The organism is Pseudarthrobacter sp. B907, from assembly GCF_040137805.1.
Taxonomy (GTDB): domain Bacteria; phylum Actinomycetota; class Actinomycetes; order Actinomycetales; family Micrococcaceae; genus Arthrobacter.
Genome location: NZ_JBEEQE010000011.1, coordinates 56,945 through 113,265, shown reverse-complemented (window position 1 = coordinate 113,265; position 56,321 = coordinate 56,945). Strand labels below are relative to the sequence as shown.

The 56,321-nt window shown below is 69.7% G+C and carries 52 protein-coding genes and 1 pseudogene (2 of these 53 running past the window's edge); 36 read left to right on the top strand and 17 right to left on the bottom strand.

Going from position 1 to position 56,321, the window contains the following annotated elements; translation table 11 throughout:
• The 4 genes from ABLI39_RS11400 to ABLI39_RS11385 form a co-directional block, all read right to left on the bottom strand.
• Positions 1 to 702, bottom strand: partial view of a phosphotransferase gene (locus ABLI39_RS11400; RefSeq protein WP_349413533.1) — the 5' portion only. The gene continues 162 nt to the left of window position 1, outside the view; only the first 702 of its 864 coding nucleotides appear in the window; its start codon is at positions 700 to 702; its stop codon lies off the left edge, out of view.
• 5 nt (positions 703 to 707) lie between these two features.
• The gene (locus ABLI39_RS11395; RefSeq protein WP_349413532.1) at positions 708 to 2,177 is read right to left on the bottom strand and encodes a peptide MFS transporter; all 1,470 of its coding nucleotides are present in this window, start codon (positions 2,175 to 2,177) and stop codon (positions 708 to 710) included.
• Between the two features lie 102 nt (positions 2,178 to 2,279).
• Positions 2,280 to 3,392, bottom strand: a complete 1,113-nt coding sequence (locus tag ABLI39_RS11390) for an alcohol dehydrogenase catalytic domain-containing protein (RefSeq protein ID WP_349413531.1) — start codon at positions 3,390 to 3,392, stop codon at positions 2,280 to 2,282.
• A gap of 83 nt (positions 3,393 to 3,475) precedes the next feature.
• Positions 3,476 to 4,933, bottom strand: coding sequence for an amidase (locus tag ABLI39_RS11385; protein ID WP_349413530.1), 1,458 nt, complete (start codon positions 4,931 to 4,933; stop codon positions 3,476 to 3,478).
• 109 nt (positions 4,934 to 5,042) lie between these two features.
• Here ABLI39_RS11385 and ABLI39_RS11380 point away from each other — a divergent pair, with 109 nt between their 5' ends.
• The 3 genes from ABLI39_RS11380 (at position 5,043) to ABLI39_RS11370 (ending at position 6,686) form a co-directional block, all read left to right on the top strand.
• Positions 5,043 to 5,369 (top strand): rhodanese-like domain-containing protein, encoded by a 327-nt coding sequence (locus tag ABLI39_RS11380; protein WP_349413528.1) that lies wholly within the window; start codon positions 5,043 to 5,045, stop codon positions 5,367 to 5,369.
• A 14-nt stretch (positions 5,370 to 5,383) separates the two neighbouring features.
• Positions 5,384 to 6,364: a prephenate dehydratase gene (gene pheA, locus ABLI39_RS11375; RefSeq protein ID WP_349413527.1), complete on the top strand. Its 981-nt coding sequence runs from the start codon at positions 5,384 to 5,386 to the stop codon at positions 6,362 to 6,364.
• 91 nt (positions 6,365 to 6,455) lie between these two features.
• Positions 6,456 to 6,686 carry a hypothetical protein gene (locus ABLI39_RS11370; RefSeq protein ID WP_349413526.1) on the top strand — a complete coding sequence of 77 codons (231 nt, stop codon included), beginning with the start codon at positions 6,456 to 6,458 and terminating at the stop codon, positions 6,684 to 6,686.
• Here ABLI39_RS11370 and ABLI39_RS11365 read toward each other — a convergent pair.
• On the bottom strand, positions 6,683 to 7,750 hold the full coding sequence (locus tag ABLI39_RS11365; RefSeq protein ID WP_349413525.1) for a diacylglycerol/lipid kinase family protein: 1,068 nt from the start codon (positions 7,748 to 7,750) through the stop codon (positions 6,683 to 6,685). The two genes, ABLI39_RS11370 and ABLI39_RS11365, sit on opposite strands and share 4 nt — an antisense overlap.
• Positions 7,751 to 7,828: 78 nt before the next feature.
• Between ABLI39_RS11365 and serS the strand changes: the two genes are divergently transcribed.
• Both serS and ABLI39_RS11355 read left to right on the top strand, forming a co-directional pair.
• The gene (serS, locus tag ABLI39_RS11360) at positions 7,829 to 9,109 is read left to right on the top strand and encodes a serine--tRNA ligase (protein WP_349413524.1); all 1,281 of its coding nucleotides are present in this window, start codon (positions 7,829 to 7,831) and stop codon (positions 9,107 to 9,109) included.
• A gap of 122 nt (positions 9,110 to 9,231) precedes the next feature.
• Positions 9,232 to 10,080 (top strand): HAD family hydrolase, encoded by an 849-nt coding sequence (locus ABLI39_RS11355; protein ID WP_349413523.1) that lies wholly within the window; start codon positions 9,232 to 9,234, stop codon positions 10,078 to 10,080.
• Between the two features lie 20 nt (positions 10,081 to 10,100).
• Here ABLI39_RS11355 and ABLI39_RS11350 read toward each other — a convergent pair whose 3' ends face one another.
• Complete coding sequence (locus tag ABLI39_RS11350) at positions 10,101 to 10,700, bottom strand: hypothetical protein (RefSeq protein ID WP_349413522.1); 600 nt, start codon at positions 10,698 to 10,700, stop codon at positions 10,101 to 10,103.
• Between the two features lie 190 nt (positions 10,701 to 10,890).
• Between ABLI39_RS11350 and ABLI39_RS11345 the strand changes: the two are divergent.
• Positions 10,891 to 13,414: pseudogene (locus tag ABLI39_RS11345) on the top strand (phosphoketolase family protein).
• Positions 13,415 to 13,450: 36 nt separating this feature from the next.
• Here the strand turns inward: ABLI39_RS11345 and ABLI39_RS11340 are convergent.
• The 3 genes from ABLI39_RS11340 to ABLI39_RS11330 all read right to left on the bottom strand — a co-directional run bounded on the left by ABLI39_RS11340 (position 13,451) and on the right by ABLI39_RS11330 (position 16,209).
• Positions 13,451 to 14,212: a DUF429 domain-containing protein gene (locus ABLI39_RS11340; RefSeq protein ID WP_349413520.1), complete on the bottom strand. Its 762-nt coding sequence runs from the start codon at positions 14,210 to 14,212 to the stop codon at positions 13,451 to 13,453.
• A 44-nt stretch (positions 14,213 to 14,256) separates the two neighbouring features.
• Positions 14,257 to 15,582: a carboxylesterase family protein gene (locus ABLI39_RS11335; RefSeq protein ID WP_349413519.1), complete on the bottom strand. Its 1,326-nt coding sequence runs from the start codon at positions 15,580 to 15,582 to the stop codon at positions 14,257 to 14,259.
• A 138-nt stretch (positions 15,583 to 15,720) separates the two neighbouring features.
• Entirely contained in the window at positions 15,721 to 16,209 is a 489-nt protein-coding gene (locus ABLI39_RS11330; protein WP_146336118.1) for an inorganic diphosphatase, read from the bottom strand.
• Between the two features lie 153 nt (positions 16,210 to 16,362).
• On the opposite strand from ABLI39_RS11330, the gene ABLI39_RS11325 reads away from it, so the two are divergent.
• From ABLI39_RS11325 to ABLI39_RS11255, 15 genes are all read left to right on the top strand, one after another.
• Entirely contained in the window at positions 16,363 to 17,898 is a 1,536-nt protein-coding gene (locus ABLI39_RS11325; protein WP_349413518.1) for a D-alanyl-D-alanine carboxypeptidase/D-alanyl-D-alanine-endopeptidase, read from the top strand.
• 148 nt (positions 17,899 to 18,046) lie between these two features.
• Positions 18,047 to 19,189: an Rv3626c family coenzyme F420 biosynthesis-associated protein gene (locus ABLI39_RS11320; protein ID WP_349413517.1), complete on the top strand. Its 1,143-nt coding sequence runs from the start codon at positions 18,047 to 18,049 to the stop codon at positions 19,187 to 19,189.
• 98 nt (positions 19,190 to 19,287) lie between these two features.
• Positions 19,288 to 20,337, top strand: a complete 1,050-nt coding sequence (gene tilS / locus ABLI39_RS11315) for a tRNA lysidine(34) synthetase TilS (protein WP_349413544.1) — start codon at positions 19,288 to 19,290, stop codon at positions 20,335 to 20,337.
• A gap of 29 nt (positions 20,338 to 20,366) precedes the next feature.
• On the top strand, positions 20,367 to 20,918 hold the full coding sequence (hpt, locus tag ABLI39_RS11310; protein ID WP_146336115.1) for a hypoxanthine phosphoribosyltransferase: 552 nt from the start codon (positions 20,367 to 20,369) through the stop codon (positions 20,916 to 20,918).
• Between the two features lie 199 nt (positions 20,919 to 21,117).
• Positions 21,118 to 23,184, top strand: coding sequence for an ATP-dependent zinc metalloprotease FtsH (gene ftsH / locus ABLI39_RS11305; RefSeq protein WP_349413516.1), 2,067 nt, complete (start codon positions 21,118 to 21,120; stop codon positions 23,182 to 23,184).
• A gap of 63 nt (positions 23,185 to 23,247) precedes the next feature.
• Positions 23,248 to 23,847, top strand: coding sequence for a GTP cyclohydrolase I FolE (gene folE / locus ABLI39_RS11300; RefSeq protein ID WP_502935224.1), 600 nt, complete (start codon positions 23,248 to 23,250; stop codon positions 23,845 to 23,847).
• A 12-nt stretch (positions 23,848 to 23,859) separates the two neighbouring features.
• The gene (folP, locus tag ABLI39_RS11295; RefSeq protein ID WP_349413514.1) at positions 23,860 to 24,807 is read left to right on the top strand and encodes a dihydropteroate synthase; all 948 of its coding nucleotides are present in this window, start codon (positions 23,860 to 23,862) and stop codon (positions 24,805 to 24,807) included.
• A gap of 11 nt (positions 24,808 to 24,818) precedes the next feature.
• Entirely contained in the window at positions 24,819 to 25,178 is a 360-nt protein-coding gene (gene folB, locus ABLI39_RS11290) for a dihydroneopterin aldolase (protein ID WP_349413513.1), read from the top strand.
• Positions 25,175 to 25,729 carry a 2-amino-4-hydroxy-6-hydroxymethyldihydropteridine diphosphokinase gene (gene folK, locus ABLI39_RS11285; RefSeq protein ID WP_349413512.1) on the top strand — a complete coding sequence of 185 codons (555 nt, stop codon included), beginning with the start codon at positions 25,175 to 25,177 and terminating at the stop codon, positions 25,727 to 25,729. Before folB ends, folK begins: the two co-directional genes overlap by 4 nt.
• Complete coding sequence (locus ABLI39_RS11280; RefSeq protein ID WP_349413511.1) at positions 25,726 to 26,250, top strand: DUF3180 domain-containing protein; 525 nt, start codon at positions 25,726 to 25,728, stop codon at positions 26,248 to 26,250. The genes folK and ABLI39_RS11280 overlap by 4 nt, the downstream gene beginning before the upstream one ends.
• On the top strand, positions 26,231 to 26,743 hold the full coding sequence (locus ABLI39_RS11275) for a PH domain-containing protein (protein WP_349413510.1): 513 nt from the start codon (positions 26,231 to 26,233) through the stop codon (positions 26,741 to 26,743). Before ABLI39_RS11280 ends, ABLI39_RS11275 begins: the two co-directional genes overlap by 20 nt.
• The gene (locus ABLI39_RS11270) at positions 26,740 to 28,284 is read left to right on the top strand and encodes a PH domain-containing protein (protein WP_349413509.1); all 1,545 of its coding nucleotides are present in this window, start codon (positions 26,740 to 26,742) and stop codon (positions 28,282 to 28,284) included. The genes ABLI39_RS11275 and ABLI39_RS11270 overlap by 4 nt, the downstream gene beginning before the upstream one ends.
• Positions 28,277 to 29,194, top strand: coding sequence for a Rossmann-like and DUF2520 domain-containing protein (locus tag ABLI39_RS11265; RefSeq protein ID WP_349413508.1), 918 nt, complete (start codon positions 28,277 to 28,279; stop codon positions 29,192 to 29,194). The genes ABLI39_RS11270 and ABLI39_RS11265 overlap by 8 nt, the downstream gene beginning before the upstream one ends.
• Before the next feature lies 1 nt (position 29,195).
• Entirely contained in the window at positions 29,196 to 30,083 is an 888-nt protein-coding gene (gene panC, locus ABLI39_RS11260) for a pantoate--beta-alanine ligase (RefSeq protein WP_349413507.1), read from the top strand.
• 544 nt (positions 30,084 to 30,627) lie between these two features.
• Positions 30,628 to 32,133, top strand: coding sequence for an MDR family MFS transporter (locus tag ABLI39_RS11255; RefSeq protein WP_349413505.1), 1,506 nt, complete (start codon positions 30,628 to 30,630; stop codon positions 32,131 to 32,133).
• A gap of 26 nt (positions 32,134 to 32,159) precedes the next feature.
• On the opposite strand, the gene ABLI39_RS11250 is transcribed toward ABLI39_RS11255, so the two are convergent.
• Genes ABLI39_RS11250 through ABLI39_RS11240 form a run of 3 tightly spaced genes read right to left on the bottom strand, consistent with a single transcriptional unit; the run spans position 32,160 to position 34,643 of the window.
• Positions 32,160 to 32,993: an alpha/beta fold hydrolase gene (locus ABLI39_RS11250; protein ID WP_349413504.1), complete on the bottom strand. Its 834-nt coding sequence runs from the start codon at positions 32,991 to 32,993 to the stop codon at positions 32,160 to 32,162.
• Between the two features lie 51 nt (positions 32,994 to 33,044).
• Entirely contained in the window at positions 33,045 to 33,668 is a 624-nt protein-coding gene (locus ABLI39_RS11245) for a thymidine kinase (RefSeq protein ID WP_349413503.1), read from the bottom strand.
• Positions 33,669 to 33,713: 45 nt separating this feature from the next.
• On the bottom strand, positions 33,714 to 34,643 hold the full coding sequence (locus tag ABLI39_RS11240; RefSeq protein WP_349413502.1) for an alpha/beta fold hydrolase: 930 nt from the start codon (positions 34,641 to 34,643) through the stop codon (positions 33,714 to 33,716).
• 77 nt (positions 34,644 to 34,720) lie between these two features.
• Here ABLI39_RS11240 and lysS point away from each other — a divergent pair, with 77 nt between their 5' ends.
• The 4 genes from lysS (at position 34,721) to ABLI39_RS11220 (ending at position 39,759) form a co-directional block, all read left to right on the top strand.
• Complete coding sequence (gene lysS / locus ABLI39_RS11235; RefSeq protein WP_349413501.1) at positions 34,721 to 36,244, top strand: lysine--tRNA ligase; 1,524 nt, start codon at positions 34,721 to 34,723, stop codon at positions 36,242 to 36,244.
• A gap of 2 nt (positions 36,245 to 36,246) precedes the next feature.
• Complete coding sequence (locus ABLI39_RS11230) at positions 36,247 to 36,435, top strand: hypothetical protein (RefSeq protein ID WP_349413500.1); 189 nt, start codon at positions 36,247 to 36,249, stop codon at positions 36,433 to 36,435.
• A gap of 138 nt (positions 36,436 to 36,573) precedes the next feature.
• On the top strand, positions 36,574 to 36,900 hold the full coding sequence (locus ABLI39_RS11225) for a histone-like nucleoid-structuring protein Lsr2 (protein ID WP_349413499.1): 327 nt from the start codon (positions 36,574 to 36,576) through the stop codon (positions 36,898 to 36,900).
• Positions 36,901 to 37,266: 366 nt separating this feature from the next.
• Complete coding sequence (locus tag ABLI39_RS11220; RefSeq protein WP_349413498.1) at positions 37,267 to 39,759, top strand: ATP-dependent Clp protease ATP-binding subunit; 2,493 nt, start codon at positions 37,267 to 37,269, stop codon at positions 39,757 to 39,759.
• 94 nt (positions 39,760 to 39,853) lie between these two features.
• Here the strand turns inward: ABLI39_RS11220 and ABLI39_RS11215 are convergent, their stop codons facing one another.
• The gene (locus ABLI39_RS11215) at positions 39,854 to 40,300 is read right to left on the bottom strand and encodes a QcrA and Rieske domain-containing protein (RefSeq protein ID WP_349413496.1); all 447 of its coding nucleotides are present in this window, start codon (positions 40,298 to 40,300) and stop codon (positions 39,854 to 39,856) included.
• Between the two features lie 125 nt (positions 40,301 to 40,425).
• Between ABLI39_RS11215 and ABLI39_RS11210 the strand changes: the two genes are divergently transcribed.
• The 6 genes from ABLI39_RS11210 to dhaM all read left to right on the top strand — a co-directional run bounded on the left by ABLI39_RS11210 (position 40,426) and on the right by dhaM (position 45,838).
• Entirely contained in the window at positions 40,426 to 42,594 is a 2,169-nt protein-coding gene (locus ABLI39_RS11210) for a S9 family peptidase (protein ID WP_349413495.1), read from the top strand.
• A gap of 55 nt (positions 42,595 to 42,649) precedes the next feature.
• Positions 42,650 to 43,159, top strand: coding sequence for an amino-acid N-acetyltransferase (locus tag ABLI39_RS11205; protein WP_349413494.1), 510 nt, complete (start codon positions 42,650 to 42,652; stop codon positions 43,157 to 43,159).
• Between the two features lie 142 nt (positions 43,160 to 43,301).
• Positions 43,302 to 43,442, top strand: a complete 141-nt coding sequence (locus ABLI39_RS11200) for a hypothetical protein (protein WP_349413493.1) — start codon at positions 43,302 to 43,304, stop codon at positions 43,440 to 43,442.
• A gap of 94 nt (positions 43,443 to 43,536) precedes the next feature.
• A complete protein-coding gene (dhaK, locus tag ABLI39_RS11195) occupies positions 43,537 to 44,538 on the top strand; it encodes a dihydroxyacetone kinase subunit DhaK (protein ID WP_349413492.1) in 1,002 nt (333 codons plus the stop codon).
• Between the two features lie 2 nt (positions 44,539 to 44,540).
• Positions 44,541 to 45,167, top strand: coding sequence for a dihydroxyacetone kinase subunit DhaL (dhaL, locus tag ABLI39_RS11190; RefSeq protein WP_349413491.1), 627 nt, complete (start codon positions 44,541 to 44,543; stop codon positions 45,165 to 45,167).
• Complete coding sequence (gene dhaM / locus ABLI39_RS11185) at positions 45,164 to 45,838, top strand: dihydroxyacetone kinase phosphoryl donor subunit DhaM (protein ID WP_349413490.1); 675 nt, start codon at positions 45,164 to 45,166, stop codon at positions 45,836 to 45,838. Before dhaL ends, dhaM begins: the two co-directional genes overlap by 4 nt.
• A gap of 29 nt (positions 45,839 to 45,867) precedes the next feature.
• On the opposite strand, the gene ABLI39_RS11180 is transcribed toward dhaM, so the two are convergent.
• Complete coding sequence (locus tag ABLI39_RS11180; RefSeq protein WP_349413489.1) at positions 45,868 to 46,686, bottom strand: iron-sulfur binding domain-containing protein; 819 nt, start codon at positions 46,684 to 46,686, stop codon at positions 45,868 to 45,870.
• Positions 46,687 to 46,941: 255 nt separating this feature from the next.
• On the opposite strand from ABLI39_RS11180, the gene ABLI39_RS11175 reads away from it, so the two are divergent.
• Positions 46,942 to 47,631, top strand: a complete 690-nt coding sequence (locus ABLI39_RS11175) for a superantigen-like protein SSL4 (protein WP_349413488.1) — start codon at positions 46,942 to 46,944, stop codon at positions 47,629 to 47,631.
• A gap of 77 nt (positions 47,632 to 47,708) precedes the next feature.
• On the opposite strand, the gene disA is transcribed toward ABLI39_RS11175, so the two are convergent.
• Positions 47,709 to 48,785 carry a DNA integrity scanning diadenylate cyclase DisA gene (gene disA, locus ABLI39_RS11170; protein WP_138767775.1) on the bottom strand — a complete coding sequence of 359 codons (1,077 nt, stop codon included), beginning with the start codon at positions 48,783 to 48,785 and terminating at the stop codon, positions 47,709 to 47,711.
• Between the two features lie 331 nt (positions 48,786 to 49,116).
• Between disA and ABLI39_RS11165 the strand changes: the two genes are divergently transcribed.
• On the top strand, positions 49,117 to 50,730 hold the full coding sequence (locus tag ABLI39_RS11165; protein ID WP_349413487.1) for a peptide chain release factor 3: 1,614 nt from the start codon (positions 49,117 to 49,119) through the stop codon (positions 50,728 to 50,730).
• 199 nt (positions 50,731 to 50,929) lie between these two features.
• Positions 50,930 to 52,300: a protein kinase domain-containing protein gene (locus tag ABLI39_RS11160; protein WP_349413486.1), complete on the top strand. Its 1,371-nt coding sequence runs from the start codon at positions 50,930 to 50,932 to the stop codon at positions 52,298 to 52,300.
• A gap of 12 nt (positions 52,301 to 52,312) precedes the next feature.
• Here the strand turns inward: ABLI39_RS11160 and ABLI39_RS11155 are convergent, their stop codons facing one another.
• Positions 52,313 to 53,515, bottom strand: coding sequence for a PucR family transcriptional regulator (locus tag ABLI39_RS11155; RefSeq protein WP_349413485.1), 1,203 nt, complete (start codon positions 53,513 to 53,515; stop codon positions 52,313 to 52,315).
• 99 nt (positions 53,516 to 53,614) lie between these two features.
• Between ABLI39_RS11155 and ABLI39_RS11150 the strand changes: the two genes are divergently transcribed.
• Both ABLI39_RS11150 and ABLI39_RS11145 read left to right on the top strand, forming a co-directional pair.
• Positions 53,615 to 54,685, top strand: a complete 1,071-nt coding sequence (locus tag ABLI39_RS11150) for a ferredoxin reductase (RefSeq protein WP_349413484.1) — start codon at positions 53,615 to 53,617, stop codon at positions 54,683 to 54,685.
• Between the two features lie 13 nt (positions 54,686 to 54,698).
• Entirely contained in the window at positions 54,699 to 55,904 is a 1,206-nt protein-coding gene (locus tag ABLI39_RS11145; RefSeq protein WP_349413483.1) for a fatty acid desaturase family protein, read from the top strand.
• A gap of 274 nt (positions 55,905 to 56,178) precedes the next feature.
• On the opposite strand, the gene ABLI39_RS11140 is transcribed toward ABLI39_RS11145, so the two are convergent.
• On the bottom strand, positions 56,179 to 56,321 hold the 3' end of the coding sequence (locus tag ABLI39_RS11140; protein WP_349413482.1) for a heavy metal translocating P-type ATPase. Its footprint extends 1,957 nt past the window's final position; the window shows 143 of its 2,100 coding nt (coding positions 1,958-2,100); its start codon lies off the right edge, out of view — the gene reads right to left on this strand; its stop codon occupies positions 56,179 to 56,181.

Here is a 56,321-nt window from a genome sequence, read left to right as displayed (position 1 = left end):
CTCGATCCCAAACGCCGGCAGCGCATGCCGTTCCGCATCGGTCCAGCCGTAGGCGTCGGCGAAAATCCGGAGCCTCCGGAACGGGTCGTTGGCTTCCCAGCCCGGCCACCCGTCGGCCGGGTCCCGGAGCGGTGCCCAGTGTGACGCGGTGTTGAAGGAATCCTTGAACGCCGTGGCGGGGCCGGCGAGGTCGAAGTCCACCAGCCCGACGGCGAGCCCCTCACGGACCACAACGTTTTGCGGGGTGACGTCAAGGTGGCAAACGAGTTCTGCCGGCTCCGGGCTGACCGCGCCCGGCGGGGTATAGCGGGGCGGAAACGGATGCGCGGCCGGCACGAAACCGGCCGAGGCCGTGTGCAGCCGGCGGAGCAGCCGGGCGACGGACGCGAGCAGCTCCTCGGACTGGACCCAGGCCTCCGGGACCGGCCCGGCGCATTCGCCGGCCAGGAAGGTCAGCACGTCCCTGCCCTCCGCGTCGCGGCCCAGGAACCTCGGGGCGCCCTCGAAACCGGCATCTTCGAGCCAGTCCAGGTAGGCGGCGACGGCCAGGGACTGCGGCTGGTGCGGGCGGCGGATGGTGCCGCCCACCCGCACCACGCCCTCAGTGACATCGCCCGCCGGCACAGGTTCGACGTCGGACGCCTCGCCGGGGGCGGGGACGTAGACGCGGGCCTCAACCGGCGGGCGATGTCGGGTGCTCATTCAGCTCAGCGTACGCCGCCCATGAGCTTCTTGATGGCAGGGGAGGCCGCGGCCAGGCCGACGGCCAGGAGCATCGCCGTGCCGCCGACGCCGATGAAGTACGGCAGTTCGTCGTCGGGGTTGTAGAGGCCCGTGAGCATCCCGGCCAGGGTGGTGCCCAGCGAGACCGAGAGGAAGAACAGGGCCACCATCTGGGTGTGGAAGGCCTTGGGCGCCAGCTTCGTGGTCACCGACAGGCCGATGGGCGAGAGGAACAGTTCCGCGAGCGTGAACAGCAGCAGGATCCCCACCAGGGCCAGCAGCGGCGTCTTGCCCTCGCCGGCCAGCGGGATGAAGGCCAAGAAGGCGAGGCCCATCACGAAGAGTCCGATCGAGAACTTCAGCGCCGAGCCGGGCTGTTTGCGTCCCAGCCGGGTCCACAGCGCCGCCATAACACCGGCGAAGATGATGATGAACACCGGGTTGATCGACTGGACCCAGGCGGCCGGCATTTCCCAGCCGAACAGGTTCCGGTCCAGCTTCTCCTCCGAGTACACGGCAATGAAGGTGAACTGCTGCTGGAAGAGCGCCCAGAACGCGGCGGAGGCGATGTACAGCGGGATAAACGCTGCCACCCGGCCGCGCTCGGTGGCGTTGACCTTCTTGCTGCTGAAGATCAGCACGAAGTAGAGCACGGAGGCGCCGATCGCGGCATAGGCCATCGACATGGCGAGGTTGTCCGCGTTCACGGTGCCGGTGGCGAGCAGCGCGGCGATGACCGCGGCGATGCCGGCGAAGATCAGGCCGTACTTGGTGCGCTCCGCGGCGGGCAGCGGGTTCGGAACCCGGTGGGCCTCCTCGGGGAGCTTGTTGCGGCCGAGGGCGTAGATGCCCAGGCCCAGCGCCATGCCGACGGCGGCGGCGCCGAAGCCCCAATGGAAGCCCTGGCTCTCCTGCAGCCAGCCGGTGACCAGCGGGCCGATCAGGGCGCCGGCGTTGATGCCCATGTAGAAGATGGAGAACCCGGCGTCGCGGCGTTCGTCCTTCTCGCGGTACAGGCTTCCGACCAGTGCGGTGGCGTTGGCCTTCAGGCCGCCGGAGCCGACGCCCACCAGCACAAGGCCGGCAATCAGGCCCGGCACGCCGGGGATCAGGGCGAGGGCGATGTGGCCGGCCATGATCATGATGGCGGAGCCGAACAGCACCCGCTCGGAGCCGAAGAGCCGGTCCGCGAGCCAGGCGCCCAGGATGGTCGAAAGGTAGACGCCGCCGCCGTAGGCGCCGACAAGGCTGGCGGCGAGGGCCTTGTTGATCTCCAGGCCGCCCTCAGCGGCGGTGAAGTACATGTAGTAGAGAAGAATCCCCTGCATTCCGTAGAAGGAGAAGCGCTCCCACATTTCTACGGAGAAGAGGCTGGCCAGCATTTTCGGGTGGCCAAAAAACGAGGTATCGCCCGGCGTTGTAGCGGGGGGATTGGCTAAATGAGTTGTGCTCATTTACTTAATGCTGACACCGCGGCGCGCGATTGTCACATCCGCGGCGGCCCGGGGCAAGTCAATTCGAGGGTGTTTCGCCCTTTGGATCCGCCCCGGTTGCCCTCACCCGGCGTCGAACATGATGACCTGGCGGACCGCTTTGCCGTCGGCCAGCTGGTCCATGGCCTGGTTGATGTCCGCCAGGGCGATGCGGGACGAAATGAGCTCCTCGACCGGCAGCTTCCCGTCCCGCCAGAGCTGGGCGTACTTGGGGATGTCGCGTGCCGGGACCGCCGAGCCGAGGTAGCTGCCAACGATCGTGCGGGCCTCCGCCGTGATGGTCAGCGGGGACAGCTGGGCGCGGGAATCGGGGGAGGGCAGACCCGCCGTGATCGTGGTGCCGCCGACGTCGGTGGCGGCGAACGCGGTCTCGAATGCCCGGGCACTGCCGGCGCATTCGACGACGAACTTGGCCTTGACGCCTTGTTCTGCCAGTTGCTGCGGGGTGTAGGTTTCGTGCGCGCCGAGCCGGCGGGCGTGGTCCAGCTTCTCGGCCAGGGTGTCCACGGCGACGATCCGGGAGATTCCCTGGGAGACGGCGGTGATCAGCGCGGCCATGCCGACGCCGCCGAGCCCCACGATCATGATGCTGTCCTCGGGCCGGGGTTTCGCCGCGTTCAGCACGGCGCCGCCGCCGGTGAGCACCGCGCAGCCGAGGACCGCGGCGATGTCCGCGGGGATGTCGTCGTCGACCGGCACCGCGGAGGCCCGGTCCACGACGGCGTGGCTGGCGAATCCGGAGACACCGAGGTGGTGGTAGACGGTCTCGCCGCCGCGGCTCAGGTGCATGGAACCGTGCAGCAGGCTGCCCTCGCCGTTGCTCCTCGAACCCGCGGTGCAGGGCAGCCGGCCGTCGGCGGCGCAGTTGGCGCACTGCTCGCAGCGCGGCAAAAAGGACATAACTACGCGCTGGCCGGGCTGAAGGTCGGTGACGTCGGCGCCGACCTCGACGACGCGGCCGGCGGCTTCATGGCCCAGCAGCATGGGCACCGGGCGGACGCGGTTCCCGTCGACGACGCTGAGGTCCGAGTGGCAGATGCCGGCGGCCTCGAGGCGGACAAGGATTTCCGTGGGCCCGGGGGCAGAGAGTTCCAGCTCAGCGATGCTGATGGGTTTGGACTCCGCAAAGGGCCGGGGGCGGCCGATTTCCTCAAGCACTGCTCCGGTGATCTTCATCGATCGCTCTCCTGTCGTTGACCCGCGTCGGCACCAGTAAACCCCACGCGGGAGCGGCCCGGGAAATCCCCGCCGCGGGCCGGCTAGAAACCCAGCTGCGCGGCGACCTGCAGGAGCAGCCCCTCGGAGCCCACGGGGCCCACCAGCTGGATGCCCATCGGCACGCCGGACCCCGGGGCGCCGCCGGTCCAGTGCACCGGGATGCTGATCGCGGGCAGCCCGCACACGTTGACCAGGGAGGACCACGGCGCGAACTCGCACTGCTTGCGGTAGTCCTCGTCCGCATCCGTGGCCCGCTCGGCGGCGGGCCAGTAACCGTCCCCGTGCCCGGCGCCGGTGAACCAGCCCACCGGTCGCGGCGTTTGCGCCAGCGCCGGGCTCAGGACCAGGTCCCAGGCGGCGAACTGCGCCACCGTGTCCCGCTCGAACTGCCGCAGGAACCCGAGGGCCTCGTCCAGCTTCGCCGCGCTGCGCTGCTGGGCGCGGCGCCGGAAGGTCCGGGTCAGCGGGGTCAGCAGTGCCTCGCGCTGCGGCGCGATCCGGGCACCGCCGACGCCGGCGGTCCAGGCTGTCGTGAACGTACCGGGGTAGCGGTTGTCGTAACGGATGGGGGCTTCGCCGGTCTCATGCCCGGCAGCCTCCAGCAGGCTGATGCCCGCGGCCAGGGCGTCGAGGGCCTCGCGGTCCGGCGTGAAAGGGAACACCGCCTGCCACGGGCTGTCCAGGCTGACGCCGATCCGCAGCCGGGGCGGATCCTGGCCGGCCAGCGCCAGGTAGCTGCCCCTGGGCCCGGGAGACCGCCCCGACGCACGTGGTGCGTTCTCCGCCGGGACGAGCGCGTCGAGCAGCAGGGCGGCATCCGCAGCGCAGCGGGCCAGCGGGCCGGCGACCACCAGCCTGGCCGGGTCACCGGTGCTTTCCCCTGCCGGGACCAGCCCGCGGCCCGGCTTCAGGCCCACCAGCCCGCAGGCCGCGGCCGGGATGCGGATGGAGCCGCCACCGTCGGATCCCGGCGCAAAGGGGAGCAGCCCCGCGGCCACGGCGGCAGCACTGCCGCCTGAGGAGCCGCCGGAGCTGCGGCTCAGTGCGTACGGGTTGCGCGAGGGCGGGGCGATCCGGTTCTCGCTGTAGGCCGTCAGCCCGAATTCCGGGACCTGCGTCTTGCCCAGCGAGATGACGCCGACGCCCTTTAGCGCCGCGGCGAGGGCGCCGTCGGCCGGGGCCGGTTTGTGCTCCAGGGCGGCGCTGCCGTGGGTGGTGACGACGCCGGCGACGTCGGTCAGGTCCTTGAACGCCGTCGGCATCCCGTGCAACAGCGGGAGGGCCGGGCCGCCATCGTTGGCCGCGCGGGCGTGGCGGGTGTCCGCGGCGGCGGCGTCCGCGAGGGCCTGTTCCGCGGTGACCGTGATGAACGCGCCAAGGTGCGGGTTGTTGTCCGCGATGCGGTCCAGGAAGTGCGCCGTGGCCTGACGGGCGGAGAGCTCTCCGGAGCGCAGGGCGTCTCGGAGCCCGACGGCTGATAGTTCGTGGATCTCGGCCAAGGGGCTCCTTTGCGCTCCCCAGAAGCGTAACGTGCCGCCGGGTTGGGCACGCGTTCCAGGCGCTGGCGATACGCTGGAAGCAGACTTGGTTCCAGCGGAGAGGACGACCATGAGCGAGATCGAGACCGTGACCGTTTCCGATATCCCCGAGGCGGCGCGGCTTCTGGACGTGCGCGAGGACTACGAGTGGGCGGCAGGCCACGCCGAGCACGCCCTGCACATCCCCCTTGACCAGCTCCCGGCCCGGCTCGATGAACTGGATCCGGACGAGGACCTCTATGTCATCTGCCGCACCGGCGGACGTTCCTTCCGTGCTGCGCAGTGGCTGGTTGGCCACGGCTACTCCGCACTGAACGTTGCCGGCGGCATGGACCAGTGGCTTGAGAACGGCCTGCCGCTCGTCTCCGACAGCGGGCTCAAGCCCGTCATCCTGTAAACAAAGGAAAACCGATGCCCGCCGCCCCAGTCACCTACACCTTCCTCGGCCCTGCAGGCACGTTCACCGAGGCGGCTCTGATGCAGGTGCCCGGCGCGGCGGATGCCGTCCGCATCCCCTCCTCGAACGTCAATACCGCGCTGGACAAGGTCCGCAACGGATCGGCCGACGCGGCGATGGTGCCGATCGAGAACTCCGTGGAGGGCGGGGTCACCGCCACCCTGGACGCGATTGCCACGGGGCAGGAGCTGCGGATCCTCCGCGAGGCGCTCGTGCCCATCAGCTTTGTGCTCGTGGCCCGGCCCGGCGTCACGATCGGTGACATCCGCCGGATCTCCACCCATGGACACGCCTGGGCGCAGTGCCGGCTCTGGGTCGACCAGAATATTCCGGACGCAGAATATATCCCGGGGTCCTCGACGGCCGCCGCTGCCATGGGCCTGCTGGAGGACGGTCCGCACTACGACGCCGCGATCTGTGCCCCGATCGTCGCCGCCGAGCAGCCGGGTCTGGCGGTGCTTGCCGAAAACATCGGCGACAACCCGGGCGCCGTGACCCGCTTTGTGCTGGTGGGGCGCCCGGGTGTCCTGCCGGAGCGGACCGGGGCGGACAAGACCACCGTGGTGGTCCCGCTGCCGGAGGACCGGCCCGGCGCCCTAATGGAAATCCTCGACCAGTTCGCCACCCGCGGCGTGAACCTGAGCAGGATTGAGTCCCGGCCCACCGGCCAGTACCTGGGCCACTACTTCTTCAGCATCGACGCGGACGGCCATGTCGGTGACGCCCGGGTGGCGGACGCCCTCGCGGGGCTGCACCGGATCAGCCCGGCCACCCGCTTCCTGGGTTCCTACGGGCGGGCGGACGGCCAGCGCGCCGACGTCGCCCCGCACACGTCTGACCAGGCCTTCCGCGCCGCCCACGCCTGGGTCGAAGACATACTCAGCGGGGCATCTGTGGTGCAGGAATATAACCCGGAGGCTTCGCCCACAGCGTAGACAAATGCCTCATCCGGCACTTCCACCCCTTGAAAACTGTGCGTATGCTTGCCTGATCCATATTGGGGTAGTCCACCGGAGGGAGCGGGCCATGTCAGGCACCAGCACAGAAAATGACGGCCAGGGAATGATTGTCAATCCCAAGCCGACGGCTGACAACCAGGACTGGGACGGCGACGACGCCGACCGGGCGGACCGGCTGCGCTTCGAAGAGGAGCAGGCGATGATCCGCGAGCAGTCCGAGGCCCGCGCCGCCAAGGCCGCAGCGGAGGCGAAAAAGTCCGAAGCGGAGAAGGAAGCCGCCAAGAAGGAAGCCAGCTAGTCTTCCCGGCCGACGCCTTCCTTCACCCGGACCAGCAGTGAACCGGGCGCGATCTGCACGGTGACCGTCGTGGCCTCCCCGGACGGATCGCCGTCGACCTGGGTGGGCATCGGCTCGGCGCACTTGATCACGATCTTGGCCGAGCGGTAGTACGTCATCACCGGCAGGTTCCGCTTGTGCTTGAGCACAATCTTCCAGTACATGGCCAGCCAGCCGATCGCGCTGCGCGGGCTCATCACCACCACGTCCAGCATCCCGTCGTCGATCATGGCCTGCGGGATGAAGTCGATGCCGCCGGGGATCAGCCCGCAGTTGGCGAACAGGACGCTGCGGATCTTCCGTGACTGTTCAGGCTGGTCATCGAGCGAGATGGCGACCCTTTTGCGGCGGCCCGGAAGGTGCCGCACCCCGGCTTCCGTGTAGGCGAGCCAGCCCACCGCCTTCTTGAGCCCGTCATTGGTGTCGCCCACCACCTCGGCGTCCATGCCGATGCCGGCAATCACCAGGAAGGCGTGGTCCGCGGACTGCCCCGTCAGCGCGTTCTCCACCGTCATCCGGGCGGTGTCGATGAAGCGCTGGTGCCCGAAAAGGGCGGTCTCCACGCAGCCGTGCAGGTCCCCGATGTCCAGGTGGATGTTGCGGGCCAACAGGTTCCCGGTGCCCAGCGGAAGCAGCCCCATGGCGATGTCGGTGTGCGCGAGGACGTCGGCCACGACGCGGACGGTGCCGTCGCCGCCGCCGACGAGGACGACGTCGGCCCCGTACTCGACGGCGGCCCGGGCCTGTGAGAAGCCGGGATCCTCGGCGGTTGTCTCGAAGAACCGCGGGGCCTCCCAGCCGGCCGCCAGGCAGGCGCTCTCGACCAGCACCCGGGCCTCCGCGGACCGCGCCTTGATCGGGTTCAGCACCACCGCGACCTTTTGCCTGCCCAGGCCGGGGTTGTGCGTTTCTTCCCAGACGGCGCTGCGCGTGTGCTTGGCCTTCAGCCGGCGCACACCCCACCAACTGGAGACGGCAAATACCAGGGCCCCAGCGATGACGAGGTAGAGCAGCCAGTCGCGCATGTTGCTCCAACACTATCCCGGCCGTGCGGCGCGGCAGGACGGCCGAAAGGCACCCCCCGGATTCGATACTCTTATCTGGTGATCGACGTAAAAGACCTCAGCGACAATCCGGACAAGTTCCGGGCCAGCCAGCGCGCCCGCGGCGCCGATGAATCCGTGGTGGACGAGATCATCGCCGCGGATTCGGCCCGGCGCGCGGCGCTGATCCGTTTCGAGAACCTGCGCGCCGAGCAGAACGCCTTCGGCAAGAAGGTGGCGCAGGCCAAGGGCGAGGAAAAGCAGGCCCTGCTCGCCGAGGTCAAAGTCCTCGCCGCCTCGGTCAAGGAGGCCTCGGCGGAGGCCGACGTCGCCCAGGCCGCCCAGGAGGAACTGCTGCGCGGTATCCCCAACCTCGTCGAGGACGGCGTCCCCGCCGGCGGCGAAGACGACTACGTGGTGGTCAAGACGGTCGGGACGCCGCGCGAGTTCCCCGACTTTGAGCCCCGGGACCACCTGGAAATCGGCGAACTGATCGGCGCCATCGACATGGAGCGCGGTGCCAAGGTCTCCGGCTCGCGCTTCTACTTCCTGCGTGGTGTGGGCGCCCGGCTGGAGATGGCGCTGCTGCAGATGGCCATGGAGCAGGCCATCGACGCCGGCTTCGTCCCCATGATCACCCCCACGCTGGTCCGTCCCGAAACCATGCAGGGCACCGGCTTCGACGTCAAGCACGACGCCGAGATCTACCGCCTCGCGGAGGACGACCTCTACCTGGTGGGGACCTCGGAGGTGGCCCTGGCCGGCTACCACGCGGACGAGATCCTGGACCTCACCGGCGGCCCGATCCGGTACGCCGGGCAGAGCTCCTGCTACCGCCGCGAGGCCGGATCGCACGGCAAGGACACCCGCGGCATCATCCGCGTCCACCAGTTCAACAAGGTGGAGATGTTCATCTACACCACGGTCGAGGAGGCCGCCGCCGAGCACGCCCGCCTGCTGGCCTGGGAAGAGGAGATGCTGGCCAAGTGCGAGCTGCCCTACCGGGTGATCGACACGGCCGCCGGGGACCTCGGCAACTCGGCCGCCCGCAAGTTCGACTGCGAAGCCTGGGTGCCCACGCAGGGCGCGTACCGCGAGCTGACCTCGACGTCGAACTGCACCACGTTCCAGGCCCGCCGGCTCAACATCCGCGAACGCGTGCTGACCGAGGACGGGGCGCCCAAGGGCACCCGCGCGGTGGCCACCCTGAACGGCACGCTCGCCACGACCCGCTGGATCGTCGCGATCCTGGAGCACCACCAGAACCCGGACGGCTCGGTCAACGTCCCCGCGGCGCTGCAGAAGTACCTCGGCGGCATGACCGTGCTCCCCGTCCTTTAGGCGATCCGTCTAAGCGATCCGTCCTCCAGGCCACCCGCCGTCGGCCGCTGTTCACCCAGGCTTCACCCCGCGCTGTGGCGCGCGTCCTAGCCGGTGTCGGCGGTGTCTGCTCTACTTGTGGAATGACAACATTGACTGAAACCTCAGTCGCTGGCAACGATGACCAGCGAGACGCAAACGAAAAAATGATGATCGCCCTCGACGTCGACGGAACCCTCGTCGACCACGACGGGCACATGTCCGTCCCCGTCCGGGAAGCCGCCCAGGCCGTGGTGGCCGCCGGGCACGAGGTGATGATCGCGACCGGCCGCTCGCTCAACGCCACGCTGCCCATCATCGAGCACATCGGCATCCAGAACGGCTACGCGGTCTGCTCCAACGGCGGCGTCACCCTGCGTCTGGACTCCGGGCTGGCCGACGGCTACGAGGTGCTGCACAAGGCCACGTTCGACCCCGGCCCCGCGCTCCGGGCACTGCGCAAGCGGCTGCCCTCCGCCAAGTACGCGCTTGAGGACGAGAACGGCAACTTCCTTTCCACCGAACGCTTCCAGGACGCCAGCTTCGGCGTCGAGGCGATCGGCGTCGACTTCCAGACCATGCTCGAGGCCACCGCCGTGCGCGTTGTGGTGTTCAGTTCCGAGAACACGCCCGAGGAATTCAACGCGGCGATCCGCCACGTCGGCCTCGCCGGCGTCACCTACTCGGTGGGCTGGACGGCCTGGCTGGATATTGCCGCCGCCGGCGTGACCAAGGCCAGCGCCCTCGAACAACTGCGCGGGCGGTTGAGCATCGAGGCGCACCGCACGGTGGCGGTCGGCGACGGCCGCAACGACATTGAAATGCTCACCTGGGCGCGCCGCGGCGTGGCGATGGGCCAGGCACCGGCTGAGGTGATCGCCGCCGCCGACGAGGTCACCCACTCGGTCTACGACGACGGCGCAGCCCACGTCCTGCGCAGCATCCTGCGCTAGGTTCTCCGCGGGGCTAGCCGCTACCGGACGTCGAGGATCAGGGCCAGCAGCCGGGCTGCGGCCGGCCGCGCCGCGTGCTCTTCGTTCCACTGGGCCCGGGCCACGGCCTTGCTGACAGCCTGGGTAGTGATGCCCAGCTCCTCGGCGACGGCCTTCTGCTGCCCGCGCACGCCGGGGGTCAGCAGATCCAGCACCCGCCACTCGGCGGCGCTGCGGTCGTGCACGATGTGGCCCAGCAGCCGCAGCACGGCCTCGGCCTCGGCGGCCAGGTCCGCGAACGGGCCCTCGACCGCCACCGGCACGCGCTCCTTGCTGTTCCTGAGCCGGTCCACCGCCCGGCGGGCGTAGACCAGGCCGTGGCCGGAGGCGTCCTTGATCTGGTTCGGCAGCGGCTCGTTGACCGGGCCGACGCCGATCCCGACATACCAGGCACCGGTGCGCAGGGCGACCAGGGCCGCCTCGACCGCCTGCCGCGGGCAGTCCACGATGCCCTGCACCTCGTCCTCCACCGAGCGGTCGAAATCCAGGCGCGCCGGAATGTGCCGCAGGTCCTTGAGGAGCTGCGGCACCCGATCGCCGTCTCGCCGGCTGTCGGTTTGGTTGATGGTCAGCGTGAACATACTGGATGACACACTACCGTTTGCCCAAGGGGAGGCAAGCAGCCGGTAACCGCCCCGTAACAACCCGCCGCAGACCCTGCCGCCCTGCTGCGGCCGGGGCCCCGGCGGGCTTGTTTCCCGCCCGCGGAGATGTTGCGATGGGGGAGGACGTCGCCGCCGGCGGCACGGACGGAAGCGGAGCACGCACGTGGTGGATGGGTTGAATGAGCGGACCGGGCAGGGGGCCGCGGACACGGCCGACGCTGCAGAGCTCAGGCTCGTGGACCGGTGGTGGCGGGCCGCGAACTATCTTTCGGTGGGCCAGATCTATCTGCGCGCCAACCCGCTGCTGCGCGAGCCGCTCAGCGCCGAGGACACCAAGTCCCGGCTGCTCGGCCACTGGGGAACCACCCCTGGCCTGAACTTCATCTACGCCCACCTGAACCGCGTCATCCGCCGGGACGAGCAGGAAATGCTGTTTGTCGCCGGTCCGGGCCACGGCGGACCGGCCGTGGTCGCGAACGCGTGGCTGGAGGGGACCTACTCGGAGATCTACAGCAATGTCGGCCCCGACGCGGACGGGCTGGCCGAGCTGTTCCGGCAGTTCTCCTACCCTGGCGGCATACCGAGCCACGCTGCCCCGGAAACCCCGGGTTCCATCAGCGAAGGCGGCGAACTCGGGTACTCGCTGGCGCACGCCTACGGCACGGTGTTCGACAACCCCCGGCTGGTTACCGCCGTCGTGATCGGCGACGGCGAGGCGGAGACAGGACCGCTGGCCGCCAGCTGGCACTCCCACAACTTCCTGGACCCGGCTTCGGACGGGGCGGTGCTGCCGATCCTGCACCTGAACGGGTACAAGATCGCCAACCCCACGATTCTGGCGCGTATGCCCCAGGCCCAGCTGGAGCAGCTGCTGCGCGGCTACGGCCATGAGCCGTACTTCGTGACGGTCGCGGATCCGGAGGACACCGCGGCGGCGCACCGGGATTTCGCCGCCGTACTGGACCGCTGCCTGGCCGACATCCGGGACATCCAGTCGGCCCGCAGGACCGCGACAACAGGGGCCGGCGCGGACGGCAACGACGCGCCCGCCGCCACGTGGCCGATGATCGTGCTGCGTTCGCCCAAGGGCTGGACGGGGCCGAAAACGGTCGACGGGCTGCACGTTGAGGGCACCTGGCGCAGCCACCAGGTGCCCCTCGCCGAGGTGCGCACCAACTCCGAACACCTCGCGCAGCTCGGCCGCTGGCTGAAGTCCTACCGCCCGGAGGAACTGTTCGACGGGGACGGCCGGCTCCGGCCCGACGTGGCCGCGAACGCCCCCGCCGGGCAGCTGCGGATGAGCGCCACCCCGCACGCCAACGGCGGCATCCTGCTGCGCGACCTCAAGCTCCCCGGCTACACGGACCACGCAGTCGACGTCGCCCAGCCGGGCCGGGAACGGGTCGGCGCCATGGTCACCCTCGGCGCGTGGCTGCGGGACGTGATCGCGCTCAACCCGGAAACCTTCCGGCTCTTCGGCCCGGATGAGACGGCGTCGAACCGCTTGCAGGACGTTTATGAGGTCACGGACAAGGTCTGGCAGTACCGGATCGAGGAACTCGACCAGCACCTGGCGCGCGCAGGCCGGGTGATGGAGGTCCTCAGCGAACACCTGTGCCAGGGCTGGCTGGAAGGCTACCTGCTGACCGGCCGGCACGGCGTGTTCAGCTGTTATGAGGCGTTCATCCACATCGTCGACTCGATGTTCAACCAGCACGCGAAGTGGCTCAAGGTCCACCGCGAGCTGCCATGGCGCCAGCCCGTCGCCTCGCTGAACTACGTGCTCTCCTCGCATGTCTGGCAGCAGGACCACAACGGCTTCTCGCACCAGGACCCGGGGTTCATTGACCACGCGGTGAACAAGAAAGCCGAGGTCATCCGCGTCTACCTGCCGCCGGACGCCAACACNCAACGGCTTCTCGCACCAGGACCCGGGGTTCATTGACCACGCGGTGAACAAGAAAGCCGAGGTCATCCGCGTCTACCTGCCGCCGGACGCCAACACCCTGCTCTCGGTGATGGAGCACTGCCTTGGGTCGCGGGACTACGTGAACATCGTCGTCAGCGGCAAGCAGCCCTCGCCCACCTGGCTGGGACCGGCCGACGCGGCGCACCACTGCCAGCGCGGACTGGGCATCTGGGAATTCGCCGGCTCCGAGGTCCCCGGCGAGGAGCCCGACGTCGTGCTGGCCTGCGCGGGCGACGTCCCCACGGTGGAAACCGTCGCCGCAGCCGAACTGCTCAAGGAGGGGGCGCCGGGGCTGAAGATCAGGGTGGTGAACGTGGTGGACCTGATGCGGCTCCAGGACGCCGCGGAACACCCGCACGGACTGACCCCGCGGGACTTCGATGGCATCTTCACGGCGGACAAGCCGATCATTTTCGCCTACCACGGCTACCCCTCGCTGATCCACCGGCTGGCGTACCGCCGCACCAACCAGGACGGCCTGCACGTGCGCGGCTACAGGGAGGAAGGCACCACAACGACGCCGTTCGATATGGCCATGCTCAACGGGATCGACCGCTTCCAGCTGGCCATCGACGCGATCGACCGGGTACCCGGCCTGGCCGAGCGGCATTCGTTGCTGCGCCAGTCGCTGCAGGACCGGCGCATCCGCGCGCACAACCACACCCGGGAGCACGGTGAGGACGCGAAGGAGATCAGCGGCTGGACCCTCGGCGCGGAGTAGCCGGCGCGGAATAGTCGGGCCGGAGCAGCCGCCTCGCTACGGCCGGGGGCCGGGGAGGGCGTCAAGGCCGCCGGTGGGCAGGTGGATCCAGCCCTCGGTCCGGGCCGCGCGGGCGTGGGCTGCGTCGGGCCCGAGCGTGTTGCCCAGCGCCACGGCCCGGGCGGTGAGGGAGGCGATGAGCGCGTCGAACAAGTCATCGGAGCCGGCCAGCCGCCCGTCGTGTCCGGCCAGGTCCAGCCAGGGCGCCGCCCGCCTCAGCCCGTCCAGGAGCCCGGCCAGCCGCTGGGTTTCCTCGCCGCCGCGGCCCTTGTAGCCGCGCGCCGACAGCCCCCACGATTTCAGCGACGCGGCCGGGTAGACCTCGGCCAGCTTGCTGCTGCCGTCCCTGGCCTGCGGCCCGTGCTCCGCCGCGATCTTGGCCTGGATAACGGCGCAGCGCATCGCCGGGTGGGCCAGCCGGTCGGCGGAGACACTCAGCGGGATCAGTCCGGTGCGGGCGGTGACAAAGCGGTCGGTGTCCCGGTAGGCCAGCAGCCTCCGGCCCTCGATTCCGTCGTGCTCCAGCACGGGGTGCGCGTCGCCGGCGAGGTGCGCTGCGATGAACGGCAGGAAGGCGTCCGGCCAGCCCACGGGGCAGTCGATCCCGGTCAGGTCGCTGGCGCCGAAAAGCCGGACGATCTCGCCGTCGTCGACGCCCAGCGCCAGGTGCAGCAGCCGGGCGCCGCCGCCGCCCCATTCGAGGACGGCCGCCGCGGTCTTTTTGGTGGCTGCCGCGAGGTCGACGCCGAGGGTTTTCACCGGGGACCGCCCGGGACCGGGTGCGGCAGGAGCCCTGACACGGATCAGGCCGCGCGGTACCGGAGGGCGCCGGGGATCCCGCCCCGGCGCTCCAGGCCCCCGCCGGCGGCAAAGCGGGCCCACAGGGCACGGATTTCCCGGCCCTGGGCGTTGATGTCCTCCCACGTGGCGCCGGCGAGCAGTCCGGCTCCGGCCCATGTTTTTTCGTTGCCGAACAGCAGCGGCAGGTCCACGGTGTGTGCGGCGCCATAGCGGTTTCCCGGCGCGGCCCAGGAGAGCACATAGCGGTAGGCCGTGCCCCCGGCCCGGGCATGCCGGCGGGCAAACCGCCGGGCCGCCCTGCCGTAGACCGCCTCGGTCACGGCCCAGCTGATGGCCTTGACGACGGCGGGGCCGAGCACCGGGATCCGGCCCACGCGGCTGACTGCACGGTTGCGCGGCAGGAACATCCGGGCTTCCTCGGAGGTGTGCCCGATTAGGACCTCGATCCCGGGGGCCGTGGAGTTCCAGGCGTCTTCAATGGCGGTCTCCGGCGGCAGCGGGGCATGCCCGTACTGCGTGCCGAACGGCATGGCCGCGATCAACCCGTATTTCCGGGCCACCTGGGAGACGTGCCCCTCGATCTCCACGACGTCCATTGCCGGGGTGTCCTCGGTGACGGCCTCGGCCGCCACACCCATCGCGGCGCTCATCTTTGCCCGGCCCCGGGTGATGCCCAGCGGCGCGCTCTGGATGATCGCGCGCCGGAACAAGGCGGGCGCCTCCGGCGTCGACATCAGGTGCGCGACGGCGTCGCCGCCGGCGGACTGGCCAAATGCCGTGACGTTCTCCGGATCGCCGCCGAACGCGCCGATGTTGCGCCGCACCCAGCGGAACGCCTCGAGCTGGTCCAGCAGGCCAAGGTTCGCGGGCCGGCCGGTGCCGGTGGCCAGGTAGCCGAACAGGCCCAGGCGGTACGTCACGGAGACCACGATCACGCGGTTCTCGGCGACGAGGGCCTTGGGATCGAAGATCGCCAGGTCCCCGGAGCCGGAGGTGTAGGAGCCGCCGTGCAGCCAGACCATCACCGGCACGCGTTCGCCGTCGTGCAGGTCCGCGGGGAGGGTGATCGAGAGCCGCTGGCAGTCCTCGCTGCCGGGCAGTTCCCCGTACCGGGTGCCGAGGATGTCATCCAGGAACGGGACCGGGGCCTGCGGGCAGGCCGGGGAGGGCGAGGTGGCCGGGAGCGGCTCGGTCCAGTCGGGGGCGCTGGCCGGGGGCTGGAACCGCGCCGCGGTGGCATACGGAATACCCGTGGCCCGGAGCACGGCGCCGTCGCGCCATCCGGTGACCGGGCCGCAGGGCGGGCTAAAGGCTGGCTCGGCGTTCATGGACCAACAATTTCACACAATCCTGACCCGCGGCTGGCAACCCCCGCGGCGGCTTAAACCGCAACGCGGGGTCACTTGCGGCCCATGGCTCTCGGCCGGATAGGCGGAAAGTGACCCCGCGTTGGTGTTACGGACGCGTTAGTGCGTGTGCGGGACGAAGCGCTTGATCGAGGCTTCGAGTTCGGCTTCGGCCGCGGCGCGGTCGCCCCAGCCCTCGGCCTTGACCCACTTGCCGGGCTCCAGGTCCTTGTACCGGGTGAAGAAGTGCTCGATTTCCTTGATCAGGAATTCGCTGACGTCGCTGATCTCGTTGATGTGGTCGAAGCGGGCATCGGCCGGCACGCAGAGGACCTTGGCGTCGCCGCCGCCGTCGTCGGTCATGTTGAAGACGCCGATCGGGCGTGCCTCGACGATCACCCCGGGGTGCAGATCGAAGTCCTGCAGGAGCACCAGCGCGTCCAGCGGGTCGCCGTCCTCACCCAGGGTGTTCTCGAAGAAACCGTAGTGCGTCGGGTACTGCATGGAGGTGAACAGGACGCGGTCCAGGCGGACGCGGCCGGTCTCGTGGTCGACTTCGTACTTGACGCGCGATCCCTTGGGGATCTCGATGGTCACGTCATGCTTCATGGAATGCTCCTCGACGGATTCAGGGGGGTGCGCGGCACACGTGAGGCATGGAAAAAGCAGTGCCGGTGCCGCCGACTACTATTGAGGATATAGCGACAGGCCCAGGTTTCAGGAACTAGTGGGGACATTTCGGGACTAAGGACCAGCAGCAGCATGACACGCAGTAAGCGCCGCGCCAGCACGGCTCCGGCGTCCGCACGGCTCGGCCGCATCGTCCCGATGGTGCTCCTGACCTTCCTGGTGGTGGCGCTCCTTCTCCCCGCAGGCATGGCGGTCGGCCCCGGATTCCTCGGTCCCGCCCGGTCGCCGGAGCCGGTGGCGGCCGGACCCTGGCAGCAGCTGCCCGCCACCCTGAGCGCACCGGACGCCGGCGGCCCGGGCGGGGGTGCGCGGCCGCTCAGTGATGCGGCGCCGGTACCCGATGCCGCGGCGCTCGCCGGCCAGCTCGATGCCACCCTGAAGGCCGACGGCGCCGGGTCCTTCACCGGGGTGGTGCAGGACGCCGTCACCGGCGAGGTCCTCTTTGACCGGGGCGGCGACGAGGTCCGCGCCCCGGCCTCGAACATCAAGCTCCTGACCGCCGCGGCCGCGCTGCGCACCCTCGGCCCGGACCGGCGTTTCAGCACCAAAGCCGTTGCCGGCACCGCGCCCGGAACCGTTGTCCTGACCGGCGGCGGGGACGTGCTGCTGGGCGCGGGGGAGTCGGCGCCGGATGCGGTGCTGGGCCGTGCCGGGCTCGCCACCCTGGCCCAGTCCACCGTCCAGGGGCTCCAGCAGGACGGGGTCTCCGGCCCGGTGACCGTGCTGCTGGACGACACTCTGTTCACCGGCCCGCCGCTCAGCCCGGCCTGGAGCCCGGAAGACGTTGCCGCCGGCGAGGTGGCCCCGCTATTCCCGCTGGCCCTGAATTCGGCGCGCTTCGAACCCGGCACCACCACCGGTCCCCGCCCGCGGGACGCCGCCATGGCCGCCGCCGAGGCCTTCGCGGCGCGGCTCACGGCCGCCGGCGCCGCCGCGGGGATCACCGTGACGCCCGGCGTCGCCCGGGTGCCGGCCACGGAGAAGGCCCCGGAGAAGACGCCGGGCGACGCCGGCAGCCAGGCCGGGGGGCGCGCCGGGAAGGTCCTGGCCCAGATCGAGTCGGCTACCGTAGGCCAGCAGGTGGACCTGCTGCTGCGCACCTCGGACAACTACCTCACCGAGGTCATGGGCAGGATGGTGGCGTCGGCCAGCGGCAAACCGGCCAGCAACGACGGCGCCGTCGCCGCCGTGCTGCAACAGCTCGAGGAGCTGAAGATCCCGTCGGCCACGCTCCGGGCGGCCGACCTGGCCGGACTGACCCTGGCGAACCAGGTCTCGGCCCGGCAGCTCTCCGCCGTCGTCCGGGCGATGACCACCGGGGCGGACAGCCGGCTGCGCTCCGCCCTGGCCGGTTTCCCGGTGGCCGGGCTGACCGGAACACTCGGCAGCCGGTACACGGACACCAGCACCGCCCGGGGCGCCGGACTGGTCCGGGCCAAGACCGGAACGTTGAACACGGTGATCGCGCTCAGCGGCTACGTGGTGGACGCCGACGGCCGGCTGCTGGTCTTCTCGTTCATAGGCAACAACCTGACGCCCGGCGCGGCCGGCAACAAGGCAGCCCTGGATCGGACCGCCTCCGCCCTGGCCGCCTGCGGCTGCCGCTGAGGCTGCGCCGTTTCGACGGTTCCCCGCGCACTCGATGCGCAGAGACGTCTAACCTGCAGGGAACCGTCTAACCGGCGATCACCGGCTGCGCGTTCGCCGGCCGACGAATTAAGGCGGATTGCCGGCCCGCTGTGATCTGATGGGGGCTATGGAGTCCTCTTCGCGCGAGACATCAGCCCAGGCCCCCGCCGGGACCGCAGCCCAGGCCCAGGCCCTGATCAACTGGGACCTGGCCGCCTCCACCGCGGCGCGGCTGACCCCGGCCGGCCCGACGCTGGGGTCCGCGGAGATCGGCGCCGCCGTCGAAAACCTGCGGCTCATGGCGGACATCTCCGTACCGCACGTCCACGACATCACCGGGCTTGAGGCGGCCCGCGACCTCCGCGACTCGTCCGTCCTGGTGGTGGACCGCGCCTCCTGGGCCAAGGCCAACACGCAAAGCTTCGCCGTGATGCTGCAGCCGGCGATCGAGAAAATGCTCGAAAGCCGCCGCGGGACCGTGGGCCCGGGCGCGGCCAGCGTCAGCGGCGCCATCACGGGCAGCCAGCTGGGAGCGATCCTGGCATTCCTCTCCTCCAAGGTCCTGGGCCAGTACGACCCCTTCTCCGCCCTGGCCCCGAACTCCACGGCCCCCGCCGCCGGCCGGCTGCTCCTCGTGGCGCCCAACATCGTCTCAGTGGAACGCGAGCTCAACGTCGCGCCCGAGGATTTCCGGCTCTGGGTGTGCCTGCACGAGCAGACCCACCGCGTGCAGTTCGCCGCCGCCCCGTGGCTGCGCCACCACATGCTGGACCAGATCGAGAACCTCAGCGTCCACCTGCTGGGCAACGTCGACTCGATCATGGAACGGGCCGCCGCGGCCGCGAAATCGCTCCGGGACCGCTCCGGCCCCGGCGCGGCGCCGGGACGCGGCGCCATCCTGGACCTGCTCCAGGACCCCGAGGAGCGGGCGGCGGTCTCCCACCTCACCGCCGTGATGAGCCTGCTGGAAGGCCACGCCAACGTGGTGATGGATGCCGTCGACGCCAGCATCGTGCCCTCGGTCAAGACCATCCGGCAGCGCTTCAACGCCCGCGGCAAGGACCGCGGCACCATCGAGAAGTTCATCCGGAGCCTGCTCGGCCTGGACGCGAAGATGCGCCAGTACAGCGACGGCTCGAAGTTCGTCCGCGAAGTGGTCGACGCCGCCGGGATGCAAGGCTTCAACCGGGTCTGGGAGTCCGCCGACCACCTCCCCACCGAACCCGAAATCCACGACTCGAAGCTCTGGCTCGAACGGATGGGGCTCTAGTCCCCGTGCCCGCCAATACCCACCCGGACCTGCCGGCGGCTTCCCGCGGACGGCGCCGGCCCGGCCGGCTGGCGCCCGTCGTCGGCAAGGCGCGGAAAATGCTGCAGGACGCCCTCGCCGACGCCGGCTACCCCGCACGGGTCCTCGTGGCCTGCAGCGGTGGCCCCGACTCGCTCGCGCTCGCCGCCGTCGCCGCCTACTTCGCCCGCCGCGGCCATGTGGACGGGCACCCGGTCTCCGTCGGCGCCGTTGTGGTGGACCACCAGCTGCAGCCCGGTTCCGCCGCCGTCGCCGTCGCTGCAGCCGCGGCGCTGACCGAGCTGGGCCTTGCCCCGGTCCAGGTCCGGACCGTCGACGTCGCCCCCACCGGGATGGGCCCGGAAGCCGCCGCCCGGGACGCCCGGCACGCCGCCCTCGAGGCCGCCGCCGACGACACCGGCGCCGCGGCCGTCCTGCTCGGCCACACCCTGGACGACCAGGCCGAACAGGTCCTGCTGGGACTGGCCCGCGGCTCCGGAACCCGCTCGCTGGCGGGGATGCGGCCGGTCCGCGGCCGCCTGCTGCGGCCGTTCCTGGGCCTGCGCCGGGCCGAAACGCTGGAAATCTGCGCCGTCGAGGGACTGGACCCCTGGCACGACCCCAGCAACGAGGACCCCTCCTTTGCGCGGTCCCGGACCCGGGTGGAGGTCCTGCCGATGCTGGAGGACAAACTCGGGCCCGGGGTCGCCGAGTCGCTGGCCCGGACCGCGGCTATCCTGCAGCTCGACGCCGACTACCTCGAGGATGTGGCAAACGACACCTTCGCCCGGCTGCAGGAGCGCACCGGCACGGAGCTCGGCGCGGAGCTGGCCCTGCCCGAGGCCGCGCTGCGCGACCTGGCGCCGGCGCTGAGGTTCCGGGTGATCGCCAAGGCCGCCGCCGCCGTTGGAGGCCAACAGCCCAGCTACCAGCGGCTGCTGGCCGCCGAAGCGCTGCTGCGCCGGCACGGATCGGCCGGGCCGGTGGAGCTGCCCGGCGGCGTGAGCGTCTACCGGCTCTCGCTCGCCCAGCTGTCCGCGGCGGAGCCGTCCGCACCCGCCGGCGTTCCCCGCGGGGGCGCACGCTGTGGGAAGCTTGTATTCCGGCCTCAAAAACCGCCCCAAGAATAGTCGCACCCGCATCTACACAGGAGCCATTGGTGGATTCAAACGACGTCCAGGCAGACCTCAAGCACGTTCTCTACTCCAAGGAGCAGATCCAGACCCGGATCACTGAACTCGCTGCCCAGATCGACAAGGACTACGAAGGCCGCGATCTGCTGATCGTCGGTGTGCTCAAGGGCGCCGTTATGGTCATGGCCGACCTGGCCCGGGCGCTGCACAGCCACGTCTCGATGGACTGGATGGCTGTGTCCTCCTACGGCTCCGGCACCCAGTCCTCCGGCGTTGTCCGGATCCTCAAGGACCTCGACACCGACCTGATGGGCAAGGACGTCCTGATCGTCGAAGACATCATCGATTCCGGCCTCACGCTCTCCTGGCTCAAGACCAACCTGGAATCCCGCGGCCCCGCCTCGGTGGAGATCTGCACCGCCTTCCGCAAGCCCACCGCCGCGAAGGTCCAGATCGACGTCAAGTACGTCGGCTACGACATCCCCAACGAATTCGTCGTCGGCTACGGCCTGGACTACGCCGAGAAGTACCGCAACCTCGACTTCGTCGGCACCCTCGCGCCGCACGTTTACGAGTAACCACGGGTCCTTCCTCCGGCCCGGCGGCGGGTCAATTCCGCACCCGCACAGCCCTCCGCTACGCCGACAGGGAACTTTTGGCTTTGACCGTGCGTGAGTCACTGCGACGGTGTATAGCTAGAACCTGACGCAGCACCCACGCGCGCAAATCGGTCGCCGTGCAGCACTACCAGGAGGGACGGGGCCAGCCCCCGATCAGATGAAAGCTAAGAGTTTCTTCAAGGGCCCGGGCATCTGGATTGTCGTTGTAATCGGCATGCTCCTGCTGGCCTTTGCCACGCTGGCCCCGGGCGGCTCGGCCCGCATCGACACGGACAAGGGCCTAGCGCTCCTGACCGCCGGCGGCAAGGTCGAGCAGGCCAAGATCTTCGACGCCGAGAACCGCGTGGACCTGGTCCTGAAGGACAACCTGCAGGTCGACGGGCAGGACAAGGGCAAGAACGTCCAGTTCTACTTCGTCAACGCCCGCGCGCTCGACGTCGTCAAGGCCGTGACCGACTCGAAGCCGCCGAGCGGCTTCACGGACCAGCCGGTTGAGACCAACTGGTTCTCCGGCCTGTTCTCCCTGCTGGTCCCGGTGCTGCTGCTGGGTGTGCTGTTCTGGTTCCTGCTCTCCCGGATGCAGGGCGGCGGCTCCAAGGTCATGCAGTTCGGCAAGTCCAAGGCCAAGATGGTCAACAAGGACATGCCGCAGGTGACCTTCAGCGACGTCGCCGGTGCCGACGAAGCCGTCGAGGAACTCCAGGAAATCAAGGAGTTCCTCCAGGAACCGGCCAAGTTCCAGGCCGTGGGCGCCAAGATCCCCAAGGGCGTGCTGCTGTACGGCCCTCCCGGCACCGGCAAGACCTTGCTGGCCCGCGCCGTCGCCGGTGAGGCCGGCGTGCCGTTCTTCTCCATCTCCGGTTCCGACTTTGTGGAAATGTTCGTCGGCGTCGGCGCCTCCCGTGTCCGCGACCTGTTCGAACAGGCCAAGCAGAATTCACCGGCCATCATCTTCGTGGACGAGATCGACGCCGTCGGCCGGCACCGCGGCGCCGGGATCGGCGGCGGCAACGACGAACGCGAGCAGACCCTCAACCAGCTCCTGGTTGAAATGGACGGCTTCGACGTCAAGACCAACGTCATCCTGATCGCTGCGACCAACCGCCCCGACGTACTCGACCCCGCCCTGCTCCGACCGGGCCGTTTCGACCGGCAGATTTCGGTCGAGGCCCCGGACCTGATTGGCCGCGACCAGATCCTGAAGGTTCACGCCAAGGGCAAGCCGATGGCTCCCGGCGTCGACCTCAAGGCCGTCGCCAAGAAGACCCCCGGCTACACCGGCGCGGACCTCGCCAACGTCCTCAACGAGGCCGCCCTGTTGACGGCCCGGTCTAACGCCAACCTGATCGATGACCGCGCCCTCGACGAGGCGATTGACCGTGTTATGGCCGGCCCGCAGAAGCGCAGCCGGGTCATGAAGGAACACGAGCGCAAGGTCACCGCCTACCACGAAGGCGGACACGCCCTGGTGGCGGCGGCGCTGCGGAATTCGGCGCCGGTCACCAAGATCACCATCCTGCCCCGCGGCCGCGCCCTCGGCTACACCATGGTGGTCCCGGAGAACGACAAATACTCCGTGACCCGCCACGAACTGCTCGACCAGATGGCCTACGCCATGGGCGGCCGGGTGGCCGAGGAACTCGTCTTCCACGACCCCTCCACCGGTGCATCCAACGACATCGAGAAGGCCACCGGGATCGCCCGCAAGATGGTCACCGAATTCGGCATGAGTGAGCGCGTCGGCGCCGTGCGCCTCGGCCAGGGCGGCGGCGAGCCCTTCCTGGGCCGCGACGCCGGGCACGAACGCAACTACTCGGACCAGATCGCCTACGTGGTGGACGAGGAAGTGCGCCGCCTGATCGAGGGCGCGCACGACGAGGCCTACGCCATCCTGACCGAAAACCGCGACGTCCTGGACCAGCTGGCGCTGGAGCTGCTGGAACGCGAAACCCTGAACCAGCACGAGATCGCCCAGGTCTTCACGAACATCCGCAAGCGCGATTTCCGCGAGATCTGGCTCTCCAAGGAGAGCCGGCCGATACAGGCCGTCGGCCCGGTGGAGTCCCGCCGCGAAAAAGCCGAACGCGAGGCGCAGGAGGAAGCCAAGGAAGCCCGGCTCGAGGAGCCGCTGGACACCCGGCCCCCGCACGCCCAGGGTGTCCCCGGACAGGAGCCCTTCCAAGGCGGCGTGACCGATCTGGGGCCCGACGGCCATCCCGGCTAGGCTTCTTCTGTGACTTCCTACTTCGACGACGACGACGTTCCCGCCACCGCCGAGCCCCTCCCTGTGGATGGGGCGGCGGGGGATGGGCGCTCAGGCAGCAAGGTGGACCGCCCCCGGATCCAGGCGGCGGTGCGCGAGATCCTGCTCGCCATCGGCGAAGACCCGGACCGCAGCGGCCTGCTCGACACCCCGAAGCGGGTGGCCAAGGCCTACGCCGAGATGTTCGCCGGTCTGCACCACGACCCGGCGGAGATCCTCGCCACCACCTTCGACCTGGACCATGAGGAACTGGTCCTGGTCAAGGACATCCCGTTTTACTCGACCTGCGAGCACCACCTGGTGCCGTTCCACGGGGTGGCCCACGTCGGCTACATCCCCTCGCATGACGGAAAGGTCACCGGGCTGAGCAAGCTGGCCCGGCTGGTGGACATGTTCGCCCGCCGCCCGCAGGTGCAGGAGCGGCTGACCACCCAGATCGTCGAAGCCCTCACCACCCACCTGAAGCCGCGCGGCGCGATCGTCGTGGTCGAATGCGAACACCTGTGCATGTCCATGCGCGGCATCCGCAAGCCCGGCGCGAGGACCGTCACCAGCGCGGTCCGCGGGCAACTGCATGACCCGGCCACCCGCGCCGAAGCCATGAGCCTCATCCTCGGAAGGTAAGAAAACCACACTATGGACTCCCTCGCCGCAGCCCCCGGAACGGGACCTGCCACCTCGCCCCTGCCCGTGCTGCGCAAGCCGCGCCCGGCCGCGAGCTTCAAGGACCTGCCCACGGACCGGACGCTGGTGATGGGGATCCTGAACGTCACCCCGGATTCGTTCAGCGACGGCGGCAAGCACGCCACCTCCGACACCGCCGTCGCCGCCGGCCTGCGGATGTACTACGCCGGCGCGGACATCATCGACGTCGGCGGGGAATCCACCCGCCCCGGCGCCGCCGAAGTCAGCGTCGAGGAGGAACAACGCCGGGTGCTGCCCGTGATCGAGGCCCTGGTCAAGGCCGGCGCCCTGGTCAGCATCGACACCACCCACGCGGCCACCGCCGAGGCGGCCCTGGCCGCCGGGGCCACGATCATCAACGACGTCTCCGGCCTCACGATCGAGCCGGCAATGATTGAGCTCGTGGCGCGCAGCAGGGCGCCCTACATCCTCACGCACCGCCGCGGCGACGCCGGCACCATGGACTCGCTGACCGACTACCGGGACGTGGCCAAAGACGTCGCCGCCGAACTCGCCGGAATCCGGGACAGGCTGTACGCCGCCGGCGCCACGCCGGAGCAGATCATCGTGGATCCCGGACTGGGCTTCGCGAAGACCGAGGCGCAGAACTGGGAACTGCTGCGGGGCCTGGACGTGCTCCAGGGGCTGGGGCACAAGGTCCTCGTTGCCGCGTCCCGCAAACGCTTCCTCGGCAGCCTGCTGACCGTCGCCGGCAAGTCCGCCCCGCCCCAGGAACGGGATGCCGCCACCGCCGCCGTGACCGCCATCAGCGCCTACCGTGGCGCCTGGGCGGTCCGCGTGCACGACGTCGGCCCCAGCCTCGACGCCGTCAAGGTCGCCGCCCGCATCGCCCCTGCCGCCGGCCCGTCGCCGGTGCCCGCCGCGCCCGGCAACAGCTGACCGGCCGGCCCATGGACCGGATCACGCTGAGCGGTGTCACCGCCGTCGGGCACCACGGGGTGTTCGACTTCGAACGCCGGGAGGGCCAGCCGTTCGCCGTCGACGCGGTGCTGCACCTGGACTTCAGCAAGGCCGCGACGTCCGACGACGTCCTGGACACCGCGCATTACGGCGAGGTGGCCGAGGTCATCCGCGGCTGGATCACCGGCGCGCCGGTGAACCTGATCGAGGCCCTTGCCGTGCGGATCGCCGAGGACGTGCTGCAGCGCTTCCCGGTGGCGGCGGTGGACATCACGGTGCACAAGCCGCAGGCCCCGATCGAGGTCGACTTCGGCGACGTGTCCGTCAGCGTGCACCGGGACCGGCCATGAATGTCCAGCCCGCCGCCTACACGCGGGCCGTGATCGCCCTCGGCAGCAACCTGGGGGCCCGCAACGACACGCTTTCCGCCGCGGTCGCCGACCTCGTCGACCCGCCGGAAGTGCGGCTGCTGGCCATCTCGCCGATCGTGCAGACGAAGGCCGTTGGCGGCCCCGCCCACCAGCCCGATTTCCTGAACATGGTGATCGCCGTCGAAACCTCGCTGAGCCCCGAGGAACTGCTGCGGCACTGCCACGCGGTGGAGCAGAAGCACCTGCGTGTGCGCGAGGTCCACTGGGGCCCCCGTACGCTCGACGTCGACATCATCACCTACGGCGACCTGGTGAGCTCCGACCCCGAACTGACCCTCCCGCACCCGCGCGCCGCGGAACGCGCCTTCGTGCTGTACCCGTGGTCCCTGATCGACCCCGCGGCCGAGCTCAACGGCGAACGGGTGGGCGAACTGGCCGCCAGGGCCGCCGATTTCCCGGACCTCAGGCCTTTCGACGGCTTCGAGGGCCTCAACGGCGTGGCCGGCGCCGGCGCGGTGGGGGCCCCGTGAAGCTGACCAACCCCCTCGTGCTGCTGGTGATCGGCGTCGGACTGGCCGCCGCGGGCTGGTTCGCCACCCTGATGGCCGGCCGCTACAGCCTGGCCACCCCGGTGCTGCCGCTGACCGGCCTGGTCACCATGGGCGTGATCGTGGTCCTGACCCTGGTCCTCGGGATCCGGGTACTGCGCTGGCGCAACGGCAAGAAGAAGAAAATGCTCAACCCGATCCTGGCCGCCTGGACGCTGGTCCTCGCCCAGGCGTGCGCGTACACCGGCGCCATGCTGTTGGGCTGGCACGCCGGGATCTTCCTGGACCAGCTCCGGCTGTGGAATGTGCGCAGCGGGCAGGCCATCACCTGGCAGACGCTGATCATGGCCGGCGGCGCCCTCGTCATGATTGTGGTGGGCCTGGTGGTGGAGCGGTTCTGCCGCATTCCGCCCGAGGACGGTGAAGCCGACGGGACCCCGGGGCTGCAGGGCAAGCGCGGCAAACCGAAGGCGGAGGGCGAATATGCGTACCGAGGCGATTGACCCGCCGGGCGTGTCCTGGCTGCGGGTCTCACCGAAGTACGTCACCGTGCGGGTCGTCGGCTGGGCGCTGGGCAACCTCATCGCCGTCGTGGTGCTGTCCCTGCCGCTTGTGCTGGTCCTGAACGGGGCGTGGACCTGGCCCCCCCTTTGGCTCGCCGTTGCCGTCCCCGCCGCGGCCTTCCTGCTGGCCCTCTGGCGGCTGCTGCTCATCCCGCGCCAGGTGCGGTCCATCGGCTACGCCGAACGCGAGGATGACCTGCTGATCCGCCGCGGCATCTTCTTCCAGCGCGTGCTCGTGGTGCCCTACGGGCGGATGCAGTACGTGGACATCGGCGCGGGCCCGGTGGAACGCGGCCTCGGCCTGTGCACGCTCAAGCTCCACACCGCCTCGGCCGGAACCAGCGCTGAAATCCCCGGCCTGCCTGCCGCCGAAGGGGCGCGGCTGCGTGAACAGCTCTCCGCCCGCGGCGAGGCCCGGCTGGCCGGACTGTGACGGCCACCGGCGACGGCTGGCAGCGCGTGCATCCGGCGTCGCCCTTTGTCCGGGGCTGGGTGGCGCTGGCCGCCCTCTTCTTCTTCTTTGGCCGCGACTCCTTCGAACGCCTGCTCCAGGGCGGCCCGGTCTTTGACGAGCGGCTCGCCGGACGCGCCCCCTGGCTGCTGCTCGGCGGCGGCACGGTGCTGCTGCTGACCGTGCTCGGCTTTGTGCTGAGCTGGTATTTCACCCGCTACCAGGTGGCGGACGGCTACGTGCGTGTCAACACCGGATTCCTGTTCAAGCAGCAGCGCCAGGCCAGGCTGGACCGGGTCCAGGCGATCGACGTCGTGCAGCCCCTGCTCGCACGGATCTTCGGGCTCGCGGAGCTCAGGTTCGAGGTGGCCGACGCCGGCCAGTCCGCGGTGCACCTGGCCTACCTGCGCGCCGACGAGGCCCGCCGGCTCCGCGCGGCCATCCTGGCCAGCGCCTCCGGAGCCGCCGGCGCGTCGGGACCCGCCGGCGCGACGGCGCGTCCCGGGCCGCCGGTCCCGGCCGCAGTGGAGGCTCCGGAACACACCGTGCTGATCATTCCACCGCCCCGCCTGGCCGGATCGTTGGTGCTGAGCGAGCAGAGCGTCTTCATTGTCCTGGCAGCCGCGGCCTCGGTGGTGCTCTCGGCCGTGACCGAGAACCGCAGTTTTTATTTCTACCTGATCCCTGCCGGCCTGGGCCTCGTGGCGGCGTACTGGAACTCCTTCAACAAGGGCTATAACTTCGCCGCCGCCGTTTCCGCCGACGGGATCCGGCTGCACTACGGCCTGCTGGACACCCAGGCGCAGACCCTGCCGCCGGGCCGGATCCAGGCCCTGCGTGTCAGCCAGCCCCCGCTGTGGCGGATCTTCGGCTGGTACCGGATCCAGGTCAACGTGGCCGGCTACGGGGCCGCGGGCAGTAACGGCGAGGGTTCCTCCCGGACCACCCTGCTCCCGGTCGGGACCCTGGCGGAGGTGCTCACCATGCTGTCGCTGGTCCTTCCCGATCCCGGGACCCCGGACCCCGTGCGGGTTTTCACCGCGGGACTGCACGGACTCGCCCCGGCCGACGGCGGCGCCCCCGGTGCTCCGGGCGCTTCCGCAGCCGCGGACGACGGCGGCTTCGTCACCACCCCGCGGCGGGCGCGCCTGCTGGCCCCGCTGGGCTGGCGGCGCAACGGCTTTGCCGCCACCGGCACCGCGCTGCTGATCCGCTCCGGCCGCTGGTGGCGCCAGCTCGTGCTGGTTCCGCACCAGCGCACCCAGTCGATGGCGCTGCAGCAGGGGCCGCTGGCCCGGCGCTTCCGGATCGCGGACCTGGTCTTGCACACCACCGCCGGTCCGGTGGCGCCACGGCTGGTCCAGGCCGGGCTGGACGAGGCCCGGGCCCTGCTGGACGCGCAGGCGGCCCGCGCCCGGACGGCGCGGAAACGGCAGACCAGCGAACACTGGCTCGCCGGGGCCGCACCCGTCGAACCCGAGGCCGTCGAACCCGCACCACAGGAAGGGCCGCCGCATGGCTAAGCCAGGACGCCTCGGCGTCGGAATCATTGGAGCCGGCAAGGTGGGGGCCGTCCTGGGGGCGGCCCTGCGCGCCGCGGAGCACGCCGTCGTCGGGGTCTCCGCCGTGTCGGACGCGAGCCGCGACCGCGCCGAAACACTGCTGCCCGGCGTCCCCATCCTTGAGGTGCAGGACATCGTGGAACGCGCCGAACTGGTGCTCCTGGCCGTCCCGGACGACGCCCTCGGCCCCCTCGTGGATGGCCTCGCGAAGCTCGGGGCCTGGCAGCCCGGCCAGCTCGTGGCCCACACCTCGGGGCGGTTCGGCGTCGGGATCCTGCATCCGGTCCGCGCCGCCGGGGCCATCCCGTTGGCGCTGCACCCCGCCATGACCTTCACCGGCATGAGCCTTGACCTCACCCGGCTGCTGGAGTGCAGCTTCGGCGTGACGGCGGATCCGGCCATGCTGCCGATCGCGCAGGCCCTCGTGGTGGAGATGGGCGCCGAACCGGTAGCGATCGCCGAGGGGGACCGCACGCTGTACCACGCTGCCCTGGCCCACGGTTCCAACCACCTGGTCACGCTGGTGGCGCAGGCGTCCGAACTGCTGCGCGAAGTCGGCGTCGAGTCACCGGAACGTATGCTGGGTCCGTTGCTGCGCGCCAGCCTGGAGAACGCCCTCGCCTCGGGGGAGTCCGCGCTGACCGGGCCCGTGGCGCGTGGGGACGTGGGGACGGTCGCCGCGCACACCGAGGCCCTGCGCGAACTCGGCGGCGGCTCGGGCGATATTCTGGACGCGTACCTGGCCATGGCGCGGGCGACGGCCCGCCGTGCCGGCAGCCGCGGGCTGCTCAGGCCGGAGCAAATCGACGGCATCGGGCAGGCCCTCGAGGGCCCCGGTACCGACGGCCCGCATCCCGAGGAAGGACCCTGAGATGGCCATCCGGCTTGTAACCACGGCGGCGGAGCTCCGCAAGGAGAGCGCACGCCTGCTCACCGAAAAGGGCGGCACGTCGCAGGGGCTGGTGCCCACCATGGGCGCCCTGCACGAGGGTCACGCCCGGCTGGCGCGCACCGCCGTCGAGCAGAACGACGTTGTGGTGGCCAGTATCTTCGTCAACCCGCTGCAGTTCGGCGAGGCCGTGGACCTCGACCGCTACCCGCGCACCCTCGAGGCGGACCTGGCCCTGCTCGACGCCGAAGGGGTCGACCTGGCCTTCGCACCGTCGGTGGAGGAGGTTTACCCCGGCGGGGAACCGATGGTGCGGATCACCTCCGGCGTGCTTGCGGAAAAATGGGAGGGTGCCTCCCGGCCCGGGCACTTCGACGGTGCCCTGACGGTGGTTGCGAAGCTGCTGCACTACGGGCTTCCCGGCGCAGGCCAGGCCGCCTACCGCGCCTATTTCGGCCAGAAGGACGCCCAGCAGCTGGCCTTGGTCCAGCGGATGGTCGCGGACCTGAACTTCCCGGTGGAGATCGTGCCGGTGCCGATCGTGCGGTCCCCGGACGGGCTGGCGCTCTCCAGCCGCAACCGGTTCCTCTCGGCCGCCGAACGTGAGGCCGCCCTCGTGCTGTCCCGGGCGCTGCGGCTGGTCGAGGAGCGGGCCAACGCCCACGAGCCGCTCGACCTGGATTCGGCCCGGGCGCTCGTGGAGTCCCAGCCGCTCGTGGCGCTGGACTATTTCGACGTCGTGGATCCGCGCACCCTCGAGCCCCTCGCCGAGAACTGCCGGGAAACCCCGTTCCGCGGCGAGGGCCTGGTGCTGATCGCGGCGAAAGTCGGCCCGGTGCGGCTGATCGACAACGTCCCGCTGAACTCCTGACCTCCTCCGGCACGGACTGACCCTCCCGCAGTTCTGGCGGGCGGGGAAGGAACCCTCCCGCAGTTTTGGCGGGCAGGGAAGGAACCCTCCCGCAGTTCTGGCGGGCGGGGAAGGAACCCTACCGCAGCTGAGGGGTGCGACGACGGAGCGTGCGTCGGGAGGGTGCCGGATGTGCGGGAGCGTGCGTCGGGAGGGTGCAGGCTGTGCGGGAGCGTGCGTCGGGAGGGTGCAGGCTGTGCGGGAGCGTGCGTCGGGAGGGTGCAGGCTGTGCGGGAGCGTGCGTCGGGAGGGTGCAGGCTGTGCGGGAGCGTGCGTCGGGAGGGTGCAGGCTGTGCGGGAGCGTGCGTCGGGAGGGGGCCGGATGTGCGGGAGCGTGCGTCGGGTTGGTGCCGGATGTGCGGGAGCGTGCGACGGGATGGTGCCGGATCTGCGGGAGCGTTCGCTGAATGCCGGAAAGCGGGAATTACCGGCGCGAACGGCTGGTTGGAAATCGTAGTGGCGACGATGCGCGCCGAATCCACTTCAACTCCCTGAGGGAATCCCCATGCCAGCAGGTGCCCCTTCCAACGTCCAAGCCAGCGTGGCGCCGCCGACCCGGACCGACGACGACGCCGTCCCGGCGACGGCGCAGCGCGGGGGCACCGAGGAAACCGGGCCGGAGAAGCTGTCCCGGGAGTCCGTGACCATCATCGCGACCCTGCTGGTGGCCACCTTTGTGGTGATCCTGAACGAGACCATCATGAACGTGGCCCTGCAGCGGCTGATGGTGGATCTGCGGGTCGACGCGCCCACCGTCCAGTGGCTGTCCACCGGTTTTATGCTGACCATGGCGGTGGTCATTCCCACCACCGGGTTCATCCTGCAACGGCTCTCCACCAGGGCGGTCTTTATGCTGGCCATGGGGCTGTTCTCCGGGGGGACCCTGCTGGCGGCCCTGGCGCCGGGCTTCGAGGTCCTGCTGCTGGCCCGGATCATCCAGGCCGGCGGCACCGCCATCATGCTGCCGCTGCTGATGACCACCATCCTCACCCTGGTCCCGGTGTCACGCCGCGGCGCCGTGATGGGCAACGTGAGCATCGCGATCTCCGTGGCGCCGGCTATGGGCCCCACGGTCTCCGGGCTGATCCTGCAGCACTTCTCCTGGCGGTTTATGTTCGTCTTCGTCCTGCCGATCGCCCTGCTGGCGTTCGGCATCGGCGCCAGGTTCCTGCGGAACATCGGCGAAAACGAAAAGACCCGGCTCGACGCGCTCTCCGTGGTGCTGACGGTGCCCGCGTTCGGCGGCGTCGTCTACGGCCTGAGCCAGATCGGCGGCGGCAAGGGAGGGCCCTCGGCCGCCGCGGTGGCGGCGCTCGCCGTCGGCGTCGTGGCCCTGCTGGCCTTTGTCCTGCGCCAGCTCCGGCTGCAGAAGTCCAACGAACCGCTCCTGGACCTGCGCGCCTTCAACTTCCGGATGTTCACCGTCTCCGTGCTGCTCCTCGTGGTGGCGATGATTGCATTGTTCGGCGCGGTCATCCTGCTGCCCCTGTACCTGCAGGAAATCCGCGGCCTCAAGTCGCTGGAAACCGGGCTCGCACTGCTGCCGGGCGGGCTCGCGATGGGCCTGCTTGGCCCGTTCATCGGCCGGCTCTTCGACAAGGTCGGCCCGCTTCCCCTGACCGTCACGGGCTCGGCCCTGATGGTGCTCTCGCTCTGGCAGTTCTCCGGGCTGGACGCCCAGACGCCGGTGGCCTGGATCATTGCCCTGCACGTGACGCTGAGCCTGGGCCTGGCGCTGCTGTTTACCCCTGCCTTCACCACCGGGCTGAACCCGCTGCCCCCGCACCTGTACTCCCACGGCTCCGCCATCATGAGCACGCTGCAGCAGGTCGCAGGCGCGGCCGGAACCGCGCTGCTGGTCTCGATCTTTGCGGTCGTCTCGGCCGGCTCCGGGGTCGTCGCCGGCATGCATGCCGCGTTCCTGACAGCGGCCGCGATAGCGCTCGCCGCCGTCGTACTGTCCGTACTAATGCGCAAGACGGAGGGTGCCGGCGGCCCCGCAGCCCACTGACCCGGCCGGCCCAGGGCCGGAGAGGCTTAGCCTGCGAAGAACTCGCTGAGTTCGGCGATGAGCTTGTCCGGCGCCTTGTTGACGCCGTCGTGGCCCATGCCCGGCAGGATCGTGTAACTGGAGCCGGAGAGCACGTCGTGGATCTGCCCGCAGGCCACGCCGAAGTACGCGGGGCTCTTCTCGCCCACGATGATCAGCGTCTCCAGCGGCAGCTCCAGGAACGGCTCGGCCGGCATGTCCGCGGCAATGATCGCCTTGATCTCGCGGACCCCGGTCTGCATGAGCTCCCGCAGCTGCTTGCCAACGGGCGTGCCGGCGGTGAGCTTGTTCGCCAGCGTCAGCATGGACAGCGGCATCCGGGACAGGGCACTGCCGGTCTCCAGGCCGCGGACCAGCACGGCGAGGGCGCGGTCGTCGTCGCCCGCCGCGGTCAGCCGCTCGTACTCGGGGGTCCAGTCCGCCGTGACGCTGTGGTTCACCGAGACCGCCGGGTCGTACACGGCGAGGCGCTCCACCGGCAGGGTGCGCGCGGCGTGCAAGGCCACCGCGCCGCCGAAGCTGTGGCCGAAGACGTCGGTGCTCGCGGTGTGCTTCATCACGGCATCCAGGTCGTGGATGTCCACGTCCAGCGTGTAATCCTCCGGCTGCGGCGAGGACGAGCCGCGGCCGCGCCGGTTGAAGGTGTGGACCGGACGGCCGAGGGCGGCGCTGAGCTTCTGCGCAAAACGGGTGTAGTCAGCGGCCGTCACCATCGAGGCCGGCACAACGACGACGCCGGAACCCGCCGAGGCGAGGTCCGCGCCCGTGCTGAAAAGCTCGAGGGTGCCGCCGTCGGGGGTTCTGATGTTCTCGCGGGTCATGCTCCGAGCCTAGCCGAGGCGCCCGGTTCCGCGCAGCAGGGGTGGCCCCGGCTAGCCCAGCCTGCCGCCGGAGATTTCGAGATAGCAGGAGCCGCACAGCGATTCGTACCAGGCGTCCTGCCCGTCGATCGCCACCTGGTCGCCGTCGAACACCACCTCGTCGCCGATCCGGCGGGTGTTGAAGATGGCCTTGCGGCCGCAGCGGCAGATGGTCTTGAGCTCCTCCAGGGTGTGCGCGATCTCCAGGAGCCGGAGCGATCCCGGGAAGGCGCGCGTCCGGAAATCGGTGCGGATGCCGTAGGCCAGCACGGGGACGTTGTCCAGCACGGCGATGCGGAAGAGGTCGTCCACCTGCTCGGGCTCGAGGAACTGGGCCTCGTCTACCAGCAGGCAGGCCACGGGTGGCGTGTCCACGTGCTGGAGCAGGGCGTCCGGGTCGTCGCCGTGGGCGTGCGCGGAAAACAGTTCCCGGACGGAGGCCCCGGCGGGGACCAGGAAATCCACCGAGCGCGTCATCCCCAGCCGGGACACGACGTCGGCGTCGCCCTTGGTGTCCACGTCCGGCTTGGCGAGCACAACCCTTTGGCCCCGCTCCTCGTAGTTGAACGCGGCCTGCAGCAGGCCCGTCGACTTGCCTGAGTTCATCGCGCCGTAACGGAAGTAGAGCTTGGCCAAGGGGTTCCTTTCGACATAGGTCGCCCCCGATTCTAGTGCCAGACCTCAGCGGCCCAGCCGCAGCCGGCGCCGGAATCCCAGCCGCGCCGGAGTGCCGGAGCCGAGCAGGAACCTGGCCGCCATCAGGGACAGCCGGCGGTTGCCGGGCCGGATTGGACCTTCATGTAGCTGGCCCGGCACCACGGCGAACTCGATCGACGGGACTGCTGCCGCGAGCTGCCGCCCGGTTTCGGCGAAGTAGTCCGGGCTCCAGCCGCCGGTGAGCATCAGCGTGGGTGTGGTGACGGCGGCGAAGTCGGCGAGCTCTGCGTCGGCGGCCAGCACGGCGCGCATTTCCGCGACGGCCGTGGGCAGCAGCTCCCGCATCTGAGCGCCCACGGTGGTCCGGGCCGAGAGGATACTGAGCATACGCAGGGCGCCGAGCGGCAGTTTCGACACCGGGCCCGCGGTCTCCAGCCCCTGGACCAGGTGCGCCCACGCCGCGTCCAGCTCGCCGGCCGCCACCGAACGCTCCAGTTCGGGCCGCCAGCGGCTGGCGAGGTTCCCGGCGAGCGACACGGCGGCGTCGTACGTCACCAGGCGCCGGATCGGCACACTGCGGGCCGCCTGCAGCGCCACGAACCCGCCGTAGCTGTGCGCGAAGACGTCCGTGGAGCCGGTCTCGCGCAGCACCGCCGCCAGGTCGTCCACCTCGGTCCCCGCCGAGTAGTCCGCGGGCTGCGGCGAGGACCCGGCCCGGCCCCGCCGGTTGTAGCAGTGCACCGGGCGGCCCAGCAGCCGCGCCAGGCTCCGGGCGAACGGGCGGTACAGGGCGGCGGTGATCAAGGTCCCGTGCACCACGACGACGCCGGCCCCTGCCGCCGGTTCCGGCGCGGCTTCGGACGGCGCTTCCGGCGTTGCTCCCGGCGCGGGCCGGAACGTGTTCAGCTCGAGGTGCCCCTCGCCGCCGTCGGTCCGAATCGTCCACGTCTCCATAGCTGTGAGTGTATTCCCGGTCTATTCCCGCCCCTCCCGCACCGGCCGGTCCCGAATGCCCGGTAAACTTAGGGATTGTGACTTCCCAAAACACCCCTGACCCGAACGAGCACTCCGACGCCAGCGAACAGACCCTGGTCCGTATGGAGAAGCGCGCCAAGTTGATCGAACGCGGCATCGAGGCATATCCGGTGGGGGTCGAGCGGACGCATTCGCTGACTGAGATCCGCGAAAAGTACGCCCACCTCGTGGCCGACGAGACCACCGGCGACGTCGTCGGCGTGACCGGCCGCATCGTCTTCATCCGCAACACCGGCAAGTTGTGCTTCGCCACCCTGCAGGAGGGCGGTGTGGACGGCACAGCCGTCCGGCTGCAGGTCATGCTCAGCCTCGCCAACATCGGCGAGGAAGCGCTCGCGGACTGGAAGTCCCTCGTGGATCTCGGCGACCACGTTTTCATCAAGGGCGAGGTCATCTCCTCACGCCGCGGCGAGCTCTCCGTGATGGCCGAGTCCTGGTCGATGGCGTCCAAGGCGCTGCGGCCGCTGCCGGTGCTGCACGCTGAACTCAACGAGGAAACCCGCGTCCGCCAGCGCTACGTGGACCTCATTGTCCGCGACGAGGCCCGCGAAATGGTCTACACCCGGGCCGCGATCACCCGCTCCATCCGCGAAACCCTGCACCGCCAGGGCTACGTCGAGGTCGAGACCCCCATGCTCCAGCTGGTGCACGGCGGCGCCACCGCCCGCCCGTTCGAGACGCACATGAACGCCTTCGACCAGAAGATGACGCTGCGCATCGCCACCGAGCTGTACCTCAAGCGCACCGTCGTCGGCGGGATCGACCGGGTTTACGACATGGGCCGCGTGTTCCGCAACGAGGGCGTCGACTCCACGCACAGCCCAGAGTTCACCACCCTGGAGTCCTACGAAGCCTGGGCCGACCAGTTCGTGATGGCCGACCGGATCAAGGAGATCATCCTCGACGCCGCCGACGCCGCCGGTGTGGGCCGCGTGCTGCAGACCGAGGCCGGCGAGATCAACCTCGACGGCGACTGGGCCTGGATGGCCGTGTACCCGGGCCTCTCCGACTTCGTGGGCCAGGACATCACCCCGGAGACCCCCGTCGCGGAACTGCTGGCCCTCGCCGCCAAGCACGAGGTCAAGGTCGACGCCGGCTGGGACGCCGAGAAGCTTGTGGTCGAGCTCTTCGGCGAGCTGGTCGAACCCACGCTGCTCAACCCCACCTTCGTCTACGACTACCCGCCCTCCGCGCAGCCGCTGGCGCGCCACCACCGCGAGGACAACCGGCTGATCGAGGCGTGGGATCTGATCATCGGCGGGATGGAGCGCGGCACCGCCTTCTCCGAGCTGATTGACCCGGTCATCCAGCGCGACCGGCTCACCGAGCAGTCCCGCCGGTCCGCCGCCGGCGACGTCGAAGCGATGCAGCTGGACGAGGACTTCCTTCGCGCGCTCGAATACGGCGCCCCGCCGATGGGCGGGATCGGCCTCGGCATCGACCGGCTGGTCATGCTCTTCACCGGCGCCGGCATCCGCGAGACCATCCTCTTCCCGCTGCTCAAGCCCGAGGGCCACTGAGCATGGAGTACATTGCCGTCCTGCTCCCATCCGTTGTGGTCGGACTCATTTTCTGGTTCGCCATGAAGTCGATCTTCAACGCTGACAAGTCCGAACGCCAGGCTGAAGCGCGCGCCCAGGCGGAGGCGGCGGCCCGCGGGCAGGAACAGAATCCCGCTCCGGAAAACGGGCATTCCCCCGAACAGCGCTAAAACTGGCAGTTATTCCTTCCTGTGGATTTTCTTTGGACGGGATTTTTCCGCTTTGACTCGCGGCCATAAAAGGATAGATACTTTTTACAGATACATCCTGCTTTTCTAAATACTCGTCCTTTTGAAAAGAGAGTCTTTATGGCACAGAAAGTTAAAATCATCCTCGTTGATGATCTGGATGGGGGATCCGCGGACGAAACTGTCCGGTTTGGCCTGGACGGCGTCAGTTATGAAATTGACCTGTCGTCCGGCAATGCGTCTGAACTCCGCTCGGCACTCGAGCGGTACGTAGGCCATGCACGTAAAACATCAAGCGGCCGGGCAACCCGGACTAAAGTAACGAGCGGCCGCAATCAGGACTCGGCGCAGATCCGGCAGTGGGCCCGGGACAACGGCTATGCGGTAAACAGCCGCGGCCGTATCCAGGCTGAAATTCAGGAAGCGTACCAAAAGGCCAATTCCTAGCTTTCCGCCCGTACTCGGCCTGCACCCGGCTTGCTGGTGCATTTTCCAGTGACAAAGCCCCTGCCTTCCGGCGGGGGCTTTGTCATGTGCGCCGGCCGGTTGTGGCGGCGCCGTCGCGTTCCCGCCCGGTTACCGGCTGGGAATGCCGCCATTAGCCGGGGACACGCCGTGCCGTGCGGGTTTCGGCCGCAGTAACCGGGCGGGAGCGCAGCCACTCCCGGGCCCGAGTGCGGGCACCGGGCGGCCGCCTTCGTCCACGGATGCGACGCCACCGGCCCGTCCCGGTTTCCCCCGTGGCGAACAAGCCACAAATCTCGAACTCCGCCACGTAGCATCAAAGTACGTCGTAGCTAGGAGTGTGGCGAAATGTTTGAGCGATTTACGGACCGTGCCCGTCGCGTAGTTGTGCTTGCCCAAGAAGAGGCACGCATGCTGAACCACAATTACATCGGCACCGAACACATCCTCTTGGGCCTGATCCATGAGGGTGAAGGTGTTGCCGCCAAAGCCCTCGAATCCCTGAGCATCTCGCTCGACGGAGTGCGCGAGCAGGTACAGGAGATCATCGGCCAGGGCCAACAGGCCCCGTCCGGCCACATCCCTTTCACCCCGCGCGCCAAGAAGGTGCTGGAGCTCTCGCTGCGCGAGGCCCTGCAGCTGGGCCACAACTACATCGGCACCGAGCACATCCTGCTCGGTCTCATCCGCGAGGGTGAAGGTGTGGCTGCCCAGGTGCTGGTCAAGCTCGGGGCGGACCTGAACCGCGTCCGCCAGCAGGTCATCCAGCTGCTCTCCGGCTACCAGGGCAAGGAAACCACCGGTGCAGGCGTTGGCCCCGGCCAGGCCGAAGGCACCCCCGCCGGCTCGGTCGTCCTCGACCAGTTCGGCCGGAACCTGACCCAGGCCGCGCGGGAAAACAAGCTGGACCCCGTGATCGGCCGCGAGCAGGAAATGGAACGCGTTATGCAGGTCCTTTCCCGCCGCACCAAGAACAACCCGGTGCTGATCGGTGAGCCCGGCGTCGGCAAGACCGCCGTCGTCGAGGGCCTGGCCCAGGCGATCGTGCGCGGCGACGTGCCGGAGACCATCAAGGACAAGCAGCTGTACACGCTGGACCTCGGGTCCCTCGTGGCCGGCTCGCGCTACCGGGGTGACTTCGAAGAGCGCCTGAAGAAGGTCCTCAAGGAAATCCGCACCCGCGGCGACATCATCCTCTTCATCGACGAGATCCACACCCTGGTGGGTGCCGGCGCGGCCGAGGGTGCCATCGACGCGGCCTCGATCCTGAAGCCCATGCTGGCCCGCGGCGAGCTCCAGACCATCGGTGCCACCACGCTGGACGAGTACCGCAAACACATCGAAAAGGACGCCGCGCTGGAGCGCCGCTTCCAGCCGATCCAGGTCAAGGAACCCTCCGTCGCCGACGCGATCGAGATCCTCAAGGGCCTGCGTGACCGCTACGAGGCGCACCACCGCGTCACCATCACCGACGGCGCCCTCGCCTCGGCGGCCAGCCTCTCCGAACGCTACATCTCGGACCGCTTCCTGCCGGACAAAGCGATCGACCTGATCGACGAGGCCGGCGCCCGGCTGCGCATCCGCCGGATGACCGCCCCGCCGGAGCTCAAGGTCATGGACGAGAAGATCTCGGCCATGAAGCTGGAGAAGGAGTCCGCGATCGACGCGCAGGACTTCGAAGGCGCCGCCTCGCTGCGCGACAAGGAGCAGAAGCTCATTGCCGAACGCGCCGAGAAGGAACGCCAGTGGAAGACCGGCGGCATGGACGACATCTCCGAGGTGGATGAGGATCTCATCGCCGAGGTGCTGGCGAACTCCACCGGCATCCCGGTCTTCAAGCTGACCGAGGAAGAGTCCTCGCGCCTGCTGAAGATGGAAGACGAACTGCACAAGCGTGTGGTCGGCCAGAACGAGGCCATCAAGGCCCTGTCCCAGGCGATCCGCCGCACCCGCGCAGGCCTGAAGGACCCGAAGCGTCCGGGCGGCTCGTTCATCTTCGCCGGCCCCACCGGCGTCGGCAAGACCGAGCTGGCCAAGGCCCTCGCGGAGTTCCTCTTCGGCGAGGAAGACGCGCTGATCACCCTGGACATGTCCGAGTACTCGGAGAAGCACACCGTCTCGCGGCTCTTCGGTGCCCCTCCGGGCTACGTGGGCTACGAGGAGGGCGGCCAGCTGACCGAGAAGGTCCGCCGTCGTCCATTCTCCGTGGTCCTGTTCGACGAGGTGGAGAAGGCCCACGCCGACCTTTTCAACTCGCTGCTGCAGATCCTGGAAGACGGCCGCCTGACCGACTCCCAGGGCCGCGTGGTGGACTTCAAGAACACCGTGATCATCATGACCACGAACCTCGGCACCCGGGACATCTCCAAGAGCGTTGCCACCGGTTTCCAGTCCGGCACGGACACGCAGACCGGCTACAACCGGATGCGCGCCCGGGTCACGGAGGAGCTCAAGCAGCACTTCCGCCCCGAGTTCCTGAACCGTGTTGACGACGTTGTGGTGTTCCCGCAGCTGACCCAGGACGAGATCATCGAGATCGTCGACCTGTTCGTCACCCGCCTCGAGAAGCGACTCAAGGACAAGGACATGGGCATCGAGCTCACGCCCGCGGCCAAGGTGCTCCTGGCGACCCGCGGCTACGACCCCGCGATGGGCGCCCGGCCGCTGCGCCGCACGATCCAGCGCGAGATCGAGGACCAGCTCTCCGAAAAGATCCTCTTCGGCGAACTGCACTCCGGCGACATCGTGGTGGTGGATGTGGAGGGCGAAGGCGACAACGCGAAGTTCACCTTCGCCGGCAACGCCAAGCCGCGCATCCCGGAGATCGCTCCGAGCGTCTAGGCGCCAGGCAGGTACAACGCCAAAGAAAGGCCCCGGCCGCTTCCCTCAAGGAGGCGGCCGGGGTTTTTTGCTGCGCTCACACTGTGGCGGGGCGTCAGGCGCTGACGGTGATCCATTCGCCGTCGAGCGCGGCCGTCAGCCTGGCCAGCGGCGAGCGGGCAGGACCATTGACCACGCTGCCGTCGGCGCCCTTGAACGAGGAACCGTGGCAGGGGCAGGCGAAGTCCGCCCCGGCAGGCGCCACCGGGCAGCCGGCATGGGTGCAGGTCGCGTCGTACGCCAGGACGGTCTTCTCATCCGGCCGGAAGATCACCACCGTCTTGCCGTTCACCTTCCCGGTGGCCGTGCCGCCCACCGAGACGTCGCTGAGCTTGCCGACCCTGACGGCGGTGCCGGCCGGTACCGCGGGCTCCGCCGCCGCAGTGGAGGCCGCGGTGCCGGTGCCGGGGCCGGCGCAGGCGGAGAGGGCGAGGGCGCCGCCGCCCAGGGCGCCGGCACCGAGCAGAAGGGAGCGTCGGGGGAGGGGCGTTTCAGGATTCATGGACCCATCATGCCAACTGACTCTGGACGTCCGCCGTGTTTTCCGGACAAGGAGATCTGAAAGCAGTGTTTCACTCAGAGTGAACGGGGTGTGATCCGCGGCATAGTGGGTGTTGAATCGGGGGCATGGCTTCTACCGATCCCCGCACCCTGGGCGAACACCCCGAGACCCCGTTCCACGACCTGGACCACTACCTCGCCATCCCGAAGGTCAGCGGCCTGGCCCTGAGCCCCGACGGCAAACGGCTCGTCACCACCGTGGCCACGCTCAACGACAAGGGCACCGAATACCGCACCGCGCTGTGGGAACTGGATCCGGAGGGCAACAAGCAGGCCCGGCGGATCACCCGCAGCGCCAAGGGCGAGGCCGGGGCCGTGTTCGCCGCCGACGGCAAGCTCTACTTCACCTCCGCCCGCCCGGATCCCGAAAACCCGGACACCGAGCCGGTCAGCGCACTGTGGGTCCTGCCGGCCGACGGCGGGGAGGCCCGCGTGGCGCTCTCCCGCGCCGGCGGCGTCAGCGGGCTCCTGGCGGCCAGGGACGCCGATGCCCTGTTCGTGACGGCATCCGTGCTCGCCGGCTCCACGGACGAGGACAACGACGAGGACCGCCGCAAGGTGCGCCAGGACAACAAGGTGGCCGCGATCCTGCACAGCGGCTATCCGGTGCGCTACTGGGACGCGGACCTGGGGCCCGCGCAGCCCCGGCTGTTCGCCGTCGAACCCGGCGCAGAGCCGGAGCCGGGCAAGCCGGTGACGATCGATGCCGCCCCGCCGGTCCGCCTGCGCAACCTGACCCCCGACGCCGGAAACGGGCTGCGCGAGGCCGACACGGTCGCCAGCCCGGACGGCAAGACCCTCTTCAGCAGTTTCACCAAACCGCTCGCCAACGCCGACTCCCGCACCGTGCTGGTGGCCGTCGACGTCGCCAGCGGCACCCGGCGGGTCCTGCTCGACACCGAGGGCATGAGCTACTTCCCGGGACCGGTCAGCCCCGACGGCCGCACCCTGGTGGTGCTCAGCGAGACCGACACCACCCCGGAGCAGGCTCCGCGGGTCGCGCTGCACCTCCTGGACGTCTCGGGCGACGGCGCCGAGTCTGACTCCGGCGCCGAGTCTGACTCCGACTCCAGCGACGGCAGCGGCGCCGGCCTGACGCCGCTCGCCTCCGGCTGGGACCGCTGGCCGCGCCCCGCGGCCTGGCTGCCGGACGGCTCGGCCGTGCTCGTGACCGCTGACGAGGACGGGGCCTCCCCGGTGTTCCGGATCGCCGTGACCGGCCCCACCGGCCGGGACGCTGAGCCGGTCCGGCTGACGCGCGACAGTGCCGCCTACACCGACGTCGCCGTCACCCCGGACGGCCGCAGCGCCTTTGCGCTGCGGAGCTCCTACGAGTTCCCGGCGGAAGCCGTGCGGATCGACCTGTCCAGCGGCGAGGTCACCCGCCTTCCCGCCCCCGCCGAACGTCCCGCCTACCGCGGCGTGCTCGAGCGGGTGGAGGCGACCTCGGCGGGCGGCGACCGGGTGCCCGGATACCTGGCGCTGCCCGAGGGCGCCTCGGCCGGGAACCCGGCGCCGCTGCTGCTCTGGATCCACGGCGGACCGCTGGGCTCGTGGAATGCCTGGACCTGGCGCTGGAATCCGTGGCTGCTCGTGGCCAGGGGCTACGCGGTGCTGCTCCCGGACCCGGCGCTTTCGACCGGCTACGGACAGGAGCACATCCAGCGCGGCTGGGGCGAGTGGGGCAACGCCCCCTTCCTGGACCTGATGGCGATCACCGACGCCGTGGTGCGCCGCCCGGACATCGACGAGACACGCACTGCGGCCATGGGCGGCTCCTTCGGCGGCTACATGGCCAACTGGGTCGCGGGCCACACAGACCGGTTCAAGGCGATCGTCACCCACGCCAGCCTCTGGGCCCTGGACCAGTTCGGCCCGACGACGGACTCCGCGCAGTACTGGCTCAAGGAGATGACGGCCGAGATGGCCGCGGAGAACTCCCCGCACCTGCACGTGGAGAACATCCGCACCCCCATGCTGGTTATCCACGGCGACAAGGACTACCGGGTGCCGATCGGCGAGGGGCTGCGGCTCTGGTACGAACTGCTCTCCAAGTCCGCACTGGCGGCCGACGAAAACGGTGAGACCGACCACCGGTTCCTCTACTTCCCGGACGAGAACCACTGGATCCTGCAGCCGCAGCACGCCAAGGTCTGGTACGGCGTCGTCGAGCACTTCCTCGCCAGGCACCTGCTGGACAAGGACCTCCCCGTCCCGGACGAGCTCGGCCTCTGATCCGCGCGGGGCCGGCCGGAGGAGCGCCACCGGCCCCTCGCCGTAGGATTGGGCTGTGACTGAGACGATCCGCATCCGCCCTGCCCGCACGTCCGACGTCGCCGCCATCAAGACCCTCGTGGCACCCCTGGCCGACCAGCGGATCCTCATGGCCAAGGAGACTGTGGCCTACTACGAAAGCCTCCAGGAGTTCCGGATCGCCGAAGCGGCCGACGGCGAGGTGATCGGCTGCGGGGCGCTGCACGTGATGTGGGAGGACCTGGCCGAGGTGCGCACCCTGGCCACCTCGGACGCCTGGCGCGGCAAGGGTGTGGGGCACCTCCTGGTGGAGCGCCTGCTCGAGGACGCGAGGGCGCTGGGCATCTCCCGGGTGTTCTGCCTGACCTTCGAGGTGGAGTTCTTCAAAAAGCACGGCTTCGACGTGATGGCGGACCAGACGGCGGTGGACCCGGTGGTGTACTCGGAACTGTTGCGCTCGCATGACGAGGGCGTCGCCGAATTCCTGGACCTGGCGCGGGTCAAGCCGAACACGTTGGGCAACACCCGGATGATCCGGACGCTGTAGGCCGCCGCTGTCCGGGGCGAGGGGTCTTCCGCTAAATCAACTTGGTGGATAAACTGATCCCGGCCCGATGGGGCGGGCCGCCAGCTTCCGGAGGCAGAAATTGCAGAATCGCGTGATCTTTCCAGATTTCTCCGCATTCCAAATGACAGTCGACGCCGTTCCGCTGCCGCCGGACCCGTCCGGCGGGGAGGGCGCCGGTCCCGCGTACCGGCCGCGCCGCCAGGACGCGCTCGGCGCCGACGCGTGGCCCGGTTTCACCCCCGAGGCAGCGCCCCGTACCTGACTCCGGTTCTGGTTGATTCCGGAGCCTACCGCTGGCCGGGCCCCGGTAGTAGGGTCTAAGCAAGCAGCCAGGACACCATCCAGGGAGCACAGCCATGAAGAAACTCATCAATGATCCCAAAGCCGTGGTCGACGAGTCAGTGGAAGGGTTCGGGCTGGCCCATGCCGACCTGGTGACCGTCCACCCGGATCCCAAATTCATCGTCCGCAAGGACGCCCCGGTGGCGGGCAAGGTCGGCCTCGTCTCCGGCGGCGGCAGCGGCCACGAGCCCCTGCACGGCGGCTACGTCGGAATGGGCATGCTCGACGCCGCGGTGCCCGGCGCGGTCTTCACCTCGCCCACCCCGGACCAGATCCTGCCGGCCACCCTCGCGGTGAACTCCGGCGCCGGCGTCGTGCACATCGTGAAGAATTACACCGGCGACGTGCTGAATTTCGAGACCGCCGCGGAGCTGGCGCAGGCCGAAGGGGTGGAGGTGCGCACGGTGCTGGTCAACGACGACGTCGCTGTGCAGGACTCGCTTTACACGGCGGGGCGCCGCGGTGTGGGCGGCACCGTCCTCGTCGAGAAGATCGCCGGCGCGGCGGCCGAACGCGGCGACAGCCTCGACGCGGTCGCAGCCATCGGCGACCGGGTCAACCAGAACGTGCGAAGCATGGGCGTCGCCCTGAGCGCCTGCACCGTCCCGCACGCCGGGGTGCCCAGCTTCGAGCTCGAGGAAAACGAAATCGAGATCGGCATCGGCATCCACGGCGAGCCCGGCCGGCACAAAATTCCCATGGAGGCCGCGGACGGCATCACCGACCGCCTGCTGGACCCGGTGGTCAGCGACCTCGGCCTCAACTCCGGCGACAAGGTGCTGCTGTTCGTCAACGGCATGGGCGGCACCCCGGCGAGCGAGCTGTACATCGTCTACCGCCGGGCCGCGCAGCGACTCGCGGACCAGGGCGTCACCGTGGCGCGCTCGCTGGTGGGCAACTACATCACCTCCCTGGAGATGCAGGGCTGCTCAATCACCGTCCTGCGCCTCGACGATGAGATGACCGGGCTCTGGGACGCGCCCGTCCACACGCCCGCCCTTCGCTGGGGCGTCTGAACGTGGGGCTGGACGTCAACTGGGCCGTGCGCTGGCTGACCCTGTCCGCGGAGGCCATGGCCGAGCACCGGGTTGAACTCATCGAACTGGACCGCCCCATCGGGGACTCCGACCACGGCGAAAACATGGACCGCGGCTTCAAGGCCGTCATGGACAAGCTCGCCGAAACCCCGCCCGAAACGGCCGGGGCGGCGCTGAAACTGACCGCCATGACCCTGATGTCGAAGGTGGGCGGGGCGGCCGGCCCGCTGTACGGAACGGCCTTCCTGCGCGCCGCCACCGCCCTCGGGGACGCCGAAGACATCGACGCCGGCATGCTGGCCGCGGCCCTGCAGGCGGCCCGCGACGGCATCGTGGCCCGCGGCAAGGCCGAGTCCGGCGACAAGACGATGGTGGATGCCTGGACCCCGGCCGTCGACGCGTCAGCCGCCGCAGCCGGCGACGGCGACGTGCACAAGGTCCTGGCCGCCGCGGCCGAAGCTGCCGAAGCCGGAGCCGTGTCCACCGATCCGATGCTGGCCCGTAAGGGACGCGCCAGCTATTTGGGGGAGCGCAGCATCGGCCACCGGGATCCGGGGGCGGTCTCTAGTGCCCTGATCCTGCGCGCCGCGTCGGGGGCCGCCGGATGACCGTCCGGCTCGTCGTCGTCTCGCACAGTGAAAAGATTGCCGACGGCGCCGTCGAACTCGCCGCTCAAATGGCGCCGGACGTCCTTATCCTCGCCGCGGGCGGCACCGACGACGGCCGGATCGGAACCAGCCTGGAGAAGGTCATGGCCGCGCTGGAGCGGGCCGCCGGCGGGGGCGGCGTTGTGGTGCTGACTGACCTTGGGTCCGCCGTTATGACGGCCGAGTCTGCGGTGGAGTTCGCCGCGGAACCGGAGTCCATCCACCTCGCCGACGCCCCGCTGATCGAAGGCCTGGTCGCCGCCGCGGTCTCGGCCCAGGCCGGGGCGGACGCCGAGACCGTGAAGGAGGCGGCCGAAGCCGTTTACCGGCCGCCGGCCCACCCGCACGGGCCCGAGCACGAACACCAGCAGCCGCCGGACGCCCAGGGCGACTTCGAACTCGTCAACCAGGCCGGGATGCACGCCCGCCCGGCGGCGAAAATTGCCGGCGGCCTGGCCGGAATGGACGCCGATGTCACCGTCAACGGCGTGGACGGCGCGTCCATGACCGAGCTCATGATGCTCGGTGCCGTCAAGGGGACCGTGCTGCACGTCGAGGCCAGCGGCCCGGACGCGGGCAGGGCCGTGGACTATCTGGGATCCCTGATCCAGTCCGGCTTCGGGGAACCCTAGCCCGGCGCGGAAGGCTCAGCCCGGACGGGTCAGCCGGGAAGCCGCAGGCCGCCGTCGTGAAGTTCGGCCAGGCCATCGCTGAGCAGCCCGGTCACCGCGCGTTCCAGCTGCTCCGGCGCCGAGTTGAGCCGATGCAGCGCCGCGAGCGGAACACCGATCCCGTCCGCTTCGAAGCCCAGATCCACCGGGGCGCGTTCCAGCAGATCGCGGGCCACCGGAAATTCGGCCACACGCAGGACGGCGAGCACGGCTCCGCGCACCTGCCGGTCCGTCCCGTGCCAGGCCTGCCCCTTGGGCGTGTAGCTGGGCGGCGGTTCGCCGGCGGCGAGCCACGCGCAGGCGTCACGGACCGGGCATTCACCGCATTTCGGCGCCCGGGCGGTGCACACCAGCGCCCCTAGTTCCATCACGGCGGCGTTCCACCGCACCGATGCGCCGTCGTCGTCGGGCAGCAGTTGTGCTGCCAGCTTCATCTCGCCGGCCGTCAGGGCGGGCGCCGGCAACGCGGCTCCGGTGACGAGACGGGCATGGACCCGGCGGATGTTGGTGTCCACCACCGTCTCCCTGCGGCCGAACGCAAACGCGGCGACGGCGGCCGCCGTGTAGGCCCCGACGCCGGGGAGCTCCAGCAGCTCCGGGTAGCGGCCCGGGACCTTGCCTCCATGGTTGTCCACGATCGCGACGGCGGCCGCGTGCAGCCGCAACGCCCGGCGCGGATATCCCAGCCGGCCCCAGGACCGGACAGCCTCGCCGGCGGCCTCCCGGGCCAGGTCGGCCGGAGCCGGCCAGCGCCTGAGCCATTCCGTCCAGACCGGCAGGACCCGGACCACGGGTGTCTGCTGAAGCATGATCTCGCTGACCAGCACACCCCAGGCGGAGCAGTCCGCCGCCCGCCATGGAAGGTCGCGGGCGCTGTCCTCGAACCAGTCCGCGACGGCGGCGTGCAGGCGGGCAAGGGCAACGGCTGGAACGGCCGGGGCGGCCGGCAGGGCGGGGGAATGGGCTAAGGCTTTGATCGGTCCAGCTTAATAGAGATGCGGGCCATAGTGCCGCCAGCGGCGTGGTTGGCAGGCAGAACCCGCCGCGTTCTCTAGCCTAGAAGAATGGTCAGGCAAGGCAACTCAGGCACGCACGGTTCGGGACCGAAGGCGTCGGCCAGGGCACAGACCACCGGAAACCCTGCACGGAAGCCGGTCAGCCCCGTCTACCGCCGCCGCCGACTGTTCGTCGGGGCCATCCTGCTGCTGGTACTCGCCCTCGCCGTGGGCGGTTTTGTGGCCATCTCCAACGCCCTCAACGGTGCCGCGCCGGCGGCTACGGCCAGCGGAACCCCGCAGCAGGAACAGCCGGGCAGCACCCCGCCGCCCAGCCCGCAGCAGACCGCCGCGGCCTCGCCCAGCCCGAGCACGGGCTGTGACGACAGGCTGCTCACCGTCGCCGCGGCCACCGACAAGGCCGCCTACGGGCCGGGGGAGAAGCCGCTGCTGACCCTGAAGGTCACTAACGGCAACCGGGTCCCGTGCGAGGTCAACATCGGGACGTCGCAGATGGAGTACGTGGTCACCAGCGGCTCAGACCGGATCTTCTCCTCCAAGGACTGCCAGATCGAGAGCAGCGACGTGGTCAAGACGATCGCCCCCGGCCAGAGCGAGACGGCGAACTTCCCGTGGGCCCGCAACCGCTCGGTGGAGGGCTGCACCGCAGTGGCGGCCCAGCCCGCGGCGGGCACCTACGTGTTCACTGCCCGGCTGGGCAACAAGACCAGTCCGAAGGCCGTCTTCCAGCTCGGCTGAACCTCAACGATTGCTCCGCAACGGCCCTTTCCGGGCCCAAAAGGGCCGTTACGGAGCAATCGACGGGACTCAGGTGCCTAGAGGAACCGGTCCAGCAGGCTCGCCTCGGCCATCCGGCTCAGGCCCTCGCGGACGGTCCGGGCACGCTGGTCGCCGATGCCGTCCACGGTCATCAGGTCATCGATTGTGGCGGCCATCAGGAACTGCAGCCCGCCAAAGTGGTCCACCAGGCGGTCGGCGACAGCCTTGGGCACCGCCTTCAGCCCGGACAGCAGGCGGTAGCCGCGCGGCTGCACGACGGCGTCGAGGTTCGCCTCGCCGCCGGCGAAGCCGACGATCCCGGCGATTTTGCCGAGGTCGATCAGCTCGGTGGGGCCCAGGTTCACGAGGGCCTTGACGGCCTTCTCGATGTCCTCGGCCGAGGCGTGCGGGCCGGAGTAGTCGCGGATGATCACGTCGCTGCCGGGCCCGCGGCCCACCGTCAGCTCGTCCAGCTGGAGCGAGAGCAGCCGGCCGTCCTCGCCGAGTTCCAGCACGTATTGGGAGATCTCCTCGGAGATGCGCCGAACCATCTCCTGGCGCTGCAGGGTCACGGCGACGTCGCGCACCGTCACCATGGCCTCGATTTCCAGGGCGGACAGCGAGCTGGTCACCTGGTCGAGGCGCGAACGGTAGCGCTCCAGGGTTGCCAGGGCCTGGTTGGCGCGTGCCAGGACCTTCTCGGAGCCTTCCAGGACGTGGCGCAGGCCGTTGACGTACAGCGCGATGATCTGCATTGACTGGCTCACCGAGATGACCGGAACGCCGGTCTGGATGGCAACCCGTTCGGCGGTCCGGTGCCGGGTGCCCGATTCCTGGGTCTCGATGCTGGAGTCCGGCACCAGCTGGACCGCCGCGCGCAGGATGTTGCTCGCGTCCTTGTCGCAGACTATGGCGCCGTCCATTTTGGCCAGTTCGCGCAGCCGTGTGGGGGAGAAGTCGATCCCGATTTCGAAGCCGCCGGAACAGATGGATTCGATGGTCCGGTCGATGCCCAGCACAATCAGGGCGCCGGTCCGTCCGCGCAGGATGCGTTCGAGCCCGTCCCGCAGGGCCGTCCCCGGTGCCACCCTGGCCAGAGTCGCCTTGAGTGCATCTTCGGGGCTCCGAGCCATAGGTTTTCCCTTCAAAGGTGCGGTCCGCTGCCCGCAAGTGCGCCGGTTTTCGTCGGTTTTCCAACGTTTTCCGGCAAGAACAAAGTGCCCGGTTTCCCGTAAGCACCATCATAGGGGTACCGGAGGGCTGTTTCCGTACGGACAAGCCTCAAAGTGGCCCATTCCGGCCCGCACGTGAGGCCCCCAAGGATGGCCAAAGCTGTGTTGGCGGTGAAGCGCATTTTTGGCCCGCCGCCCGGGCGCGCCCCCGCCTGCGATAAACTTGAAGCCTTGGGTGTACCGCGGGCTCTCCGCGCCGTGACCCGTCCACAGCCGCAGCGAAAGTAGCACCGTGTCTCAAGAAGTCCACAGCCCCGCCCGAGTCCAGGAGATTCACAAGCAGGCAGCCCGGCGCCGGACCTTCGCAGTCATTTCGCACCCCGACGCCGGCAAGTCCACGCTGACCGAGGCGCTCGCCCTGCATGCGAAGGTGATCGGCACCGCCGGTGCCTCCAGCGGCAAGGCCAACCGCAAGGAAACCGTCTCCGACTGGATGCAGATGGAAAAGGACCGCGGCATCTCCATCAGCTCCGCGGCTCTGCAGTTCGCCTACCGCGACACCGTCATCAACCTCCTCGACACCCCCGGCCACGCGGACTTCTCCGAGGACACCTACCGGGTGCTCGCCGCCGTCGACTGCGCCGTGATGCTCGTGGACGCCGCCAAGGGCCTGGAAACCCAGACCATGAAGCTTTTCGAGGTCTGCAAGCAGCGCAACCTGCCCATCATCACCGTGATCAACAAGTGGGACCGGCCGGGCCTGGATGCCCTCGCGCTCATGGATGAGATCACCGAACGCACCGGCCTGCAGCCCATGCCGCTGACCTGGGCGGTGGGGATCTCCGGCGACTTCCGCGGTGTCTGGGACCTGCGCAACGACCGCTTCGCCCGGTTCCAGCGCAACAACGCCGGCGCCAACATCGCCCTCACCGAGTACTTCACCCCGGAGCAGGCCGCCGCCAGCCAGGGCGGGGACTGGTCCAACGCCGTTGACGAGGCCGGTCTTGTGATCGAATCCAACCTCGCGTTCGACGTCGACGCCTTCCACGCCGGCAAGGCGACGCCGATCCTGTTCAGCTCTGCCGCGCTGAACTTCGGCGTGAAGGAAATCCTCGACGCCCTGGTGGACTTCGCGCCGCCCGCCGCCCCCAGGCCCGACGTCGAGGGCGACCCGCGGCCCGTTGACGCCCCGTTCGCCGGGTTCGTCTTCAAGGTCCAGGCCGGCATGAACAAGGCCCACCGCGACCACGTCGCGTTCATCCGGGTCTGCTCCGGCGTCTTCGAACGCGGCATGGTGGTCACCCAGGGCCGGACCGGGAAGTCCTTCGCCACGAAGTACGCCCAGCAGGTCTTCGGCCGCGAACGCGAGGTGATCGACGAGGCCTTCCCAGGCGACGTTGTTGGCCTGGTGAACGCCTCCTCGCTGCGTGTCGGGGACAGCCTGTTCCTGGAGAAGCCGGTGGAGTTCCCCGCCATCCCGCTGTTCGCCCCCGAGCATTTCCAGGTGGCACGCTCCAAGGACCCCAGCCGCTTCAAGCAGTTCCGCCGCGGCATCGAACAGCTCGAACACGAGGGCGTCATCCAGGTGCTCCGCTCCGACATCCGCGGCGACCAGGCACCCGTGCTGGCCGCCGTCGGCCCGATGCAGTTCGAGGTGGTCGAGGACCGGATGGCGCACGACTTCAGCGCCCCGATGCGGCTCGAGCGGCTGCCGTACTCACTGGCCCGGATCACGACGGCGGACGCCATGCCGGCCCTGGCGAACGTGCCGGGCGCAGAGGTGCTGCTGCGCTCCGACGGGGAGTACCTGGCACTGTTCAACGACGTATGGGCGCTGCGCCGGATCGAGAAGAACCACCCGGACCTCACGCTTGTGCCGATCGGCACCCACAACCCCGCAAAGTAGCCGCCGGACAGCCGTCCGGACCACCAATGGGCGCCCCGCCGGGGCGCCCCGAATAACCCGCCAAAGGGTCTTCCTGAATCCGCTTTCCGCGGTATCATAAGTAACCTTGCTAATTGCGCGGGCGCTGGCCGACTGGCCGGCTTAGGACTGATCCGCCCGATTCCCCGTGCGGACCCGTATCGAGGGAACAACAAACTCGTTGACAATAACTCTGGAATCCGGCTTTCTGCTGAGCGGACGCTACCGGATTGAAGCCCTCATTGGCAGGGGAAGCCAATCTACCGTCTACCGTGCGCACGATGAGCTGCTCCAGCGCGAAGTGGCGGTCAAGCTCTTCCGCAACGATGCGGACGATCTTGAGCGTACCCGCCGGCAGGGGCAGGAAGTGCGGATCCTCGCCGGGATGAGCCACCATGCCCTGGTCACGCTGTACGACGCCGGCGCCGACCTGAGCCATCCGGGCTCCCGGCTGACCTACCTGGTGATGGAACTTGTCCCCGGACAGGATCTGCGCCGCCGGTCCCTGCTGGGCCCCCTGTCCGCCGCGCACATGGCCCACATCGGCTACGACCTGGCGGACGGACTGTCCTACATCCACCACCACGGGATCGTGCACCGGGACATCAAGCCCGCCAACATCCTGCTGGTCAACTACAGCAGCGACGACCGACGCCCCCGCGCCAAGCTGACCGACTTCGGCGTCGCGGCCATCCTCGGCCATGACCGCGCCGACGACGACGGCGGCACCTCCGGGACGCCGGCCTACCTCAGCCCCGAGCAGGCCGCCGGCGAACCCGCCGGCCCGGCGAGCGACATCTACTCCCTTGGGCTCGTGCTGCTCGAAGGGCTGACCGGAAAGATGGCCTACCCCGGCGCGCCGATCCAGTCCGCCGTCGCCAGGCTGCTGCAGGACCCGCAGATTCCGGAGGAACTCGCCCCCATGTGGGTGGCGCTGCTGTCCTCGATGCTGTCCCGCGACCCGGCCGCGAGGCCGCACGCCCGGGAAGTCTCACTGGCGCTGCGCCAGGAAGTCATCAACAGCGCGGCCCGGCACCGGCTGGACCGCACGGCGGGGCCAAACGACGAGGAGGGCCGGATGCGCGCCGTCGAGCGCTACCGCATCCTCGACACCCCCGGGGACGGCACCTTCGACCGGATCGCGTCGCTCGCCGCCCGGCTGTTTTCGGTACCCGTCGCGATCGTCAGCATTGTGGACCACGACCGGATCTGGTTCAAGGCCCACCACGGCACGGATGTCACTGAGATCGGCCGCGACCCCGGGCTGTGCGCCTCGGCGATCCTGCAGGACGGGCCCTGGATCGTCGAGGACGCCTCGACGGACCCGCGGACCCTCACCAACCCGCTGGTGGCGGGCGAGTTCGGACTGCAGTTCTACGCCGGAGTCCCGCTGCGCACCCCGGACGGCCACAACCTCGGCACATTCTGCATCCTGGACCGGGAGCCGCGGGAGTTCAGCGCCGAGGACACTAAATCGCTCGAAGACCTAGCCGCGATTGTGATGAACGACCTCGAGCTGCGGCTTCAGGGCCGGGAGGCGATCGCCAGCTAGCGGCGTCGCTGTCTAACGCTTACCGGCGTGGAGCGCGAGCTCCAGCTCAAACCGCGCCGTCGGGTCCTCCAGCGCATCGCCGAAGAGCTCCCGCAGCTGGGCCGCCCGGTAGCCCACGGTCTGCGGGTGGATGCCCAGCTCCGCTGCCACCGGCGCGCGCTGGCCCCAGTGGCGCAGCCAGGAGAGTAGCGTTTCGGCCAGGCGCTCGCGCTGCGCCGGGCGGAGCCCCTCCAGCGGCGCGAGCCGGCGGTTCGCCAGTTCGGCGATGGCGGAGGGCTCGGCGCCCAGGATCACCGCCGAGAGGTGTTCGTCGGCCCAGATCGGCGGGTCCTCGGGACCGTCCCGGTGCGGCAGGACCGACGCCGCCAGCACCGCCAGCCGCAGGGAATCGGGCACCTTTTCCCAGCCGCCGGCCGGGCCCACGGAGGCGCCGCGGCCCCGCAGTGCCTTCTCCAGGTCCTTCCGCGCGGACTTGGACTTGCGTGCCGGGACCAGCGCCACCGCGTCGGTCTCGCGTTCAATGACCAGCGTTCCCGGACCCAGCCGCAGCCGCAGCCCGGCCGCCCGGTCCACCGGCAGCGTCACCACCACCATGCGCTGGGGCAACGACCAGTCCGCCATGGCCGCGGTCTGGCGCAGCGCCGCCTCGTCCGCCTGCCCCAGCAGCAGCAGGTCCAGCAGTTCGGTGCGGCGGCGGTCCACCGCGCCGGCGCGCTCGGACTGCTCAAAGGCGTACGCCTCCGCGCTGACTGCGGAGAGCTCGTCGATGTAGGCCAGGATCGACTCGCCCAGGTCCACCACCACATTCTGGCCCAGATGGTGCTCAACCGAGACCTTCGACATCTCGCGGAACGTCACGCGGGCACCCATCCGGTAGGCGCTCAGCAGCGCATCCATGCTCCTGCCCTGCCGGAACTCCCCGCTGCCCAGCCCCGCCACCAACTGCCGGCTCTCCTCGGAGAGCGCCGGGAGCGTGGTGCCGGGAAGCTGCAGGAAGCGGTCCAGCGCCGTCGCAACGCCGCGCCGCAGCCCGCGCCCGAACCGGCCCTCGATCGGCCGGGCATAGGCGGGAACCAATTGCGGCACGGCCTCGATGATGGCCTCCACAATGCCGGGCATCCTGGGCCGGAGCATGTCGGAGACCTCCTTCGGCAGTGCCAGCCAGGGCGGGTCATATGCGGGATAGCCGGGGTGGCCGACGGGGGAAGCGTCCATCACAGGATTCCAAAAAGTTGTTGTGCGGGGATAGTTTATTAAGGTAGATCGTATGCCTTGGGTGAAGAATTATGACGCATGCCGACATAGGATTGGTAAATGATCCGGCTCCGTAAGCTGGCGCGCGCCGCATCTCTACTGACCACCCCCCTAGCTCCAGAAGACATTCTGTCGCTGTTCAACCCCGTGTTTTCCGCCCGCCAGTTGCGCGGCGTGGTCACCCGGGTGGTTCCAGAAACGGCCGATTCCGCCACCATTTTCTTCCGTCCCGGCCGAGGCTGGCAAGCACACCGGGCAGGCCAGTGGGCCCGCATCGGCGTCGAACTCAACGGCGTGCGCCACTGGCGCTCCTACTCGCTCAGTGCACCCGCCGGCGAGGACCCGGCCATCACCGTGACGGATATGGGGGCCGTCTCCGGCACCTTGGTCCGCACCACCAAGCCGGGCGATGTCCTCTTCCTGGCCCCGCCGCAGGGCGACTTTGTCCTGCCGGAGCACCCGCGTCCGCTGCTGATGCTGACCGCCGGCAGCGGCATCACCCCGGTGATGTCGATGATCCGGACCCTGGTCCCGCACCGCCCCGACGCCGACGTCGTCCTGGTCCACACCGCCCGGACCGCGGAGGATGCCATCTTCCGTGAGGAACTGGCCGAACTGGCCGACCAATTCCCCAATTTCAAGGTCATCCACTGGTTTAGCGGCGAACGCGGGCGGTTGGACTTTGGCACCACGGAGGCGCTGGACGCGCTGTGCCCGGACTGGCGCGGACGCGCCGCCTACGCCTGTGGCCCGGAAGGTTTCCTCGACGACACCGAGGCGCTCTGGGAGGCGGAAACGGCAAGTACCGAACCCTCGGAGGCCAGCCTCACCATCGAGCGCTTCAGCACCAAACTCGCCGGCGGCGGAGGCCACGACGGCGGCCTGGTCACGTTCGAGGCCTCCGACCGCGAAGTCGAGGCCGACGGCGACACGCCCCTGCTCGACGTCGGCGAGGACGCCGGCGTCCTGATGCCCAGCGGCTGCCGGATGGGCATCTGCCACAGCTGCCTCATCCCCCTCCGGGCCGGCCACGTCCGTGACCTGCGCACGGACGAAGTCCACGGCGAGCCCGGCCAACTAATCCAGACGTGTGTTTCGGCAGCCGCCGGACCCGTTAACCTCGACCTCTGAGGAGAACCACCGCATGACGATTGTTTCCGACAAGCCCGACGTATCCGAGGACGCTCCCCAGGGCGCCTCTGCCGCCGCCGCCAAGGCACCCGCCGCCGTAAAGAAGCGGCCCGGGGCACTCGCCGAGACGGGCAGCCCGCTGCTGCGCCCGCCCGCCGCCGCACACCTCTCCGACGAGCAGGTCGCCGAGCTCGGCCGTGAACTCGACGCCATCAAGGACGACATCCTCGCCAAGCGCGGTTCCTCCGACGCCGCCTACATCCGCCGGATGATCAAGATCCAGCGCGGCCTGGAGATCTCCGGCCGCGCGGCGCTGCTGGTCAGCAAGAACAAGGCCGCCTGGGTCGCCGGTACCACGCTGCTCAGCTTCGCCAAGATCCTGGAAAACATGGAACTGGGGCACAACATCCTGCACGGCCAGTGGGACTGGATGCGGGACCCGGACATCCACTCCACCACCTGGGAGTGGGACTTCGTCACCCCGGCGCGCTCCTGGCAGCACACCCACAACGACCTGCACCACCGCTGGACGAACGTCGTCGGCAAGGACAACGACATCGGGTACAACCTGCTGCGGATGGACCCGCAGCAGGAATGGAAGCCCTTCAACCTGGGCAACCCGCTGTACAACGCGCTGCTCGCCCCCGTCTTCGAGTGGGGCATCGCGATCTACGACCTCGAGCTCGTGGACTACAAGGAGGGCAACAAGTCCAAGGAGGCCCTGACCAAGGACCTCAAGGCGCTTGGCCGCAAGGCCCTCAAGCAGTTCACCAAGGACTACGCCGCCACGCCCGCCGTGGCCATGCTCACCGGCTCCGGCAAGCAGGCCCTCTACGGCACGCTCACCGCGAACGCGGTCCGCAACGTCTGGGCCCACGCGGTTATCTTCTGCGGCCACTTCCCGGACGGCACGGACACCTTCACCGAGGACATGGTCGACGGCGAGACCCGCGGCGACTGGTACGTGCGCCAGATGATCGGTTCGGCCAACATCTCCGGCTCCAAGTTCATGCACCTGATGACCGGCAACCTCTCGCACCAGATCGAACACCACCTCTTCCCGGACCTGCCCTCCAACCGCTACGCCGAGGTGGCGCCCAAGGTGCAGGAAATCTGCAAGCGCTACGGCCTGCCGTACACCACCGGTCCGCTGCTGAAGCAGGTCGGCTCCACCTGGGCCAAGATCTTCAAGCTCGCCCTGCCGCCCAAAAAGGCTTAAGCGAGGGTGCACGAAGGGCGCCTGCCACTGCGGCGGGCGCCCTTCGTGTGTCCGGCCTCCGGCGCTCCGGCCCGGTTACCGGGCCGGCGGGGGCGCCTCCGCGGCGGCAACCCCCGGCAATCCGCGCCCCGGGAGGTCTGGGTGCCGAGGTAACCGGGCGGGAACGTCGGCCTAGGCTGGAGAGGTCGACGTCGACCGAGGCGTCCGCCGCCGGCAGCGACTCCGCAACCCCGTTGAGCACCGTGACCGGCACCGGCGTCCATGGGCGTTCGGCTCAGCGGACCTGGGCCGGGTTGAGCTTCAGGCGCCGCAGCAGCTGGGCGTTCAGCGCCACGACGATCGTCGAGGCGGACATCAGTACGGCGCCGGCCGCGGGGGACAGGACGATCCCGGCGAAGGCCAGGGCGCCGGCGGCCA

Coding starts and splice junctions, on each gene's coding strand:
- ABLI39_RS11395 (WP_349413532.1), bottom strand. CDS start 2,177: ATGAGCACAACTCATTTAGCCAATCCCCCCGCTACAACGCCGGGCGAT.
- ABLI39_RS11390 (WP_349413531.1), bottom strand. CDS start 3,392: ATGAAGATCACCGGAGCAGTGCTTGAGGAAATCGGCCGCCCCCGGCCC.
- ABLI39_RS11380 (WP_349413528.1), top strand. CDS start 5,043: ATGAGCGAGATCGAGACCGTGACCGTTTCCGATATCCCCGAGGCGGCG.
- pheA (WP_349413527.1), top strand. CDS start 5,384: ATGCCCGCCGCCCCAGTCACCTACACCTTCCTCGGCCCTGCAGGCACG.
- ABLI39_RS11370 (WP_349413526.1), top strand. CDS start 6,456: ATGTCAGGCACCAGCACAGAAAATGACGGCCAGGGAATGATTGTCAAT.
- ABLI39_RS11365 (WP_349413525.1), bottom strand. CDS start 7,750: ATGCGCGACTGGCTGCTCTACCTCGTCATCGCTGGGGCCCTGGTATTT.
- ABLI39_RS11355 (WP_349413523.1), top strand. CDS start 9,232: ATGACAACATTGACTGAAACCTCAGTCGCTGGCAACGATGACCAGCGA.
- ABLI39_RS11350 (WP_349413522.1), bottom strand. CDS start 10,700: ATGTTCACGCTGACCATCAACCAAACCGACAGCCGGCGAGACGGCGAT.
- ABLI39_RS11335 (WP_349413519.1), bottom strand. CDS start 15,582: ATGAACGCCGAGCCAGCCTTTAGCCCGCCCTGCGGCCCGGTCACCGGA.
- ABLI39_RS11330 (WP_146336118.1), bottom strand. CDS start 16,209: ATGAAGCATGACGTGACCATCGAGATCCCCAAGGGATCGCGCGTCAAG.
- ABLI39_RS11325 (WP_349413518.1), top strand. CDS start 16,363: ATGACACGCAGTAAGCGCCGCGCCAGCACGGCTCCGGCGTCCGCACGG.
- ABLI39_RS11320 (WP_349413517.1), top strand. CDS start 18,047: ATGGAGTCCTCTTCGCGCGAGACATCAGCCCAGGCCCCCGCCGGGACC.
- tilS (WP_349413544.1), top strand. CDS start 19,288: ATGCTGCAGGACGCCCTCGCCGACGCCGGCTACCCCGCACGGGTCCTC.
- ftsH (WP_349413516.1), top strand. CDS start 21,118: ATGAAAGCTAAGAGTTTCTTCAAGGGCCCGGGCATCTGGATTGTCGTT.
- folP (WP_349413514.1), top strand. CDS start 23,860: ATGGACTCCCTCGCCGCAGCCCCCGGAACGGGACCTGCCACCTCGCCC.
- folB (WP_349413513.1), top strand. CDS start 24,819: ATGGACCGGATCACGCTGAGCGGTGTCACCGCCGTCGGGCACCACGGG.
- folK (WP_349413512.1), top strand. CDS start 25,175: ATGAATGTCCAGCCCGCCGCCTACACGCGGGCCGTGATCGCCCTCGGC.
- ABLI39_RS11275 (WP_349413510.1), top strand. CDS start 26,231: ATGCGTACCGAGGCGATTGACCCGCCGGGCGTGTCCTGGCTGCGGGTC.
- ABLI39_RS11265 (WP_349413508.1), top strand. CDS start 28,277: ATGGCTAAGCCAGGACGCCTCGGCGTCGGAATCATTGGAGCCGGCAAG.
- panC (WP_349413507.1), top strand. CDS start 29,196: ATGGCCATCCGGCTTGTAACCACGGCGGCGGAGCTCCGCAAGGAGAGC.
- ABLI39_RS11255 (WP_349413505.1), top strand. CDS start 30,628: ATGCCAGCAGGTGCCCCTTCCAACGTCCAAGCCAGCGTGGCGCCGCCG.
- ABLI39_RS11250 (WP_349413504.1), bottom strand. CDS start 32,993: ATGACCCGCGAGAACATCAGAACCCCCGACGGCGGCACCCTCGAGCTT.
- ABLI39_RS11240 (WP_349413502.1), bottom strand. CDS start 34,643: ATGGAGACGTGGACGATTCGGACCGACGGCGGCGAGGGGCACCTCGAG.
- ABLI39_RS11230 (WP_349413500.1), top strand. CDS start 36,247: ATGGAGTACATTGCCGTCCTGCTCCCATCCGTTGTGGTCGGACTCATT.
- ABLI39_RS11225 (WP_349413499.1), top strand. CDS start 36,574: ATGGCACAGAAAGTTAAAATCATCCTCGTTGATGATCTGGATGGGGGA.
- ABLI39_RS11220 (WP_349413498.1), top strand. CDS start 37,267: ATGTTTGAGCGATTTACGGACCGTGCCCGTCGCGTAGTTGTGCTTGCC.
- ABLI39_RS11215 (WP_349413496.1), bottom strand. CDS start 40,300: ATGAATCCTGAAACGCCCCTCCCCCGACGCTCCCTTCTGCTCGGTGCC.
- ABLI39_RS11210 (WP_349413495.1), top strand. CDS start 40,426: ATGGCTTCTACCGATCCCCGCACCCTGGGCGAACACCCCGAGACCCCG.
- ABLI39_RS11200 (WP_349413493.1), top strand. CDS start 43,302: ATGACAGTCGACGCCGTTCCGCTGCCGCCGGACCCGTCCGGCGGGGAG.
- dhaK (WP_349413492.1), top strand. CDS start 43,537: ATGAAGAAACTCATCAATGATCCCAAAGCCGTGGTCGACGAGTCAGTG.
- dhaM (WP_349413490.1), top strand. CDS start 45,164: ATGACCGTCCGGCTCGTCGTCGTCTCGCACAGTGAAAAGATTGCCGAC.
- ABLI39_RS11180 (WP_349413489.1), bottom strand. CDS start 46,686: ATGCTTCAGCAGACACCCGTGGTCCGGGTCCTGCCGGTCTGGACGGAA.
- ABLI39_RS11175 (WP_349413488.1), top strand. CDS start 46,942: ATGGTCAGGCAAGGCAACTCAGGCACGCACGGTTCGGGACCGAAGGCG.
- disA (WP_138767775.1), bottom strand. CDS start 48,785: ATGGCTCGGAGCCCCGAAGATGCACTCAAGGCGACTCTGGCCAGGGTG.
- ABLI39_RS11155 (WP_349413485.1), bottom strand. CDS start 53,515: ATGGACGCTTCCCCCGTCGGCCACCCCGGCTATCCCGCATATGACCCG.
- ABLI39_RS11150 (WP_349413484.1), top strand. CDS start 53,615: ATGATCCGGCTCCGTAAGCTGGCGCGCGCCGCATCTCTACTGACCACC.
- ABLI39_RS11145 (WP_349413483.1), top strand. CDS start 54,699: ATGACGATTGTTTCCGACAAGCCCGACGTATCCGAGGACGCTCCCCAG.